General features: G+C 44.5%; 46 protein-coding genes, 1 riboswitch and 1 other annotated feature (2 of these 48 running past the window's edge). Of the genes, 31 read left to right on the top strand and 15 right to left on the bottom strand.

Annotation, left to right across the window (positions count from 1 at the left end):
- The 3 genes from PWYN_RS21960 to PWYN_RS21950 form a co-directional block, all read right to left on the bottom strand.
- Positions 1 to 253: the start of a DUF4386 domain-containing protein gene (locus tag PWYN_RS21960; RefSeq protein WP_036656296.1), read on the bottom strand. The gene continues 419 nt to the left of window position 1, outside the view; the window shows 253 of its 672 coding nt (coding positions 1-253); its start codon is at positions 251 to 253; its stop codon lies off the left edge, out of view.
- Positions 254 to 367: 114 nt separating this feature from the next.
- Complete coding sequence (locus PWYN_RS21955) at positions 368 to 3,166, bottom strand: winged helix-turn-helix domain-containing protein (RefSeq protein WP_036656293.1); 2,799 nt, start codon at positions 3,164 to 3,166, stop codon at positions 368 to 370.
- Positions 3,167 to 3,228: 62 nt separating this feature from the next.
- Complete coding sequence (locus tag PWYN_RS21950) at positions 3,229 to 4,152, bottom strand: AraC family transcriptional regulator (RefSeq protein ID WP_052088279.1); 924 nt, start codon at positions 4,150 to 4,152, stop codon at positions 3,229 to 3,231.
- A 175-nt stretch (positions 4,153 to 4,327) separates the two neighbouring features.
- Here PWYN_RS21950 and PWYN_RS21945 point away from each other — a divergent pair, with 175 nt between their 5' ends.
- The 5 genes from PWYN_RS21945 to PWYN_RS21925 all read left to right on the top strand — a co-directional run bounded on the left by PWYN_RS21945 (position 4,328) and on the right by PWYN_RS21925 (position 11,475).
- Positions 4,328 to 6,442: a glycoside hydrolase family 52 protein gene (locus PWYN_RS21945; protein ID WP_036656291.1), complete on the top strand. Its 2,115-nt coding sequence runs from the start codon at positions 4,328 to 4,330 to the stop codon at positions 6,440 to 6,442.
- A gap of 264 nt (positions 6,443 to 6,706) precedes the next feature.
- A riboswitch (cyclic di-AMP (ydaO/yuaA leader) is annotated at positions 6,707 to 6,892 on the top strand.
- A gap of 246 nt (positions 6,893 to 7,138) precedes the next feature.
- A complete protein-coding gene (locus PWYN_RS21940; RefSeq protein ID WP_084146874.1) occupies positions 7,139 to 7,456 on the top strand; it encodes a DUF2380 domain-containing protein in 318 nt (105 codons plus the stop codon).
- A 58-nt stretch (positions 7,457 to 7,514) separates the two neighbouring features.
- On the top strand, positions 7,515 to 8,015 hold the full coding sequence (locus PWYN_RS21935; protein WP_157261239.1) for a hypothetical protein: 501 nt from the start codon (positions 7,515 to 7,517) through the stop codon (positions 8,013 to 8,015).
- A 658-nt stretch (positions 8,016 to 8,673) separates the two neighbouring features.
- Positions 8,674 to 9,180, top strand: a complete 507-nt coding sequence (locus tag PWYN_RS21930; protein WP_084146871.1) for an HIT family protein — start codon at positions 8,674 to 8,676, stop codon at positions 9,178 to 9,180.
- Between the two features lie 153 nt (positions 9,181 to 9,333).
- Positions 9,334 to 11,475 (top strand): serine hydrolase domain-containing protein, encoded by a 2,142-nt coding sequence (locus tag PWYN_RS21925; protein WP_084146869.1) that lies wholly within the window; start codon positions 9,334 to 9,336, stop codon positions 11,473 to 11,475.
- A gap of 113 nt (positions 11,476 to 11,588) precedes the next feature.
- On the opposite strand, the gene PWYN_RS21920 is transcribed toward PWYN_RS21925, so the two are convergent.
- Positions 11,589 to 12,155 carry a TetR/AcrR family transcriptional regulator gene (locus tag PWYN_RS21920; RefSeq protein WP_036656281.1) on the bottom strand — a complete coding sequence of 189 codons (567 nt, stop codon included), beginning with the start codon at positions 12,153 to 12,155 and terminating at the stop codon, positions 11,589 to 11,591.
- Between the two features lie 160 nt (positions 12,156 to 12,315).
- Here PWYN_RS21920 and PWYN_RS21915 point away from each other — a divergent pair, with 160 nt between their 5' ends.
- Positions 12,316 to 13,257, top strand: a complete 942-nt coding sequence (locus tag PWYN_RS21915; protein WP_036656279.1) for a ketopantoate reductase family protein — start codon at positions 12,316 to 12,318, stop codon at positions 13,255 to 13,257.
- 209 nt (positions 13,258 to 13,466) lie between these two features.
- Here PWYN_RS21915 and PWYN_RS21910 read toward each other — a convergent pair whose 3' ends face one another.
- Positions 13,467 to 14,246: an alpha/beta fold hydrolase gene (locus tag PWYN_RS21910; protein ID WP_036655845.1), complete on the bottom strand. Its 780-nt coding sequence runs from the start codon at positions 14,244 to 14,246 to the stop codon at positions 13,467 to 13,469.
- Between the two features lie 506 nt (positions 14,247 to 14,752).
- On the opposite strand from PWYN_RS21910, the gene PWYN_RS21905 reads away from it, so the two are divergent.
- On the top strand, positions 14,753 to 15,502 hold the full coding sequence (locus PWYN_RS21905) for a class I SAM-dependent methyltransferase (RefSeq protein WP_036656276.1): 750 nt from the start codon (positions 14,753 to 14,755) through the stop codon (positions 15,500 to 15,502).
- Positions 15,503 to 15,827: 325 nt separating this feature from the next.
- Here PWYN_RS21905 and PWYN_RS21900 read toward each other — a convergent pair whose 3' ends face one another.
- The gene (locus PWYN_RS21900) at positions 15,828 to 16,778 is read right to left on the bottom strand and encodes an aminoglycoside phosphotransferase family protein (protein ID WP_338049221.1); all 951 of its coding nucleotides are present in this window, start codon (positions 16,776 to 16,778) and stop codon (positions 15,828 to 15,830) included.
- Positions 16,775 to 17,848 carry a ribosome small subunit-dependent GTPase A gene (rsgA, locus tag PWYN_RS21895; protein ID WP_084146866.1) on the bottom strand — a complete coding sequence of 358 codons (1,074 nt, stop codon included), beginning with the start codon at positions 17,846 to 17,848 and terminating at the stop codon, positions 16,775 to 16,777. Before rsgA ends, PWYN_RS21900 begins: the two co-directional genes overlap by 4 nt.
- A gap of 630 nt (positions 17,849 to 18,478) precedes the next feature.
- Positions 18,479 to 18,744 (top strand) — a binding site (T-box leader).
- Between the two features lie 49 nt (positions 18,745 to 18,793).
- On the opposite strand from rsgA, the gene PWYN_RS21890 reads away from it, so the two are divergent.
- Together PWYN_RS21890 and PWYN_RS21880 are read left to right on the top strand one after the other, a co-directional pair.
- Positions 18,794 to 19,360, top strand: a complete 567-nt coding sequence (locus PWYN_RS21890; protein WP_036656274.1) for a GNAT family N-acetyltransferase — start codon at positions 18,794 to 18,796, stop codon at positions 19,358 to 19,360.
- Positions 19,361 to 19,725: 365 nt separating this feature from the next.
- Positions 19,726 to 20,094: a PH domain-containing protein gene (locus PWYN_RS21880; RefSeq protein ID WP_036656267.1), complete on the top strand. Its 369-nt coding sequence runs from the start codon at positions 19,726 to 19,728 to the stop codon at positions 20,092 to 20,094.
- A 161-nt stretch (positions 20,095 to 20,255) separates the two neighbouring features.
- Here the strand turns inward: PWYN_RS21880 and PWYN_RS21875 are convergent, their stop codons facing one another.
- Positions 20,256 to 20,573: a DUF3139 domain-containing protein gene (locus tag PWYN_RS21875; RefSeq protein WP_052088278.1), complete on the bottom strand. Its 318-nt coding sequence runs from the start codon at positions 20,571 to 20,573 to the stop codon at positions 20,256 to 20,258.
- Between the two features lie 699 nt (positions 20,574 to 21,272).
- Between PWYN_RS21875 and PWYN_RS21865 the strand changes: the two genes are divergently transcribed.
- Entirely contained in the window at positions 21,273 to 23,105 is a 1,833-nt protein-coding gene (locus PWYN_RS21865; protein WP_036656263.1) for an OmpL47-type beta-barrel domain-containing protein, read from the top strand.
- Between the two features lie 78 nt (positions 23,106 to 23,183).
- On the opposite strand, the gene PWYN_RS21860 is transcribed toward PWYN_RS21865, so the two are convergent.
- Genes PWYN_RS21860 through PWYN_RS21850 form a run of 3 tightly spaced genes read right to left on the bottom strand, consistent with a single transcriptional unit; the run spans position 23,184 to position 27,573 of the window.
- The gene (locus tag PWYN_RS21860; RefSeq protein WP_036656260.1) at positions 23,184 to 24,155 is read right to left on the bottom strand and encodes a sugar ABC transporter substrate-binding protein; all 972 of its coding nucleotides are present in this window, start codon (positions 24,153 to 24,155) and stop codon (positions 23,184 to 23,186) included.
- The gene (locus PWYN_RS21855) at positions 24,136 to 25,758 is read right to left on the bottom strand and encodes a response regulator (RefSeq protein ID WP_052088276.1); all 1,623 of its coding nucleotides are present in this window, start codon (positions 25,756 to 25,758) and stop codon (positions 24,136 to 24,138) included. The genes PWYN_RS21860 and PWYN_RS21855 overlap by 20 nt, the downstream gene beginning before the upstream one ends.
- A gap of 12 nt (positions 25,759 to 25,770) precedes the next feature.
- The gene (locus PWYN_RS21850) at positions 25,771 to 27,573 is read right to left on the bottom strand and encodes a cache domain-containing sensor histidine kinase (protein WP_036656258.1); all 1,803 of its coding nucleotides are present in this window, start codon (positions 27,571 to 27,573) and stop codon (positions 25,771 to 25,773) included.
- Positions 27,574 to 27,834: 261 nt separating this feature from the next.
- Here PWYN_RS21850 and PWYN_RS21845 point away from each other — a divergent pair, with 261 nt between their 5' ends.
- From PWYN_RS21845 to PWYN_RS30125, 12 genes are all read left to right on the top strand, one after another.
- Complete coding sequence (locus PWYN_RS21845) at positions 27,835 to 28,893, top strand: ABC transporter substrate-binding protein (protein WP_036656255.1); 1,059 nt, start codon at positions 27,835 to 27,837, stop codon at positions 28,891 to 28,893.
- A 98-nt stretch (positions 28,894 to 28,991) separates the two neighbouring features.
- A complete protein-coding gene (locus tag PWYN_RS21840) occupies positions 28,992 to 30,503 on the top strand; it encodes a sugar ABC transporter ATP-binding protein (protein WP_036656253.1) in 1,512 nt (503 codons plus the stop codon).
- Between the two features lie 6 nt (positions 30,504 to 30,509).
- Positions 30,510 to 31,550: an ABC transporter permease gene (locus tag PWYN_RS21835; protein WP_240479809.1), complete on the top strand. Its 1,041-nt coding sequence runs from the start codon at positions 30,510 to 30,512 to the stop codon at positions 31,548 to 31,550.
- Positions 31,540 to 32,508 (top strand): galactofuranose ABC transporter, permease protein YjfF, encoded by a 969-nt coding sequence (gene yjfF, locus PWYN_RS21830; RefSeq protein WP_205622783.1) that lies wholly within the window; start codon positions 31,540 to 31,542, stop codon positions 32,506 to 32,508. The genes PWYN_RS21835 and yjfF overlap by 11 nt, the downstream gene beginning before the upstream one ends.
- 470 nt (positions 32,509 to 32,978) lie before the next feature.
- Positions 32,979 to 34,025 (top strand): ABC transporter substrate-binding protein, encoded by a 1,047-nt coding sequence (locus PWYN_RS21825; protein ID WP_084146862.1) that lies wholly within the window; start codon positions 32,979 to 32,981, stop codon positions 34,023 to 34,025.
- Between the two features lie 139 nt (positions 34,026 to 34,164).
- Positions 34,165 to 35,337, top strand: a complete 1,173-nt coding sequence (locus PWYN_RS21820; protein WP_036656249.1) for a GntR family transcriptional regulator — start codon at positions 34,165 to 34,167, stop codon at positions 35,335 to 35,337.
- Positions 35,338 to 35,622: 285 nt separating this feature from the next.
- Complete coding sequence (locus tag PWYN_RS21815; protein WP_036656246.1) at positions 35,623 to 36,888, top strand: glycoside hydrolase family 125 protein; 1,266 nt, start codon at positions 35,623 to 35,625, stop codon at positions 36,886 to 36,888.
- A 33-nt stretch (positions 36,889 to 36,921) separates the two neighbouring features.
- A complete protein-coding gene (locus PWYN_RS21810) occupies positions 36,922 to 38,223 on the top strand; it encodes an ABC transporter substrate-binding protein (protein ID WP_036656243.1) in 1,302 nt (433 codons plus the stop codon).
- Positions 38,224 to 38,294: 71 nt separating this feature from the next.
- On the top strand, positions 38,295 to 39,182 hold the full coding sequence (locus PWYN_RS21805; protein ID WP_036656241.1) for a carbohydrate ABC transporter permease: 888 nt from the start codon (positions 38,295 to 38,297) through the stop codon (positions 39,180 to 39,182).
- 33 nt (positions 39,183 to 39,215) lie between these two features.
- Positions 39,216 to 40,103: a carbohydrate ABC transporter permease gene (locus tag PWYN_RS21800; RefSeq protein WP_036656237.1), complete on the top strand. Its 888-nt coding sequence runs from the start codon at positions 39,216 to 39,218 to the stop codon at positions 40,101 to 40,103.
- A 33-nt stretch (positions 40,104 to 40,136) separates the two neighbouring features.
- The gene (locus PWYN_RS30130) at positions 40,137 to 41,180 is read left to right on the top strand and encodes a glycoside hydrolase family 76 protein (RefSeq protein ID WP_036656233.1); all 1,044 of its coding nucleotides are present in this window, start codon (positions 40,137 to 40,139) and stop codon (positions 41,178 to 41,180) included.
- A 42-nt stretch (positions 41,181 to 41,222) separates the two neighbouring features.
- Positions 41,223 to 42,266 carry a glycoside hydrolase family 76 protein gene (locus PWYN_RS30125; RefSeq protein WP_240479808.1) on the top strand — a complete coding sequence of 348 codons (1,044 nt, stop codon included), beginning with the start codon at positions 41,223 to 41,225 and terminating at the stop codon, positions 42,264 to 42,266.
- Between the two features lie 178 nt (positions 42,267 to 42,444).
- Here PWYN_RS30125 and PWYN_RS21785 read toward each other — a convergent pair whose 3' ends face one another.
- Positions 42,445 to 44,025, bottom strand: a complete 1,581-nt coding sequence (locus PWYN_RS21785; protein WP_052088274.1) for a cellulase family glycosylhydrolase — start codon at positions 44,023 to 44,025, stop codon at positions 42,445 to 42,447.
- 350 nt (positions 44,026 to 44,375) lie between these two features.
- On the opposite strand from PWYN_RS21785, the gene PWYN_RS21780 reads away from it, so the two are divergent.
- The 3 genes from PWYN_RS21780 (at position 44,376) to PWYN_RS21770 (ending at position 48,119) form a co-directional block, all read left to right on the top strand.
- Positions 44,376 to 45,779 (top strand): DEAD/DEAH box helicase, encoded by a 1,404-nt coding sequence (locus PWYN_RS21780; protein ID WP_036656228.1) that lies wholly within the window; start codon positions 44,376 to 44,378, stop codon positions 45,777 to 45,779.
- A gap of 281 nt (positions 45,780 to 46,060) precedes the next feature.
- Positions 46,061 to 46,744, top strand: coding sequence for a response regulator transcription factor (locus PWYN_RS21775; protein ID WP_036656226.1), 684 nt, complete (start codon positions 46,061 to 46,063; stop codon positions 46,742 to 46,744).
- Complete coding sequence (locus PWYN_RS21770; RefSeq protein ID WP_036656224.1) at positions 46,737 to 48,119, top strand: sensor histidine kinase; 1,383 nt, start codon at positions 46,737 to 46,739, stop codon at positions 48,117 to 48,119. The genes PWYN_RS21775 and PWYN_RS21770 overlap by 8 nt, the downstream gene beginning before the upstream one ends.
- A gap of 549 nt (positions 48,120 to 48,668) precedes the next feature.
- On the opposite strand, the gene PWYN_RS21765 is transcribed toward PWYN_RS21770, so the two are convergent.
- The gene (locus PWYN_RS21765; protein ID WP_036656221.1) at positions 48,669 to 49,424 is read right to left on the bottom strand and encodes a DeoR/GlpR family DNA-binding transcription regulator; all 756 of its coding nucleotides are present in this window, start codon (positions 49,422 to 49,424) and stop codon (positions 48,669 to 48,671) included.
- 323 nt (positions 49,425 to 49,747) lie between these two features.
- Between PWYN_RS21765 and PWYN_RS21755 the strand changes: the two genes are divergently transcribed.
- From PWYN_RS21755 to rhaM, 5 genes are all read left to right on the top strand, one after another.
- On the top strand, positions 49,748 to 50,905 hold the full coding sequence (locus PWYN_RS21755; RefSeq protein WP_036656215.1) for an iron-containing alcohol dehydrogenase: 1,158 nt from the start codon (positions 49,748 to 49,750) through the stop codon (positions 50,903 to 50,905).
- A gap of 25 nt (positions 50,906 to 50,930) precedes the next feature.
- The gene (gene rhaB / locus PWYN_RS21750) at positions 50,931 to 52,400 is read left to right on the top strand and encodes a rhamnulokinase (RefSeq protein WP_036656212.1); all 1,470 of its coding nucleotides are present in this window, start codon (positions 50,931 to 50,933) and stop codon (positions 52,398 to 52,400) included.
- Positions 52,401 to 52,424: 24 nt separating this feature from the next.
- The gene (gene rhaA, locus PWYN_RS21745; protein WP_036656209.1) at positions 52,425 to 53,681 is read left to right on the top strand and encodes an L-rhamnose isomerase; all 1,257 of its coding nucleotides are present in this window, start codon (positions 52,425 to 52,427) and stop codon (positions 53,679 to 53,681) included.
- A gap of 50 nt (positions 53,682 to 53,731) precedes the next feature.
- Positions 53,732 to 54,577 (top strand): rhamnulose-1-phosphate aldolase, encoded by an 846-nt coding sequence (gene rhaD / locus PWYN_RS21740; RefSeq protein ID WP_052088272.1) that lies wholly within the window; start codon positions 53,732 to 53,734, stop codon positions 54,575 to 54,577.
- A gap of 323 nt (positions 54,578 to 54,900) precedes the next feature.
- Positions 54,901 to 55,218, top strand: a complete 318-nt coding sequence (gene rhaM, locus PWYN_RS21735) for an L-rhamnose mutarotase (protein ID WP_036656206.1) — start codon at positions 54,901 to 54,903, stop codon at positions 55,216 to 55,218.
- A 35-nt stretch (positions 55,219 to 55,253) separates the two neighbouring features.
- Here rhaM and PWYN_RS21730 read toward each other — a convergent pair whose 3' ends face one another.
- Entirely contained in the window at positions 55,254 to 56,105 is an 852-nt protein-coding gene (locus tag PWYN_RS21730; protein WP_036656204.1) for an SDR family oxidoreductase, read from the bottom strand.
- The gene (locus PWYN_RS28310; protein WP_052088270.1) at positions 56,102 to 56,548 is read right to left on the bottom strand and encodes a MarR family winged helix-turn-helix transcriptional regulator; all 447 of its coding nucleotides are present in this window, start codon (positions 56,546 to 56,548) and stop codon (positions 56,102 to 56,104) included. The genes PWYN_RS21730 and PWYN_RS28310 overlap by 4 nt, the downstream gene beginning before the upstream one ends.
- Before the next feature lie 168 nt (positions 56,549 to 56,716).
- On the opposite strand from PWYN_RS28310, the gene PWYN_RS21720 reads away from it, so the two are divergent.
- Positions 56,717 to 57,671: the 5' portion of an NADH:flavin oxidoreductase gene (locus PWYN_RS21720; protein WP_157261238.1), read on the top strand. The gene runs 140 nt beyond the window's last position; 955 of the gene's 1,095 nt are visible here — the first part of the coding sequence; the start codon lies at positions 56,717 to 56,719; its stop codon lies beyond the right edge, outside the window.

Genomic DNA, 57,671 nt, shown 5'->3' with positions numbered 1-57,671 from the left:
ACCCGAGTGCTATAGCTTCATTATGCTTTTTAAGGACTGGAAACATCAACATTCCAATACCAAAAACAAATGCTGCGTCCATAAACACAAGGAATATTCCTAATACTAGTTTTGTTCTGTTTGGATAGACATGGTTAAGATACTCTGGATGGTTTAGAACAGATTCTATAAGCCCACTTCCTATCATAAATGAAACGGTCGCCATAAGCATGAATACTCCCACAGTTATTGCAGTCGTTCTGTTTTTGTCCATATTCTCTCCTTTGTCGTTCGATTTACATTTAGTGTATATAAAAAAAGGTGCTGCCGGATAGATACTAAAGTATTTGTTTAGGTATTGTTTTTGTTTTTTATAGGGGTGATTTGGCTACAATAGGCCCAACTCTCGGGCACGAGCAACGGCTTCGGTGCGCCTTTTGACCCCCAGCTTGCCAAAGATATTCCGATTGTAGCCCTTAACCGTACTCAAGGCGAGGAAAAGCCGCTCGCTAATCTCATGATTCGAGAGTCCTTGGGCAATTAATAGCAATACTTTTATCTCGCGCCCGCTTAGGGGTTCGATGAGGGACTGAGCAGAAGACACTGGGCGCAGATAAGGTTTGTCTTCCCGCTTCAGAGCCTCAGCTTCAAACACAGCCAACAACTTATCTATATAATCTGGCATAATTCCGTTACTAGATATTTCAGACAATAGATCAGCCATCAGAATACCTTCATCGACAAAGATTCGGATGAAGCCTTCATTCTCTACCTGAGGGAGAGTTGCCGCCAACAGTTGCAGTGCCTTGTCCTTTTCTCCATGCCTATATAGAGCAACCGTCTGTAGAGCGCTAACCTTGAGCTGTTCATCTTTCCAATCCTTTGCTTCCACCTTAACTTGATAAGACCCCAGTATTGCCAATGCTGTGGATGTGTCTCCTCGAGCAAGTTCTACCCTTGCCAGACTAAGAGGGAGATCGTGTGTCTGAGCAAGATGAGCGGCTTCCGTCAGCTTACTCTGATCAAGCAGAGTAAGCACTTGCACGACAGTAACCTCAGGCGTCCGATGAGTATAATTATGCTGATGCAAGAAATGACCAGCCTTATCTATAATAGCAATTGCTCCGTCCAGATCTCCCTGAGCAAATTTCAGACGGGCGTGAAGCACCTCACAGGAAACGAATCTATCCAAGTTTTCTAGCTGCTTCGCTAGTTGGAGTGCCTCTTGCACGTGCTGCTCCGCAGATTTCAAGTCATTCCATTCATAGGATATACGGGCTAATCCAAGATGTGCTTCGCAGGCAACAGGTTGTGGCGGATCACCAGCCAGTTGAAGGACACGGCCGTAGGTTTGGGCGGCTAAATAGAGTTGATTTTCACCTTCTTGTACATTCCCAAGTCCAATTGAAGCCGCTATGGTAATGATGTTATACACAAGTTTTTGGCTACTAGAAATAGCATCGGTAAAGGCTTGTATAGCTGCGGCACGGTCACCCTTTAACTGGTAAGCATGCCCCAGCATCCAAGTAGATGCAGTACGGACAGGCAGATTATCAGGGTGCAAATACTCTAGAGCGCGAAGAGATTGAGTAATGATGGTTTCTACCTGATGCTGATTAATTGCCAACGTAGACTGCATGGGGGCGATAAGTCCTACGAGGTCGTTGGTCTTATCATCTGGTTCTGTGCCTTGCAGGACTACTTCGGTAGCATGGAGGATCTGTTCTACGGCTGTAGTCGGTTGGCCGTTAATAACTAACAAAGCCAACGTGGCACGTCCTGAGGCGATGAGTCCTATAAGGTCTTTGGTCTTGTCGTCTAATGGGGTGCCTTGCAGGGCTGCTTCAGCAGCTTGCAATTTCTGTTCGATGCCGGTTGGTTGGCCGGCAATAATTAACGCCGAGGCGTACATCACCCACATCGAGGGTCTGTCATTCAGTACCACCGCCGGCAGTGATTTCAACCAGTTCAGGACAGGGACTACCGCACCGCGTAAGTGTAGGGGAAACCCATTTCCTTCCATTAGGCGCGCGGCGCGCTCCACATCATTGGCCGCAGCAGCATGGTGAAAGGCTTCAATTTCTAAGCCATTATTCTCATACCATACACTAGCCCGTTTGTGTAATTCGGCCACCGACACCTTATCCTTATCTCCACTAGATGAGGTTATGCTCTGGTTCACTCGTTGTCGCAGTAAATCAAGAAAGAGATGGTGATAACGATACCAACGCCTATCATTGTCCAGGGGGATGAGAAACAGGTTGGAACGTTCGAGATACTTAAGGGTTTCTTGCGCTGAAACAGATGAGTCGAGCATAAGGGCATCACAAAGTGGTCCATACAGGCGGTCGAGGATAGAGGTATGTAGTAAGAAATTCTGAATGTTTTCGGGTTGTTGTTGCAGAACTTCTTCTAGTAGATAGTCCAGCACGAAATGGTGGCTGCCATTAAAAGATTGGATGAAGCTAGTAGCATCCTTATGTCCTTGCATGGAGATAGCGGCTAATTGCAGTCCTGCAATCCAGCCTTCGGTGCGGGTTTCTAAGGAAGTAATGTTGTCCAATGAAAGGTTTAGACCCATTACCTGGTTGAGAAACTCGGCAGCTTCGAGTGAGGTGAAACGCAAGTCGGCCACACGCAACTCGGTTAATTGGTCCCGAACACGTAACCGGGCCAGAGGCAAATGCGGATCCTCACGAGTAATGATAATCAGATGCATTTGTGGCGGGAGATGCTCGAGAAGAAAGGTGAGAGCGTGGTCAATTGTTTTGATATCTATCACGTGGTAGTCATCAAGGACAAGGATAAAGTCGTCCGGAAGGATACTAATTTCATTAAGTACAACCGTCATTATCGATTCGATTGACGGTGGCTGAGGGGACTCAAGCGCACTAAATACGCCATCTCCAATGTTCACCCCAATCGTCTTCAAAGCTGTGAAGAGGTGAGTCAGAAATCGTGTGTGGTCATTATCCCCTTCGTCCAGTGACAGCCAAGTCGCTGGTCGTCCGCAAACGGCGAGCCATTCGCTGACGAGCGTGGTTTTACCAAAGCCGGCAGAGGCAGAGACTAGGGTCAGTTTGCTGTGCAGACCCTCGTTCAGACGATCCATCAGTCGTGGGCGCAGGACTACTTTAGGACGAGGCGGTGGGATATATAGTTTGGTGGCTAAAATTGGCATATTCATAGATCAACTATAGCACGGAAATGAGCCTCAAAGGAGTTCTACTTATGAGGAAAAAAGCTAGGTTAATGTATAGCTCCTTGATGGCTCAACCGTCGGTAACCCATAGGAGGAAGGCCCGTCCAACGTTTGAATTGCTTGCTGAAATGGGAGACGTCACGATATCCCAGGCGATGGGCAATCGTGTCTACAGACAGCGTATTGTCCATTAACAACAGCTTAGCGTGGCGGATGATAAGGCCGGATAAATATTGTCTCGGCGATATCCCATAAATTTGACGAAAAGCCCGATTGCAGTGGGTAGGACTGTACCCTAGACGAGCGGCTATACCTTCAATACTCCCGCCCCGTTCACCTTTAAGTGCGGCGTTTGAAACGGATTCCTGAAGCAATCGTTCGATAGCATTTGCAAGAGCGACAGTATTTTCAGTAGCTTCGGTATTTGTTCCTCGGACCGTCTGCGGCATTTCTGCCAGCACCCAACCGCTTAGTGCGGTAAAAAGCTGCAGGGAAGCATGCAGTGTAACCAGCCGGTTTCTATGTGAATCATCCGATTCGGATAAAATAGTAGAACTGATAATCACGTCCAGTGCTGAACGAATTCCTCGAAGCTCAGGGGTATTCCCGCTCAGGCTGACAGAATCAACCGTTAACAAAGCACGGCGTAAGGTTAGATCATCTATATCGAAATGCAAGCAGTAATAGGTCATTTCAAGTCCTGTGCCCGAACCGAAACTGGCATGAGGAGCCCCGGGACGAATAAACAGAATATCACCGCTTTGCTGTGTATAGGACTGACCATTTACAGACATTTGCTGCTGGCCCTGTAGTACAACATTGATCTCGAACATGGGGTGGGTATGCACAGGATATTGCCATTCTGCATTAACTTTTCGCCAGTGGGCGGCAAAGATATGAAAAGCAGCCTGAATGTCTGGTGACATCTGGCCGTCGATGGAATTATGTATGCCGGGTTCGGTCGGGTTCATCCGCAATCCTCTTTTACACTAGAATTTGGCTCCATTATATCATAGCTCTTCAGTTACGTTTGATTTGCCCAAATAATAGACAGCTTTAACCCTGTTGAATGTGATGCAAAGCCGATAACATGGAGACATAGCCCGGCAATGCCGGGAACCATGCTGGAGGGAGTGCATTTACAATATGTCTCACAATCAATTTTTCAATGCGCATCATTCGCCGATCGGCGCTTTTGCAAGTTTTACCTTAGGATTTCCCGGTGCAGGTGGTGGATTTGATCTCGAGTTGGGCAAATCACCTAAACAAAATATATTCATAGGTCTGGAACGTAAGGATGGAAAGGGCTTTGATACACTGCCGTTCCATGAGCAAGGTGGGGATGATGAGAGCAAGCGCTACGATATCGAGAATCCTGATCCTAATCCTAATAAACCGCATATTCTGCATCCTTTTTCCAAGGAGCAAATCACTAGAAACTTTCAGCTAGCTTCAGATACATGGAGTGCAGGCGATCTGACCTTCCGCATTCTGTCACCAGTTCGTCCGGTACCAGATCCTGAACTTGCCACCGAAGAAGAACTGAAGGATGTACTGCTTCCGGCGGTTCTTGTAGAGATTGAAGTGGACAACTTGTCTTCGACTTCAGCACGGCGTGCTTTTTTCGGATTTCAGGGAACAGATGCATATAGTGCAATGAGAAGCTTAGACACCTCTCCAAAACTAACAGGTGTGGGTCAAGGAAGATTTTTGGCTATTGCTGCTGAACAGGGTACTGTAGAATCTGCTTTGCACTTCACGATGGAAGATATATTAACCGCTGAGCTAAAAGAGAACTGGACTTTCGGGCTCGGTCAGGTCGGAGCTTTGATTATGGATGTGCCGGCGGGTGAGCGGAAGACGTATCGTTTTGCGGTGTGCTTCCACCGTTCCGGCTTTGTTACCTCCGGTATGGATGCCTCCTATTATTACAATCGTTATTTCAGCAATGTGGAGTCTGTAGCGGAGTATGCTTTGTCCAAATTCGATGCTTTGGCCGAGGAAGCAGAGAAGGCAAACCAAATGTTCGTGGGCAAAGGTCTCTCTGAGGATCAGTCCTTCATGCTAGCCCATGCTATTCGCAGCTATTATGGCTCAACACAGCTTTTGGATTATAAGGGTAAGCCGTTCTGGATCGTCAATGAAGGCGAATACCGGATGATGAATACCTTCGATCTTACAGTCGATCAGCTCTTCTATGAATTACGGATGAATCCGTGGGCTGTTCGTAATGAGCTGGATATGTTTGTAGAAAGATTCAGCTATGAGGATACGGTCCGCTTCCCGGGAGATAAGACTGAATATCCGGGCGGCATCAGCTTTACACATGACATGGGTGTGGCCAATGCGGTTTCCCGTCCAGGTTATTCTTCTTATGAGCTTTACGGAATTGATGGTTGTTTTTCACACATGACGCATGAGCAATTGGTCAATTGGTTGTTAACCGCAGCAACTTATGTTGAACATACCGGTGACAGCGCTTGGATGAAGAGCAACCTTAGTGTTATGGAGCGTTGTCTCGAAAGTATGGTGAACCGGGATCATCCCGATCCGGCACAAAGAAACGGTGTAATGGGACTCGACAGCTCCCGGACCATGGGTGGAGCAGAAATTACAACCTATGACAGTCTGGATGTCTCCCTGGGTCAAGCGCGGAACAATATCTATTTGGCGGGTAAATGCTGGGCAGCTTATCTGGCCATGGAGAAAATCTTTAACGACAACGGCCGTGCTGACTTGGCAGCAACAGCAGGTATTCAGGCAGATCGATGTGCAGCAACGATTGTTGCTAACGTTACAGAGGATGGTTACATTCCAGCTGTAATCGGAGAAGGCAACGACTCCAAAATCATTCCAGCCATCGAAGGTCTGGTATTCCCGTACTTTACGGGCTGCAAGGAAGCACTTGAGCGCAATGGTCGATTCTCCGCTTACATCGGTGCACTCGACAAGCATCTGCACGCGGTTCTTCGTAAAGGAGTCTGCCTGTTCGATGACGGAGGTTGGAAAATCTCTTCCACCAGCAACAACAGCTGGCTAAGCAAGGTATATCTATGCCAGTTCATTGCCAGAGAGATTCTGGGTCTGGAATGGGGAGCGGAAGGGCAGGTGGCTGACCATGCACATGCGGTTTGGCTGACACATCCAGAGCTCTCGATATGGAGCTGGAGCGACCAGATTATCTCTGGGGAAATTACGGGTAGTAAGTATTATCCACGGGGTGTTACGGCGATTTTGTGGTTGGAAGAGAATCGCGGGTAGTGAAGCGGGTCGATCAAGAGCAATTCTTGAATCGATCCTTTTTTTATATAATATCAGATGCTGTGTTTGATTTTGACCTAATGGGACAGCTTGTGAAAAACTGAGCAAGAATAAGCAAATCATCGACTGCTTAAGAGCGAAACCAAAGAGTGCGCTTTCATTCGTGAAGGAGTATCATTTTTGGCTTTTTTTGTCATCAATAACGTTTTACATTAAACGCCCACAGACGTAAGATTCAAATCAACAACCGAATGTAATATAACTTTTCTCAAATGGCTGAATTCCGACAATGGGAACGGGGGAACCAATGGTGAATGCGGCTTTCGCTCTGATGCTGCCGCTCACATGGGGTGAATCCTTGCTGAGACCTGAAAAGTCTCTATAGCAAGGTAGGGCAATCTCGCTGCCCGAATCCGTCAGCTAACCCCGTAAGCCTCGAAGAGAGAGGATGAGCGCCATGATCGATTAACCGACCACGGAGAGCCCTGCCGCTTCTGTGGTCTTTTTGCTATGTGTGCAGGAAGGAAAGGCAGTATGTATGAGTTTAGTAATTCTTATAACAACGTAAATGGGAGTGTAAAACATTATCTTAAATGCCTCCCATGAAAATTAAATCTGCAGTAACTGTAAAGAGGAAAAGTAAATAAGACGCAGTCCATTCATTTTTGGTCTTTCATTGATATTGTAGCCTTCTATATGAATCTCAGAAGGCTTTATGGCTGGGATCCTAGTGGAAAATTACCGGATGGTACATTGTTTAATGCACACCATATATTCCCGCAGGAGATATTTGATAAACTTGGGTTGGGTACAGCATTGAAAAATGCTGGGATTTCCATACACGATCCCCGGTTGATGGTATGGTGGGAACGTAGCGATCACCTGAGTAATGCACATAATTATAACGAAATATGGACTGATTTTTTAAACAAAAATCCAAAAGCGACAGTAGATGAAATCATAAATAAAGGAAAAGAGATGATACAAGAATATGGCTTCGAAGTTCGCTTCTAAATTTGATCCTGCAAATTTCTTTTATCTTAGAAACGCTTTCTTAAGAGGTAGTCTCTTGTTGAAACAAACGAACTTCATTGAGTTTCATGATTTGATAAAGGGTAATAAACCAATGGAGCCTGTTACCTTTGAATATGTGCAGGGTAGCATAAATAAAGATATAATTCTTGGGGGAGGGGCCGTATATTTACTCTCAAGCCAATTAATCCAGGCATTGATGGAGCATAACTTTACAGGTTGGGACACATTCAAAGTGGAGGCAACCGGAAAAGATAGAGTTCCCATTGAGGGATATGAGGGGCTTTTTATAACAAGAACAGCGGGGCCATTCGATTATTCCTTTTGCCAGGATAAACTTATGCCTAATCCAAGAGGAATAATGATACCAGCCTATATCGGTATGGGATTTGATCCCCAAACCTGGGACGGGAGTGATATTTTCTCACTTCAGAATACGACACATGTTATTGTCTCCAGACAAGTGCAAGAAGTGTTAAGAAAATTTAAAACAAACAGCGTCAATTTAATTCCTCTTAATGATTATATTAACTTCAAATAGCTTTAAGAGTGAGGTAATCAGCGGCGGAGAAGGCCTCTGTTGCTGATCTATCCAAGGATCGAGCAAACTCGGCTCATTAAGTAAATCTTAAACCAATTGAAAGTGTACGGAGTAATTAACTATAAAGCCCCGATTGATAACATATCATCGGGGCTTTACATTTATCCTGATTTTATCAACACAAGCAAGAACAAATTAGAGATATAAAATGATTGACTAATGTAAGGACAATATGGCTGTAAACTTCAAGAGGCTTCTGGAACAATCCATATCTGGTTGCGGAATGCTGTGACGTGGATGTCCTGTCGTAGATCATTGCCCACCTCTTGGACACCCGCGATCTAGGTTGTTATTGTAATCAACTAATACCTTGTATCAGCACGATGATAGTGGTGTGTTTCTCGGTTGTGGTAGCAGCAGGTAATAATCCATAAGATTTAGTTAATGTAAAATAACAATATAACGATACAGGGCTACCGACATTGAATGGATTCGGTTTTTATCTAAAACGAATCCATTCAACTTTCGGGAAACGATAGCGTAAAGAGCAGACTGCAATTGCAATCTGCTTTTTATATTGAAGTAAAGTGCAGGATAAATTAATAGGGTAATCGAATTATCTGTAAATACAACCAAATCTTTTTATCGGGGTGATGCTGTGGAATGCTTGGGATGTAGGATTGCAAATGGAATTGAACCTAATTTGAATATAATATTTGAAAACGAACTAATTACTTGTGTTCTTGATATTGCTCCATTCAATGAAGGGCACACGCTAATCCTTCCTAAAAAACACTACTTGGATGTCGATGAAATCGACCAAGAAACTGCTTACAGCATCATGGACGCCTCTAAAATGCTGTCAACTGTCTTAAAATCCTTATATAAACCAGATGGTATTAGAGTGAGTCAGGATGGTGGGAAATTCAAGGATTTGACACATTATCACATGCATCTCATACCAAGATACGAAGGCGATGGTTTTACTTGGGGTGAACCGTTACATCCAGATGGTGCTGAAAACCGTTTGCCACCAACTAAGGAAAAAATCATTAAGGTTTTGAATGAACTATTAAGCTATCGGGAAACTATAGCTCAGCAACACATGAGGCAGCCGACACAAAAATTGGCTGCCTTCTCTGCGCAAACGGGCAGGATAGTATAATTGTATAAAATGGAAACCAATGCGTTTTAATGACGTATAACCCTAAAAACAAGTGGATGAGGAAAATATTTGAAAGTAGAAGTCTACTATAACGAGAGTAGTAGTGGGATTGAATCAAGAGATGAATGAGTTCCTGTAAGAAGGAGAGGTCAAATGATAAAAAGTCGATGGATAATGGGAGCTGTGCTATCTTCATGTCTACTGCTAACCTCCTGCAATGACAACAATGCACCGGTAGAGACGCAGAACACGGCAGTGGCGCTGAATTCGTTAAACGTGCCAACGGCGGCAATGGACTCGCCTTCGAACGAGGCTTTGATCACCTACGAAGTAACCCGGAAAGATGCAAAGGAGAAGGCCGATCACCTCACGAGAACTTACGGCACGAACAGCGTGCAGTACGCTATTATCGATCATGGCAGCATCGTCGTATCCGGCCAAGTCGGCAAGAATGATGAGAAGGGACAGAAGCCGCTCACGAAAGACACGATGTACGGGATCGGCTCGACGAGTAAAATGTTTACCACGGTTGCCGTCATGCAGCTGGTCGACCAAGGGAAAATCGATCTCGATACGCAGGTCTTCAAGTATATCCCCAAGTTTACGATGAAGGATGAACGCTACAAGCAGATTACGCCGCGCATGCTGCTGAATCATTCTTCCGGTCTGAACGGATCATCGCTGAAGGACGCCTTTTTATTCGAAGATAACGATACTTACGCCCACGACACACTGCTGAAGCAACTGGCTGGACAGACCTTGAAGGCAGACCCGGGTGCTTACTCTGTGTACTGCAATGACGGATTTACGCTGGCCGAGATTCTGGTCGAGCATGTCAGCGGGATGGACTTTACCTCTTATATCCATCGATTTATAACGGAACCTCTGGGTATGGCCAATACGGAAACGCCGCTCGATTCTCCGAACACAGCGAAGATGGCGGGACTCTATTATCCTACCTACACAGGACAACTTCCCAACGAGACGGTCAACGTGATCGGAACGGGAGGCATTTATTCCACGGCGGAAGATTTGGCTCGATTCTCGCAAATTTTCACGGGGGAAGCGGAAGAAGTCTTGTCCGGCAATTCGGCTGCGGCCATGGCGCAAGACGAGTACAAGACGCCTTTGTGGCCTGACGATGCGGACAACTCAATCGGATACGGTCTCGGCTGGGACAGCGTCGATCTGTTTCCCTTCAGTGAATATGGGATGAAGGCGCTGACCAAAGGTGGGGACACGCAACTCTATCACTCGTCGCTCGTTGTGTTTCCCGAGCAGGACATGGCGGCAGCTGTCGTCACTTCCGGCGGGGTCAGCACGAACGCCCAGCTTTTGGCGAACGAAATCCTGCTTCAGGCGCTGAAGGAGAAAGGGAGAATTGCAGAATTCAAGCCTGAGAAGTCGTACGGCACTCCGGTAAAGGCTGATATGCCGGAGTCCGTGCTGCAGTATTCGGGAATCTATGGCGCGACGAGTACAACGATTAACATTGATATTACCGAAGGTGGCGTCATGTCCGTCACTTTTGAGCAGTTGCCCAATAATCCAACCCAGTTTTACGTGTATTCGGCGGACGGCACGTTCCGGAGTGCGGATGGGAATGTGATGATCAGCTTCGTGAAAGAGGAGAATGACCGCACCTACTTATGGATTCGTCAATACGCTTCATTGCCGGGTCTTGGGCAGACGGCTGTGTCAGTGTACAATGCCGAGAAGCTCCAGCCCCAAGATCTTCCGACAAAGACAATAAAGGCATGGAATCAGCGCGACGGCAAGAAGTATTATCTGCTGAATGAGAAGTATACGTCGCTCGTTTATTTGTTGTTGCCGCCCATCCAATTGAATATGTCGACACAATTACCGGGGTACGTGTTGGATAAGCGAATAACAGGACCTAATACAGCAGTATCCGAATTGCAAATTCCGGGAATGAATGGTCGGGATCTCTCAGGCTTAACGTTCTTTACGCATGACGGTGTTGAGTACTTGGATCAAGGTGGAAGAATCTTAGTGAACGAGGACACTGTGAAGCCCATCAATTTCGCTAAGAAGTCAATCGTTACGATTCCGTCGAGCGGATACGCCCAATGGTATACGATAAGCGACAAAGACGTGGGCAAGATCATGAAGGTGAACATGTCCTCGAATGCCTCCTTCGCCGTATATGATGCGAAGGGAACATGCATCTACTTTAGTGTCATCGGAGGCAAGGATCAGGTCGAACTGCCCGCGGGAGGATCGATTGTATTCGCCGGAGATGCCGGCACGAAGTTCGAGATTTCCGCGCAGTAACGTAACAATAGGCATTTTATGTGAACATTAAACTAACGAGACACGATAGTGAAATGGACAACAGGCTGTCGATAATTCGACAGCCTGTTCCGCTAACGGGCAGGATAGCGTAATTAAGATTCAGAGCGGAGAATCATCTGATTCTGTTCGAGCAGTGACCATAACTGTTCAGTTATCTCTTCTACAGAACAGGGCATTGGTTGGGTTAACCACCATTCAATCACTCCGACAATCGCCGAACTCAAAAATTGTACTAATATATCTTTACTCAACTCATTTAGGCTTAAATTGCTTTCAACGATTTGTTCCATTACTTGATTAGTCATCATTTTTTGTAAGTGGTTTCTGAAGGAAGGAATGCCTTTGTTGCTTAATAAATTCCTATAAAAGAGAGCATTCTTCTCCATTTGTCCAAGCGTACGGAGCAATGAAGACTTAGATGGATAAGGTTCTGTTTCATCCACTGAGGAACAACTTTCGATCAAATGGTACAGTTGAGCCTCTAGGCACTTATCCAATAGATCGTATTTGTCAGAGTAATGCGAATAAATGGTTCCTCGATTTACATCAGCACGCTCTGCGATTTCATTAATCGTTATTTTGTCAAAATCTTTTTCTCCGATCAAATGAATTAATGCATTCATAATGGCAACTTGGTTTTTTTTTATTCTTCTATCCATTGAGACACCCCTTTTTTTAAACAGTACATTGTATTCTGTTGAAAAACCAACAAAACCGATAGATCTAGCGATGGATACTTGTTAGAGATGCTGGTAATCTTACTTTATTAAACAAATGGTCAAAATACAACAATCGTTAAAAAATAGAGGGGATATCACAATGAGGATATTAGTTTTTGGCGCCGGAGTTCAAGGAAGTTATCTTGCTCATGCTCTAGTGCGCGGGGGTAATGATGTCACAGTACTTGCCAGAGGGAAGCGTGCTGAACAATTGAAGAAAGACGGACTTGTCATTCGCCATTATTTCCAGCATAAAAACACTATCGATGAAGTAAAAGTCATCCATGAGCTTCAACCTGATGATCTTTATGATCTCATTTTTGTTGTAATGAAATACAATGATTTCCCATCCGTGCTGCCTATTCTAGCTGAGAATCAGAGTCAGAATATTGTTCTTGTCGGTAATAATGCCGATGCACATGGGATGCGAAATATTCTTCAGGAAAAGAGCGCCATGACAAAAAATGTAATCTTCGGATTTCAGCTTAGCGGAGGACTCCGAGAAGAGAGCGGCCGCATTATTTGCCTACGCGGAGGTGGACAACTGCTACTTGGCAGTCTTGACGGCGAGATCACAATAAAGCCTTTACTAGAAAATGCGTTTAAACATGTTAAGTTTAAATTAGCTTATCATGATGATATGGATGCTTGGCTCAAAAGTCATATCGTCTCAATAGTAGCTTTGAATTCTGTTGGTTATCTTTACGATGGTGATTTAAAAAAAGTATCTAAGGACAAGAAGCTATTAAAGCAAGCTATATCAGTAATGGACGAGGGGTTTCAAATATTAGAAAAATTAGGTTATACTATCACTCCTGCAAATCAAGTTAACTTTATTCGAAAACACAGACAGAGTGTATACTATGGTCTAAAAATAATGCATAAATTACCGTTTATGAAATTGGTGAATGGATCTTACGGCGAAATTGCAGCTTTGTTTGATTCGTTCGATAAGTTGAAACAACAATTAAACATTGCGACACCCCATTGGGACGAACTTGAGAAACAAGCGATTTCCAAGTTTATTTCAAATAATCATTAAACTAACGGGACACGATAGCTGAGTGAGCAGATTGCAACGGCAGTCTGCTTTTTTCATTGAAGTAACGGGCAGTTTAGTTGAACAAGATAAGTGGAGGTTTTATGTCGCATTTGACACAAACTGTGCATCAAAAGAGAAAAACAGCCTTTAGGCTTTTGATTTAATCAATGCCTATAATTAGCTGTTTCAAAATCAACTGTTATGTATGTTCATTTTGTTTGTAAGCCTTTTTCAATTGCTTTAGCTAATCCTTTTGGGTTCTCCCAAGCCATAGAGTGCCCAGCATTTTTTACAATTTCGATATTAATATTGTGTGTGCTAAGTACCTCCATATCTGAATCTGGTAATGAGTTTTCTCCAAAGATAAAGGTTTTAGGACAATCGAGAGAGTACAGTTTCTCTCTCCATGATGGTTCTTCTCCTTTTACCGCTGATTTAGATATGAGATAGGCTGCTTTTGATGACCAAGAAGATAAGGCTGCTGCCCACATTTGGTTTCCGCTTGTCCGGCTATCTTGTACCAATTTGCTAAATTCATTTTCTAGAAAATCGTGCATATCAAAATCTGCAATATACTTGCTGGTTGAGCCTATGCTGCTTCTGTCTAAATTTGCTTCACTCAAAATTATTCTATCGATATGTTCTCGGCATTTAGTTGCTAAAGACAGTGCTACGGCTCCTCCTAGACTGTGACCGAATAAGACAAAAGATTCCAGTCCTATGGATGTAACAAATTCCGCAAGATATTCTGCATGATCGCTGACTGTGTAATTGAAGTCAGAGTTATCTGGTTTATCACTATAACCAGCACCTAAAAGGTCAACTAAAATACAACGGTGATTTCTTAGTACTTCCTGAGTTGCTACTTGCGGATAATCAAACGAGCTAGCACATCCAAGACCGTGAATAAATAAAATGGGTGTTTGCTCACCAGGGAAATCATTATAACGAAGCATACAATTCGCTGTTTTAACAAAAAACTCTTTCATTAATAAACTTCCTTTCTATATTGAACTGCTTTCAAATTTTACCATGTAAAATAGAATCTTTAAATATTCAATTGGTTATTTATTACGCAGTACGACGATATTGTGTAATAAAAGAAAGCGTGCTTGTTCAACTAACGGGAAACGATAGCTGAGTGAGCAGATTGCAACGGCAGTCTGCTTTTTTCATTGAAGTAACGGGCAGTTTAGTTACATGCGATATGGATACTAATGGGTAGAATAACTGGTACTAAGGGGTTTAGCTTGTTATTAACTCTTCCACATATTACAATTGTAATATTCTTTCAAATGGGGTGAATGAAATTGGCGTTTCGCATTATTCGAAGTAATTAGTTTCCGGGCTGGAAAAAACGCGTACCAGCTGTAAAGGGGGAAGTATGCCCTTTTATAAAACTAATATTTCGAACAGTGTGTTTGTCATTCATTAAAGTGAAGCCAAAACACTGATACTGTGTTTTGGCTTTTATAATTTGAAAGGTGGTTTCTACATGAATGAATTAGAATATAAGAATTTTTATGATAAAGTCGGCAAAATTAATGGTTGGGACTTTAGTAAATTGCAGGTAACGTCAGAAGGGATAGAGTGGAATTTTTATGAGGAAGTGATAAGAAGGTCTAAAAGCACAGATGTTCTTTTAGACGTAGGAACAGGTGGGGGAGAAAATGTAATATCCATCGCTTCTTCATTTCATTCTGTGTTTGGGATTGATTTATCGAGTGGAATGATGGATACTGCAAAATCAAATCTGGATAAAGCGAATGTTTCTAACGTTCAATTTAAACAGATGTCTTCTGATAATTTGAAATTTCCCATTGATTTGATTGATGTAGTTTCGTGTTGTCACGCGCCATTTTTCTCAAATGAAGTGGCTAAGGTGTTAAAGAATGGTGGAATTTTCTTGACGCAACAAGTAAGTGAAGCGGATAAGCTAAATTTAAAAACCGCTTTTGGTCGCGGGCAGGCGATTGGAGTTGTGGATGGAACATTAAAAGAGACATATGTAAGGGAACTTAATGAAGCAGGTTTTCAATCAGTAGAATCCTTCGATTACAATGCCGTAGACTACTATCACAGACCCGAAGACCTTTTGTTCTTACTTAAACACACACCAATTATTCCCCACTTCGGTCATGAGGACAATGACTTTCAAATTCTAAATGATTTCATTGAAAACAATCGAACGCCAAAGGGAATTTGCACAAATTCCAAAAGGTTCTTAATTGTAGCTATAAAATAGATTACTATTTGCAAACCGCCTAGGTAATTCCCACGAGACATCATTGCGCTAACGGGACACGCTAGCTCAATAAAAACAAGAAAGCAGCCGATCAACGTCATTCGCTGCTTTTGTTCAACTAACGGGCAGATTGGCGCAGCCATAATATTTGAAAATAAGATACGGATCAAGCTGCCGGCGACGATTGCATGGGAGTATGAAAAGAAATCCGCAAACCCACTTCATTCATGGGTTTGCGGATTTCTTTTTTTAGAGTCAACCCTGCACAGGGCTGGTCTTCATTTCATAGATTTTTTGGAGCATATCTCCACACTTCGTCTTCTCGTTATCGTCTTCTGTGAGGAGATACCCCTCCACAAGTCTGTATCCGAATATGAGAAGGATCATCTCGTAGACGCAATGGTCGGCAACAGGGGGGGGCATCTGCATATTCCGAAAAACCTTTGTAATACGCGGGAACACACCGCCGGTAGTATTCGACCATATGTTCGAGATCGATATCCACTTCATCTGCAATCAGGCTTGCGATATCCTCGCCCAGGTAGCCCCATCCGGAAGTATCCCAGTCGATAAGCACGATTTTTCCGTTGGCATAGAACAGGTTGGTCACCCAGAAGTCGCGGTGGCACAGCACGAGGGGTAATTGCTCAATGCGGGCGAATATCTCGACTGCGTGCTCATCGATGTCGATGAGCATTTGCCGCACATGTTGCGGGAATTTGCAGTCCTCCGAGCGTATATAATCATAGACGACCGGCCATGACCGGTAATGCAGATACGTATTCTTCATGAGATCAGCATGGCTCAGGTTAGTCAGGCTCTGTAGCATAGCGGGCTGCTCCGCATACAGCTTGCCTTGATAGCGTCCCAACTCCAGCGCGGCCTGTTCACACATCTCTCCGGTCAAGTCTAAACCGGTTACGCCATCGATATATTCTAGCCACAGGAATTCATTTTCTTCGGCATTGATCTCGGCGTAATAACATGTCGGCCAGCGGAAGGCAGCCGAGAATGTCATTCCCAAGTCAGACATATAGAGATCAAATTCCCGGCGCCAGGAATTCGGATCGTTGTAACGTTCCCATTTCTTTTGAATTTTCAGCACGATACGGTACGGCATTTTTTGGCCATCTGCGGTTTCGGCGATTCCCGTTACCAGGGACACATTTCCCATAGTTCCGCCTTGTAATGGCATGGTTTGGTAGTCGGCCGATATGATATCCTTCTTGAACCGTTGGCTTAAGACATAGATTAGCGTTTCGATTTTAATATTCATTTCTTCCATCCTCCGTTTTTCTTCGTTTGCTTGCTCCACATGGCGATCGTTTTGTTTCGAGCCCTCTTATCGATAAGATAGCTTGTTTTATCCTGGACATACCTATTTTCATGCTGCTGAGCAACATAATGCTCCCACCTTTCACGCGGCAACGAACCGCCCTCCAGCGCGGCGAGAACGGCACAGCCCGGCTCGGCCTGATGGCGGCAATCCGTAAATCGGCATTTCGGGAACCATTCCTCCACATCGGTAAAGCTTGCGCGTATGCCTTCGTTGGCATCAAAAAGCCCAAGCTCACGCATACCTGGCGTATCGATAACCATCGCACCGGAGGGGAGCATAAACAGCTGACGGTGCGTTGTCGTATGCCGCCCCCGGCTGTCGACCTCTCGGATGGCCTGAACCTTCATTACGGCCTGTTCTATCAATGCATTGAGCAGAGACGATTTACCGACGCCGGACATACCAAGAAAGACGACTGTTTTACCAGGCATCAAGTAGGGATCGAGTTCGCTCAGCCCCAGGCCTGTATGGCTGCTGATCGCGTGAATCGGGACATCAGGAATGCTTTGTGTGACCTCTGCGAGCGGGAGATTATAATCTTCAATGAGATCGGCCTTGGTCAGAATGACGACCGGCTGCCCGCCGCTCTGCCTGGCTTGTGTCAGGTACCGCATGATGCGGGTAATGCTGAAATCCCAATTCAGAGAAGAAAGGATAAACACATAGTCAAAGTTGGTTGCAACGACCTGTTCCCGCACGGTTTTGGCATAGCCTATGGCATGCCCTGAGTAATCTGCACGTGAGAACTTGGAGCGGCGGGGCAGTACCGTAACGATGAGAGAATCTCCGTTCTCGTTGTAGTGCAGCAAGACAAAGTCACCGACACACGGAAAGTCTACGCGCGTTTCCGCGCTGTGATAGAACGCGCCTTTGAGTACCGCCGTTACTTCGCCACGCTCGGTCATGATCGTGAAGCGCTCACGCCGAAGCTCCGTCACCCTACCGGGCAATAATCCGTCGGGATTTGTTTCTATTTCTGTGAAACCATAGCTTTTCAAATTCATCATGTTTTTTTGTTAGCTCCTTTAATGTTGTTTTTGGACGCAAAAATGCCACGGACAAGCAGCCTCTAAAGAAGCTGCTGTCGCGCGGCATCAGGACGCAAAAAAGATACGACCTTCATCGTATCTGCAAACAGCAATATTCACGAAAGGTTACTTTGAGGGCATATCAAATAATACGGGCGTTCTCCCGCTTTTTCGCATATGCCTGCTATTCAGTTTTAAGACCAAACCACCCTATAAGTAGTTGCCATTAAAAAACATCTCCCTTCGTGTCAGGAACTTGCTTATCGCTAAGCTGTCTATAAAATAACCTTTTCTGGAAAAAAAATCAATACAATTCATCACTTAGAATTAGCTTATTTACAACTCTCTAGATGCTCCGATAACACATTCTTTAATCGTAGTGGAGTGCGAGAGAAAGTACCTGCTGATTGCAGAGATCGAAAAAAAATCTCAATGAATACTCTAGTTAATCATTCAACTAACGTGCAGTTTACGCTAATTGCTAATCGCGGGAAATGGGTTTCTATAAAACCTGGTAGAGGCAAACATCCAGACTCTGCAAATGGCAATAATTCCTGAAAAATTTAATTGACCGTTAATAGGGACAGGTGTATTATATTCTATATATTGGAAATTGCTATGAAGAGAAAGAGTAGTTAAATTATTTCTTTCACAGAGAACCCCGTTAGCTGAAAAGGGGTAAAGAAATGTCTTTCGAACATGGTCTCTGAGCTGCACATCGAACCCTTTATAGGAAGTAGGTTGTGCTGGGTGCACCCATTATTGTGCTAGGGTATAACCATCAATGAATTGGTGTCGTACCTGAAAAGTTCAATATCGTGAGGTATTGATAAATTTGGGTGGTAACACGTGAGGATAAAACTCTCGTCCCTTTTGGGGCGGGAGTTTTTGTATTTCCTAATTAATCATAAGGAGGTTGATGTTATGCAGATTGAAGATGTATTTAGCGATTTACCGAGTCTTGAAACAGAGCGCTTGATTTTGCGAAAGATTAAAATCGAGGATTTGATTGATATGTATGAGTATACTTCAGACCATATAGTTACGAAACATACATCATGGGATCATCATAAAACCATTGATGAAACAAGAAAATGGATTGAGTATATTATGGATTGCTATAAGAAGAAGAAAGTAACAAATTGGGGATTGGTTCATAAAGATTCACAAAAATTTATTGGTAGTTGTGGCTTTGCTTGGTGGAGTATCGAGCATTCAAAAGCTGAGATTGGATATGTATTGAATCCAAGATATTGGGGTCTTGGACTTATGACAGAAGCAATTAACAAAGTGATTGAATTTGGGTTTACAAGGATGGAACTCAATCGAATTGAAGCAACATGTAAACCTGCTAATATTGGTTCTTGGCGATTAATGGAGAAATCAGGGATGAGATTAGACGGTGTATTAAGACAGTACATCAAACTAAGAGATGAGTTTATTGATGTTAAATTGTATTCTATTTTGAAGTCGGACTTCTCTATAAAGTAAATGACGATTAAGCTATCTGGGAACGTTAGCTCAATAAAACAATGACAATCTAGCACTTTATTTTTTAGTCCATAGTTGTCGTTATTATGAATTCCAATGCTATATGTTATGAAATGTTATGGTAAAATCCGTGGCGTGATAGCACAGTCGAAAAATATAATAAAGACAAAGAAGCAAGAGGCTTCTGGAACAATCCATTTCTGGTTGCGGAATACTGCGACGGGCATTCATACCGCATCTCAGCATCATCTTAATAAAGTTGTGGTGGTACACTCAGAAAAAGTCAAAAGGTTGTCTCTTTATGTAATATTTTGGATTGAATCCATTCTTCTAAATGATTACAATAATAGGCAGGAGGGGATTAAATGAGAAGTGATTTTGAAAGCGCTATTAACCATATGGGTACAATGACAAAGTTTATGAACAAAGGATCTATAAATGAAGCAGAGGGTTATCTTAAGCCTGATGAACAAGTGCTAAACGTTGAAATTGTTAATTTAGATAAAGGTCCTGGGATCTTAGTAGTAACAGATAAGAGGATATATTTTGCTTTTAAAATACTAAATACGCATAATTTCAAACAATTGACTTATGAAGAAATTATTTCAGTTTCTCTAAATAGCCTTGCTGGGAAGATGGAAATCAAAACAGACCATCAAAGCCTCAAAATAAAAGCTATTCATGGTAAGAGATCAAAAGACGTTCATAGAAATATAATGGAGAGAATATCTTAAAAATAAATTAAATAATTAGCTGATATCTTATAAATTCATACTTCGAGTTTTGCATATAACTAATATCTAAAAAACTTAAACGCCCACTGAGGCGTTTTTCTTTTACCCAGGAAACATTTCGTTTCTCAAACATAAAAGACTTCAACTCTAAACGCCCAAGATTAATACTTTTCTTCGTGTTTGTACTTATATTCAGGATCAACGCCCCTTAAAGGCGCACAACTATATTGATAAATTCGGCCGTTCTCTTTACGGTAGAAGTATCTAGCATTTACTTCATCCTGGAAAATTACTGTGGTACTAACAAGTGGTAGTTTTCCGAATTCTGTGTACACTTTTAAAATTTCATTTTGACTATAACCCTTTTCAGCCAAATATTTTACAATTTCTTCATTTAAATTATTCTTGTAAGAGTGGATAGTCAACAAACCTACTCCTAAAATAATAATAACAATAATTAAAAACTTCTTATTAATCATTTAAGTACCGCTCCTATCTCCGAAATCCCGGTATCTCCCTCTTAAAATGCTCAATGATATTTTTACAAAAAAAACGAAAAAAAACCAGCCAAAAGTGCACTGTGACTGGTTGTATGATCTGTTGCGGTTATTTTATTTTATCAATTTTAAATATAAATTTCCATGAAGCCGTATTGCCAGAGTATCTACCACGATTTTCAACAACCTGCACCGTCATAGATTTATTTTGGGATGATTTAAGTGAGGAGACCTTTAGAGTTGTGGTTGCTTCACCATCATCAGGAATACTATCCTGCTCTTGTGCTTCAGCGTGCAATTTTATTGTACCAGTTGAACTCACGTTTAATTAATGGATTCTCCATCTGCAAGTTCTGTACCGTTTACAAATCCCCCCCACCACCATTCGTTACCTACATGATTATTCTCCACTAAATCTGCACTCACAAAGGTAACTTTTACTTTCTCAGTTTTTCCAGCAGCTAATAAAGGTTGGGTACTGAAGATGAAATAGTTCTATAGTCTCGTAAATTGTCTGCATTTATGGAGTCAATATGCTTAAAGATGTGAAAATAGGATTTTATCCAAGGATAAAATTTTCTAGCTGAATATGTACAATTGAATTTACACGCTATAGATAATGAACTAAAGAACATGGTATCCTTATACTGTTCTTTATAACGAATAAGGAGATGTTTGGATTTGAGAAAATGGATGGTAACAAAGCTTGTTCTTGTTTTTTTTCTTATGATTTCATTTTTAACGTATCTACCCGTGAGTCTAGTGCACGCAGATTATCCCTATGATACACCGCTACCGTTACAAGGGACTCTTACGGATGAGTATGGAAATCCTATGAAAGGGATTGAGTTATCGGTAGTATCTCCTCGTATTCTTGGATATTCTGGTGGGTACAAAGACCTTGGTAGTGCTATAACGGATGAAAATGGTCATTTTAGTATGGAACCTTTCTCAAGGTACTTCATTGATGACACAAGTTATTATAGCGCATACATCACTTTCACTGTAAAAGGATACCCCGTTATTCGTTATTTAGGTATGGGCACAACATTTAGTTTTCAATTTCCTAAATTGTTAAACCATGTAGAAGGAACCGTTACGATTGAGGGAACTAATTTTCCGAATCCCGGACTTCCTGTAGTGGCTGGCATGCGTATGACAAAACGCGATCTCTATGAGCTGTCCTCTACGATTACTGATGAACATGGACATTATGCCATGGACTATATTCCTGCAGACTTTAAGACCTATGATGAAGAAGGCCGTGTAATTGTTACTAGCCAAGAGACGAAAAATGATCGCACTTATGATTACAAAACAGCATTTCCGGTAGCGCCAACTACCATATACGGATATTTACAGTTAATTAATGGCGATTCTATTGATGGTACTATTCAAATTGATGGAATCTCTCAATATGTTGGCACCAGTGGATTTGTGATTAATCTTGGTGATTCTAATAAACATCACGTTAAATTTACATCTGAGGGATTTGTTCCTTACGAGACCGAACTAGGATCGGGGGGACCCTATTATATCCAATTAGATTTTAAAAGTTTTCCGCCTAACGTGCAAGCAATTTCCGATAGAGCTCCAGATCGAAACGGATGGTACAACCGTAATGTAACTGTTTCGTTTGAAGCTAGCGATAACAATTGGTATCAAGAGTTAAAAGTCGATCTACCCAAAGTCATTACCTCTGAAGGAGAAAATCAGGTAATAACAGGATCTGCAACTGATGAAGAGGGCCTCACAGGTTATGGATCAATAATAATAAATTTGGATAAAACCACACCTATTACCACTGCTATCATTACTCCAGCCACTTCGACTAATTGGTTAAATTCCGCAACGATGGTATTGTCCCCTAAAGATAGTTTATCTGGAGTGTCAGAAACCGAGTACAGTCTCGATGGCGGACAGACTTGGAAACTTTACACCAGTCCCACTACTTTTGTAGCAGATGGCCACTATTCTGTCTTATATCGCTCTATAGACAAGGCCGGTAATTCTGAAGCAATTAAGATGCTCACTTTTAACTTGGATGGGACAGCTCCCACAATCCATATGGCTGAACCAATAGAAGGGCGTTATCGAAGTGTGGGGAACTTGGTCCCGAATTTTACGATTGAAGACTTAGTTTCGGGGGTGAACTTGACAAAAACCTTAATTACAGTCGATGGACAAAAGGCACAAAACGGTGTTCCAATTCCGTTATATATGCTTCCCCTAGGTACCCATTCTTTTAAAATTAAGACGGCTGACATTGCAGGGAATGAAGCCACTTTTGAGGTTGAATTTGTAACCTATTCAGACATGGATTCATTAAGGGCTCTAGTTCAACGTTTTACAGATGAAGGTAAAATCACATCATCTGTTGCTAATACGTTGCAGAAGAAACTGGAACAGAACCAGCTGAAACCCTTCATCAGTCTTATTGAGGCTCATCGAGGTAAAGCCATCGACAATAAGGCAGCTGGTTTTCTGCTTAGAGATGTGAAAGCATTACAATAATGCAATTGGCTTCAAATGTTAAGAGTCAAAGTCAAAAGATCGAGCGCCTATGAGGCGCTTTTTCTTCTGCACTTACCATCATAACCCCGCTCCTATCTCCGTAATCCCCGAATCCACAAACTCCGGCACTTTCTTTCCCGTATTTGCCTGAAGCAAGGTATAGATAATGCTTTCGCCCCAGTGATCTTCGTTCTGTGAAATGACAGAGGTCAGTTGGCCGTTTCGCAGGGCTTCTTTTACGGTGGGTGTCATTCCCAGGGTCAGCGCATACCGTTTCAAGCCCTTGGCTTTCCAGATTAGGGTGGAGGTTGAGCCGGAGACGAAATCTAAGCCGATAAAAGCATTAAAGTGAGGATGGGCATCAATCATTTCTTCCAGCTCCGTTGTGGCCCGAGTCTCACTGCCCTCGTTGAAGCGAACCTCCAGTACATCAATGGTTGTCTCCGTGTCTAAATAATGAAGAAGGCCGTCCAGCCTTTGGCTGAGTCCGTACATTTGGGACATACCGGCTTCCACAAGGATCATACCTCTACCTTTTAAAAGCCGGCTTACTGCTTTGCCCATGGTTACACCTGTTTCGTAGTTGTCCGCTCCAATGAAGCTAAGTCGGTTGCTGCCGGGGGCGTCAGATTCAAAACAGACCACAGGGATGCCGCTGGCAACCGCTTTATTGATCACGGGAATGAGCGCTTTAGCATCTACGGGATCTATGGCAATTCCATTCAGCTTTTGCTTGATCATGGTTTCCATGATCCGAATCTGCTGTTCCAGATTGGCTTCGTCAGGAGCTTGCACCATTAGTTTAATATTATGGTCTTTCGCTGCTTCTTCTGCATTCTGTGTAATAACCTCATAGGTGGGGTTCACCATAGGATATATAATTCCGTAAGTACGAGGGGGGTCATTTTGCTGACTGGACGCCTTCTGCACGTTGCTATCCTGCGCCGTTAGGTTCTGGTCACCATCTGAAGGCGCCGATTGGCAGCCGGAGATCAGCATTCCAACAGTCAACAGTAAGCAGAAGAGTCGGTTACGCTTTTTGACGTTCATGATTCTTCCTCCCATGCCGATCCTGATCTATGAGGCCTTTCTCGTCGGCAGTTCCTTGTTTGCGATATTCCATTGGAGTCATGCCGGTCACTTTTTTGAACTGATTCGAGAAGTAATGCTGATCGTTGTATCCTACCTCAAAGGCAATCTCGAATGTTTTGTGGCGAGTGGTCTTTAGAAGTTCCATCGCTTTACGGATTCGGGTCCCCGTGAGATATTCGGTCATGGTCTGGCCTGTTACCTGGCTAAATACCTTGCTCATATGGCTTGGACTCACACCGATTTGTCTGGAGATATCTTGCAGGGACAGCTGATCATCGTTGTAGGATTCGGAGATATATTGCTTGACCTTGCTGATCAGATCGCCATATTTGTCAGAGCCTTCGGAGCGCCATTTCCACAGTTTGTCGAGCAGGAATGTCAAATAATTCAGGCAGTCCTCAAAGTCAGAAATGTGCTTAATGGACTGCTGAAGTTCCTCGATTAGCTCAGTAGGGTCCTGTGACGTTTGAAAGCTTTGTTTGGCGGTTCGAATCATCTCCATCGACAGATCATTCAGCAAATAATAACCGTACATGGAGCTTTTCCAATTCATCTGAACCAGACCCGCAGCAAATTCGCTTATAAAAGAAGGTGCCTCCGAAGGGGAGCCTATTTTTAAAAATTCAATAATTTGGTTGCGATCAAGGAGTACACTGTCCACAACTCCGTCAAATGGAGCATCACTCAAGAATGTTCGGTGTAAGCCCGAAATACGCTGTCTATTCTTGCCTTCTTCGGCTTCAAGATATGAGGGATGTATGCCCTGAAGGCGTTCATGGACATTTCCGATACCGATCGGGATATCAAGCTGGAAATTCTGTTCAATCCTATCATGAATGGTGTTGACATATTGGACCACTTTTTCCCTGAGTGTTTCAACTTGGTTGCCTTTGAGTATCCATACGGTCTCCGTGCGGCTTCGTTTGAAGGAAAAACTGTCCGCTAACTGCGACAACTGGTCATTTAACAAGGAGTCTATTTTTGTTAACAATAGGTTATCCTCCACCACTGGGGCTGTATTAGGGAACCGAAGGTCAAACACTACTACCGAATAATAATTGGCAGACAGATTAAGATTCATACAGCTTGCAGTTTCTATCGCTTGGGCTGTACTGATTAACCCCCCGCATAGATCGGAGAGAAGTTTCTCTCCAGTATAGGAGAATTTCTTCTTAGCCCGCTGCTCTTGATCAATTCGCTCACTGACACCCTGCAAAAGCTGGATCAGGTCGGCTGAACTGACAGGCTTTAGGCAGTAATCTTCCACACCAAGGCGCAGCGCAGATTGAGCGTAATGAAATTCGTCGTGTCCGCTTAAAATAATGATTTTGATATCCGGCATTTGCTGCCTGACAATGGAGCTGAGCTCCAGCCCGTTCATAAAAGGCATTTTGATATCTGTAATTAGAATATCCGGCATCCACTGCTCTATAAGAGGGAGGGCCACCTCACCGTCTGAAGCGTCACCGCAATAGATAAAGCCTTCTTTTTCCCAGTCCACACAAGCACGAATATTTTCACGGATTAGAATTTCATCATCCACGAGCATGACTTTCTTCATGGGTTAACCCCCTTACTTTTTAGGTATCCGAATTGAAATTTGCGTACCTTCTCCGTCTGTGCTCTCCAGATGAACACCGAATCCGTCTCCGAAATAGAGGCGAAGCCGCTGATGAACATTCTGCAGCCCGAAGCCGCCTTCCATACTGTCTTCCTTAGCACCGGCATCGATTTCGATAGGTGTGTTCAAATGCTCACGAAGGAATTCAAGCTGCTGCGGCTTTATTCCAATTCCGTTATCCGTCACGGTTAGGACGATTACATTGTTGTCTTCTATATGGCCGTCTATGGTAATTAGACCTTTTCCCCGCTTGTTTTTAATCCCATGATAGATGGCATTCTCAATTAACGGCTGGAGGGTCATTTTCAAAATAGGGTAGACCTGAAGCTCCAGCGGCACTCTCATTTCATAGTCAAGGATATCCCGGTATCGCATCTGTTGAATGACCAGGTAACTTTCCGCATGCTCCAGCTCGGTTTTGATGGAAATCCAATCCCGGCCTTTGTTCAAGCTGATCCGGAAGAAACGGGATAATGCCTTTACCATATTGACTACGCTGTCACTTTTCCCGGCTTCACTCATCCAAATGATGGAATCGAGGGTGTTGTATAAAAAATGCGGGTTGATTTGCGCCTGTAGAGTACGCAGTTCCGCTTTCTGTACCTGTTCCTGCTCTCGGATACTCTTTTCAAGCAGCATCTTAATCTTCTCTAGCATGATGTTAAAGCTCTTGCCGAGATCTGCAATTTCATCCTGACCCGTAGGCTTCACCTTAGCCTCCAGATATCCGCTTGCCGCTAGACGCATCTTGTTCTGCAGCAACTGCATGGGCCGAGTGATTCGCTGCGTAAGGAAGAAATAGAGGGTAAGTGCAAAAATGGCGCTAAGTATAACACTGACGATAATCAACTGCCGGATTCGATTGGCTTCAGCCACAATTTCTTGCAGAGGTGCCATGCCGATGATTTTCCAACCCGTAGACTGAGAGGTCGTATATACGACAAACTTGGGTTTGCTATCTGTAGGTAGAACAAAGCTGTCACGATTCGATTTCTGCCACTGCGGCAAATCCGTCTGATGGACGAGTTCACTGTCTTTAGAGCTAATCGAGGGTACAAAAATCGGTATATTCTTCTGATCTAAAATATAAAAGAAACCCGTCTTGCCAATCGTTACCTTGTCGCAGAATTGTTCTATAAAGGAATCGTCCAGATCAATAACGATGAAGCCAATGACTTCGTGCGTAATTCGCTGCTTCACCGCAGCCATAATGGAAATGACGTTTCGTTCCGGATAAGTGAATCCGTCCAGTCGGTCATAATCAGAAGCCCCTGATGGCGGGATTTTGAGCACAAGATCCGGGTTATTGGTTAAATCCTGAAAATGCGGGTTTCGCAGCGGATTGCGGCTCTGTTGGAAGACACCCTTGCGTTCGCTGATGCCTTTGCCGTAGAGATTGATCAATGAGATGTTAAGGACATTCTCGTATTTATACGTTTCCCGGTAGAGCTCGAAGGTTTGCAGTATTTCTTTGGCTTCATTATAGGTCTCCGATTGAGAGAAGAGAAAATGGATAACTTCAGGGTTCTTGCTTAACTCCAGCAGCCGCTCTGTATCATCGAACAGAAAATCAATATTACGAACGAGCAAATCTGCCGCCAGCATACTGGACGCCTTGCTATGGTCTGAAATCGAGTGATACGACTTCTGGTAAGATACAAGTCCCACAGCGATGAGCGGAATAGAGGTAAGGATAATGAACATGGTCAGCAGCTTCGCCCGCAGGCTGGAGGAGATCCAGCGTGTCAATCTCATAGAATCGGTCCCCTCATGGGTTAATCAGGTTTTACTTATCCATCATAACTCAAAATAGTGGAAAAGAGAGGCTTAAAAGAAAGCGTAATCATAAAATACAACTTTTGAATAAAAAACTACACCTTAATAAGTTCAGTTCTTCCCTTTGCACAAAAAAATGAAAACTATACCCAAATAGGGCCGTATAAACGGGTTTTGTAAGCGGTTTATAATGAGGCCAACACCAAATGACTGGTGATCTTGAAGGGGGAGAAACAATACATGAAAAAAATAGGTAAAGTAGGCGCAGCCCTTACACTATCGTTGATGATGATTATGATCTCAGCCTGTGGGAACGGTAATGGCAACAACGGCAATGCAGCTGCCGGTTCGGGAAATAACAAAGCTGAAGCTACGGCAGCAGCAGAGACGGATACAACTGGCAACGATAAAGAAGCAGGCAAACCTCTAGTGTTGGGATTCTCTCAGGTGGGTGCGGAGAGCGGCTGGCGCAGTGCCAATACGAAATCCATTCAGGAATCTGCAAAAGAGGCAGGTTATGATCTGAAATTCTCAGATGCACAGCAGAAGCAGGAGAATCAAATCAAAGCCCTTCGTTCTTTCATCCAGCAAAAGGTAGACGTGATCGCTTTTTCCCCAGTGGTTGAATCTGGATGGGATACCGTACTTAAAGAAGCAAAAGATGCAGGAATCCCAGTCGTGTTGACCGACCGTGCAGTAGATTCCAAGGATAAGTCGTTATATGTAACCTTTATCGGTTCTGACTTTGTGGAAGAGGGACGTAAAGCGGGTCAATGGCTGAGTGACCAATACAAGGATGCGGCGGAAGATGTAAATATTGTTGAACTTCAGGGAACTACAGGATCCGCACCTGCTAATGACCGTAAATCCGGCTTCGCTGAAGTAATCGCCAGCAATCCGCATCTGAAGGTGGTAGCCTCCCAGACCGGTGACTTCACACGTGCCAAAGGAAAAGAAGTTATGCAGGCCTTCCTTAAATCCAACAAGAACATAGATGTACTGTATGCCCATAACGATGACATGGCCCTTGGTGCTATTCAAGCGATTGAAGCTGCAGGCCTTAAACCGGGTGTTGATATCAAAATCATTTCGGTGGATGCAGTCAAGGACGGTATGCAGGCTGCAAGCGAAGGTAAAATCAACTTCATCGTAGAGTGTAACCCATTGCTGGGACCTCAATTAATGGAAGCCGCACAGAGCATCGTAGATGGTAAAACTCTTGAACCTCGGATCGTTACTATTGAATCCACATTCACCTCCGAGCAAGCGAAGGAAGTACTCGCGAGCCGTCAATATTAATAGACACCTATAACGATAGAACAGTGAGAAAGTCACTCCATCCGGCTAATTTATCGCCACCGGAGTGGCTTTTTCGCTCCAAAAAGGAGTGGGGAACAGTGAGCGATCAAGACCCGATTCTTCAGATGAGGGGGATTCATAAGCGATTTCCAGGTGTTAAGGCATTATCGAATGTAGACTTTCGCCTATTCCCGGGTGAGGTTCATGCTCTGATGGGCGAGAACGGAGCGGGCAAATCAACCCTAATTAAGGTTCTCACCGGAGTGTACTCCATTGATGAAGGTACCGTTGATATGGAGGGCAAGCCCATCTCAGTTACTAGTCCCCAGGAATCTCAGGCGGCCGGCATAAGCACCGTATACCAGGAAGTGAACCTGTGCCCCAATCTGACGGTTGCGGAGAATATTTTTATTGGCAGGGAGCCGAGGAAGTTTGGACGGATTTTATGGAAGGAAATGAACCGGAATGCTGCCGTTTTGTTGAAGGAGCGACTTAACCTGGACATAGACGTTACCCAGCCGCTTCATTACTATTCGGTAGCGATCCAGCAGCTTGTAGCTATCGCTCGGGCGCTTAATATTTCTGCAAAAGTGCTGATCCTCGATGAACCGACTTCCAGTCTTGATCGAAATGAAGTGCAGCAGTTATTCGGGATTATGCGGAAGCTGAAAAGCGATGGTCTGGCGATTCTATTCGTTACGCATTTTCTAGACCAGGTATATGAAAGTTCTGACCGGATCACTATTCTTCGAAACGGAGAATTTGTCGGTGAATATAAGGTGAACGAGTTAAGCCGCATTGACCTTGTGCTCAAAATGATCGGTAAAGAGCTGAATCTATTAGAAGAACTGCCGCAACTGTCTCAGGAGTATAAAGACTCCTCTGGAGAAGTATTGCTTACCGCATCCGGTCTCGGGCGTAAGGGCTCTATCGAACCCTTTGACTTGACTCTTCACAAAGGAGAGGTGGTCGGCTTGGCAGGTCTGCTCGGCTCAGGACGAACAGAGGTTGCCCGTTTGTTCTTTGGTGCAGATAAGCCCGATCAAGGCGGAATCACGAGCCCGGGGATAGAGGGAGGAATTCATTCACCGAGAGACGCCATTAAGCGAAAAATTGCCTTTTGCTCCGAGAATCGGAAGGCTGAAGGGATTATTGACGACTTGACGGTCAGAGAGAATATAATTCTTGCTCTTCAGGCGTCACGGGGCTGGTTCAGAACCATCTCCCGAAAACGTCAGGATGAATTGGCCGATGAGTATATCCAATTAATGAATATCAATCCGCCTAATCCAGAGCATTTAATCAAAAACTTGAGCGGAGGCAACCAGCAGAAGGTTCTGCTCGCCCGTTGGCTGCTCACGGAGCCCAGACTGCTGATCCTGGACGAACCCACGCGCGGTATTGACGTTGGAGCAAAGGCAGAAATTCAAAAGCTGGTACTGTCGCTTTCCCGCCAAGGAATGTCCTTCCTCTTTATCTCTTCCGAGCTAGAAGAAGTGCTGCGCGTCAGCGACCGAATCGCCGTACTGCGTGACCGGAACATGGTGAAGGAAATATCAGGTGAAGAAATGAACCCGCATGAAATCATGCAGGCGATAGCGGGAGGTTGAACTTAAATGAATCGAATGATGAGACATTATCTTTTTTGGCCCTTGTGCGTACTTGGAGCACTGCTGCTCTTTAACTTACTCTATTCACCGGATTTCTTTTCCATTGTTCTGAGAGACGGCCATCTATATGGAAGTCTAATCGATATCTTGAACTTTGGAGCACCTTTAGTTCTGGTAGCTATAGGGATGACACTGGTCATTGCTACAAAAGGAATAGATTTATCCGTCGGCTCCATCGTGGCTATTTCCGGTGCGATCGCTTGCCTGTCAATCAGTAAAGGTTCGGATCAGAGCTCACTGGGTCTGGTTATGACAGCGATCCTGTCCTCACTAGCCTTGTCGTTGGTGCTCGGACTTTGGAACGGATTCTTGGTTGCTGGAGCGGGCATTCAACCTATTATTGCTACCCTGATCCTGATGGTGGCGGGACGGGGAATCGCTCAGCTTGTGACTAGTGGGCAGATTATTACTGTGGATAGTTCAACCTATGAATATATTGGAGCAGGATCACTTGCGACATTGCCCTTTTCGATTTTCATCGTGGCTGCAATGCTGATTGTTGCGCTGCTGCTGACACGAAAGACTGCTCTTGGCTTATTCATTGAATCGGTTGGAAGCAACCCTACTGCCAGTCGGCTGGCAGGGATACGATCCAATATGGTCATTATGTCTGTCTATATATTCTGCGGATTATGTGCAGGTATTGCCGGACTGCTGCTGAGCTCCAATGTATCTAGCGCCGATGGCAATAACGCCGGTCTATGGTATGAGCTGGATGCCATCCTTGCGGTGGTCATCGGTGGCACCTCCTTGAACGGCGGGCGCTTTTATCTGATGGGTACTGTGATTGGAGCTCTTATCATTCAAACGTTGACGACTACGATCTACATGATTGGCGTACCGCCTGAGATTACGCTCGTTGTGAAGTCGGTAGTTGTACTGGCTGTATGTCTGATCCAATCGGAGACATTCCGCAGCACAATTATGACCCGTTGGAAGACCCGGAATTATCCCGGAGAGAAGGAGGTTGTCCGTCATGTCCCTTAACCGCAAATTCATTCCCATACTGGTTACGTTCGGCTTGTTCGTCGTCATGTTTGCAGCGGGATCTTTCCGTTACACCGGATTTTTCTCCCTGCAGGTGCTGATGAATCTGCTTATCGATAACGCTTTTCTACTAATTACTGCTGTCGGCATGTCCTTCGTTATCCTCTCTGGCGGCATTGATCTATCCGTGGGATCCATTATAGCCCTGACTACAATGGTCTCTGCAAGCCTTGTTCAACAGCAGGGGTGGCCACCCGTTGTGGTTATTCCGCTGGTACTTGTTATGGGTGCTGTTTTTGGATATGGGATGGGTGCGATTATACACTATTTCAAAATCCAGCCGTTTATCGTCACGTTAGCGGGTATGTTCCTAGCCAGAGGGCTTTGTTATGTAATTAGTATTGATACCATAACTATTGATAACGCTTTTTACACAAGTGTCGCCCAGACCAAAATCCACTTGCCTGGAGGAAGCTTTGTATCCATTAGTGTTATCATTGCCCTCGTTGTTATCGCGGCAGCCATTTATATTGCACATTACACGCGCTTTGGGCGCAATGTGTACGCTTTGGGTGGAAGTGAGCAATCCGCGCTACTCATGGGTCTTCCTGTAGCAAGAACGAAAATTCTGGTCTATACGCTCAGCGGTTTCTGTTCAGCGCTCGCCGGTGTAGTTTTTACCTTCTATATGCTGTCAGGTTATGGACTACACGCAGTGGGTCTGGAGCTGGATACCATCGCCGCAGTAGTTATCGGAGGGACGTTGTTGACCGGAGGAGTAGGGTATGTCATCGGAACCTTTTTCGGAGTTATGATTCAGGGGATTATACAGACCATCATCAGTTTTGAAGGAACACTGAGTTCGTGGTGGACCAAAATCGTTATCGGATTGCTGCTATTCTTCTTTATTCTCCTTCAGCGATTGCTGATTGCAAGGCGTTCGACCCTAAAGCTATAATGATTTAACATCACATCAACATTGGAAGACAAAGCTTTTGTCCTCCAATGTTTTGTTGTGATAGTGTCGTGTGAAGCTTAGTATAATGTAATGCTAGTATCACTTGATGATTTTTTCGCGGGGAATATCTTACTTAATTAACTTTAGATGTACTTTGTACACTTAAAATCCATCTTTTTTGCCTTTAACGTTATATAGGTGTATTTTCTGCAACTATTTGGACCGAATACTCCGAAATCCCCTATTTTATTGGATTTTAAATGTATTTAATACAACTAAATCAAACTAGTAGTAGGGAAATCCTAGAATAAGTGCAGAAAGTGCAATTAAAATTAATCTGGAGTTTTAATTTCTCAAATCACATTCAATTTAGAACCAGCTCAGACATACTTTTGCGATATAACACAGACCGTCCATCATATTTACTTGAGAAATTGTAAGCCATACCAATGCAGATACAGGGGGAGATTATGGGGAAACTGACTAAAGTGATGTTGGTTTTGACAATGTTACTGCTCCTTGCTGGCTGTATGAGTAGTGGTTCCGGGTCAGGCCAAGCTACTATTGAACCTGCTTCAGCGAGTGAGACCCAGCAGTTGGGCTGGATCCCGCCGCTTGACGATTCACCGACCGATCCCATAGTACTCGGCTTCTCTCAGCTTGGATCGGAGAGTAATTGGCGGAATGCGAATACCCTCTCCATTGTAGATGCAGCCAAGGAATCAGGGATTACCCTTATTATGGAGAACGCTGAGCAGTCGCAGGAAAAACAATTTGAGGCGATCCGCTCCTTTATCCGCAAAAAGGTTGACGTTATAGCCATAGCTCCTGTAGTGCAAAAGGGTTGGGAGCCTATCCTGCAGGAGGTCAAAAAAGCGGGGATTCCGGTCATCGTACTGGACCGATCCGTCAATGTGGATGATGGTTCTCTGTATGTAACATTTATCGGCTCCGATTTCTATGAAGAAGGGGTAAAGGCAGCCAAATACATGCTAGATAAGATGCGACATCTTCCCGGTCCTGTAACCATTGCTGAACTAGAGGGAACTATTGGATCCACCCCCTCAATAGATCGCGGGCGAGGGTTTCGTGACACAATAAAGGCCAATTCCCGTTTTCAAATCACTCAGATTCTACCTGCCAATTTCACCGAAGTGCAGGGACGTGCGGTTATGAAGGCCTTTTTAGAGAAACCGAGGGAAGAGTGGCCTCAGGTCCTGTATTCCCATAATGATGATATGGCACTTGGAGCGGTTGAAGCCATCGAGGAAGCCGGTCTTACACCTGGGCAGGATATCATTATCATCTCTATAGATGGCACTCGGCGGGCAGTCGATAGTATGATCCAGGGCAAAATTAATGCAGTAGTGGAATGCAATCCGTTGCTAGGACCTCTGCTTATGCAGGCCACCAAAGAAATAATGACGGGTCGAACACTTCCTAAGCGGATGGTTCCCCCTGAGGACATCTTTACACAAGAAACAGCTGCTGTAGAAGCGCAGGATCGCAAATATTAGATGATACATCAAAGGCCCAAGCGAAAGGGGACTCACCCCAACGCTTGGGTCTTTATTTAGACATATCGACAACTATAATATATCATGATATATTATTATGTATAAACTGAAATAATCTAGAGTCAGGAGATAGATGGTTATGAGTGAAACAACTTCATCTAAGCCCATGTATGAGAAAATATTTGACGAACTGAAGCAGCGTATTGTTACCAAGGACTATCAGCTTGGAGAGCGTGTTCCCTCCGAGAAAGAGCTGGCTGACGCTTACAGTGTAAGCCGTATCACCAGCAAGAAAGCACTTGAAATGCTCGCAGCAGAGCAATTAATCATTCGAAAACCGGGAAGAGGCTCATTTGTGGCTGATCCTGTAATTGATTATTTGGAATCAGGGGCTAATGTAGCCGCGGGTTCTGAGGGTTACGCTTCAAATGCAATCAATCATGATGAGAAGACGATTGGTCTGATTATTACCGACTTTGGCAACAGCTATGGGACGGGTTTGATCTATGGGATGGAGCAGGCTGCCCGTGATAATGACTGCTTCCTGGTGCTGAGAAGAACCTTCGGCAATCCTGATAATGAGGAACAATCCATTCAAAAGCTGCTCAATCTGGGTGTGGATGGTCTGATTGTGTTTCCGGCTCAGGGCGAATATTTCAGTGCGGAAATCTTGAAGCTGGTTATTGGGAAATTCCCGCTTGTTCTTGTAGACCGGCATTTGAAGGGAGTCGCAGCGGCTTCGATTAGCACCGATAATATGCAGGCAGCACTTAAGGGTACAGAGTACTTATTCGATCTAGGACATAAGCATATATCCTTTCTTTCACCCCCTCCAGTCGATACGACTGCGGTTGAGGACCGTATTGAAGGCTTTATTCAGGCTCATGCCCAGCGGGGGATTGTAGTTGATAAAGGTCTTTGGGTCAGTGATCTGACCTCTACGCTTCCCAACTCCTTCAATGAGGAGAATATTGAGCGTGATATCTCACGACTGGTATCCCATTTGAAGAATAACCCAGCTATAACGGCCTTGTTTGCTATTGAATACAACATTGCATTGCTTGCCAAAACAGCAGTGGAGCGGGTAGGTCTGCGAATACCGGAGGATATTTCCATCATTTGCTTCGACAGTCCGCCGACTCATCTCGGTGGTGGGTATTCCTTTACTCATATGCAGCAGAATGAAGAAGAGATGGGCCGGATTGCCGTGGAAAATGTACTTAGTATTATGGGCGGGCATACCGTTCCCAACAAAGTGATGCTGGAAGCCCGGCTGATTCCCGGAGAATCAACAGGATCAGCTAAGCTGTAATAGGTTCCTCATCCATTGGTTAGTTTAATCCCTTAATTCCCCTAGATTAGAGTAGGCCGTATTTGTCATCTACAAAAAAACCTGTCCCCATCGATAGGTTTTTTCTGTTTCATAGGTGAGTTCTAAACCGCTAATTGCCGCATAATAGTATATCATTATTTATAAAATAAACATATTGACATATGAATTACATACTAATATACTAGTTTTATGAAAGCGCTTTAGATTAAGCGGAAAAGGGGAGGTGTACTTCAGCTGAATTCAATTAGAGAGATCCCTGTTTCTATGAATGCTCTGACGGCTCTTGTTCATGAAAAGATGGCGGATCGTCCGAAATTAGCCAGGATGTTTGAGAAGTGCTTATCCAATACATGGAATACGACTATAAAACGCAAGCCGGATGGCACAACTTTTGTGATTACCGGAGACATTCCGGCGATGTGGCTTCGGGATTCAACGGCACAGGTCAGGCCTTATCTGATGTTAGCCTCAGAGGATGAACAGATTGCGGATATGATACAAGGTCTTGTGGAGCGCCAGTTTGCTTATATTGAGCTGGATCCTTATGCCAACGCATTCAATGAGACTGCGAGCGGACAGGGGCATCAGGAGGATCAGACGGAGATGAACCCCTGGATATGGGAACGTAAATATGAGATCGATTCCCTTTGTTATCCCATCCAGCTAAGTTATCTGCTCTGGAAAAACACCGGCCGCACCGATCATTTTAACGAGAGTTTTGTTAAAGGGGTAAATCAAATTATTGATTTATGGACGCTGGAACAGAATCACGAAAGCCATTCCAACTATCGCTTCCAACGAGTCAACTGTCCTATTTCAGATACGTTGGGCCGTCAAGGAAAAGGCGCATTAACCGCCTACACAGGAATGACGTGGTCTGGTTTCCGTCCAAGCGATGATGCCTGTGAATACGGCTATCTTATACCTAGTAATATGTTTGCAGTAGTTGTCCTACGGTATGTATGTGAAATCGCTAGCGGGATTCTTGGGGATACGAAGCTGGAGGCATCAGCGAAGCAGCTTTCGGAGCAGATTGATGAAGGGATTCGCCGATACGGTATCGTGGATCATCCGGAATTCGGGACGGTATACGTCTATGAGGCAGATGGGCTGGGACAGTTCAATATAATGGATGATGCCAACGTTCCAAGTCTGCTCTCTATTCCTTATCTGGATTATACCGGAGCGGATGACCCTGTTTACGCGAATACCCGCAGGCTTATTTTAAGCAGCACTAACCCTTATTTTTATGAAGGGAAGGCAGCTTCAGGAATCGGCAGTCCTCATACACCCAGCAGGTACATTTGGCACATTGCCTTAGCGATTCAAGGAATGACTTCTATTAATGAGGAAGAACAGAAGGATCTGCTTTCCTTAATGGAACAGACCGATGCGGGGACTGATTTTATGCATGAAGGATTTCACGTCGATGATCCGGGAGAATATACAAGACCTTGGTTCTCCTGGGCCAATATGATGTTCTGTGAGTTCTTGCTGATGCGTTGTGGTATTAAAGTGAAGAGAGGCTGAGATTCGCAAAACCACTCCAAAGGGGATAGAAAAATGAAAAAATGGTTGGCTACAGTGATTTCACTGATACTGGTTACTATTCTTGCAGCGGGCTGCGGGGGCAACAATGACCCTTCTAATAAGGGAAAGACCGGTGATGCGGGGAGCGGCAACAGCGGGAAAAAGACGGAACTCACATTTTGGGGTGACTGGGGTGGAGAAGGACAGAAACAGTTCGAGACCATGGTCAATGCTTTTAATAAATCACAGGATAAAATACATGTTAAATATGTGCTTCAACAGGACATGATCACTAAGTTCTTAACGGCTGCCACTAATGGAGGCTCTCCGGATGTGCTGTTCTGGGACCGCTGGCGGACTTCGCTTTACGCACCCAAGAACGTCCTTCACCCTGTGGATGAATATTTAACCCGGGACGGAATTTCAAAGGATGACTTTTATAGTGAATCGCTGACTGAGCTATCCTATGATAATAAATTATACGGATTACCGCTAACTGTTGACGCCCGGGCTCTTTTCTACAATAAAAAGCTACTGGATGAAGCCGGACTCCAGCCGCCAACAACCTGGGATGAGCTTGAGGCCGCAGCTGCAAAGCTGACCAAGTGGAACGGCAATAAACTCGAGGTAGCAGGGTTCTCTATGGGTGATCTCGGTTTGTTCAATATGTACCTTCAACAGGCAGGCGGTTCGATGCTGACGGAGGACGGTAAGACTAACTTTAATAATGAGCAAGGTAAGCAGGTACTGGAGTTCTGGGATCGTCTGATGAACAAGGAAAAGGTGTATAAGGTTGGTTTTGAGCTGGGGCTTGGCGAAGGCCAGGATGCTTTTGTAACAGGCAAGGTTGCCATGCTGTATTCCGGCCCTTGGATGCTCAGTACCTACAATAAATACGGCAAGGACTTGGATTATGGGATCGTTCCCCCTCCAGCAGGTCCGAATGGCGATAAAGGCAGTGTGATGGGCGGTTTCGGGCTGGTTATTCCAGAAGGCTCCAAGCATCAGGATGAAGCGTGGGAATTCATTAAATGGTGGACGGCTAACAAAGATAATGCTCTGTTATGGGCCAAAACAAGTCTTAACTTGCCGGGCTACAAACCTTCCTTGGAAGATCCTTTCTTCAAGGATGATCCGAAGTGGAAACCGTTTATGGATACTTTGGAATTCGCAAAAATACGTCCTGCCCACCCTGGTTATTCCGTAATGGAAACCGATGCTCTTGCACCGAATCTACAACTAAATCAACAAAATAAACAAAGTATTGAAGAAACGCTGAAGAAAGCCCAAACCGAGGGCGACAAAATGCTCAAGGATAATGAGGTTGTAAAATAATACACGGGTAGCAAAAAGGGAGGGTTCCCCTCCCTTTTATAAGTGATAGAAGATAAAAAAGGGGGAGTTGGATGGCTTCCGTCAGAAGGATAGAGAAACATCAGGCCAGAACAGCTTATTTATTCATTACACCCACGGTGCTGCTGTTTGTTGTATTTACGGTCATCCCCGTTGTAATGGCTTTATATTTAAGCTTTACCAATTATGATGTCCTAAGTAAAAACGATTGGATCGGCTTGGATAATTACCGGCGTCTCATTGAAGATAGTCTGCTGTGGAAGACGTTCCGTAATGTGTTTCTATATGCGGTCATTTTTGTTCCGCTTAATATTCTAATTTCGCTGCTCTTAGCAGTATTGCTTAGCCGGACGTGGCGCGGTGTAAAGCTGTTCCGAACGCTTAATTATCTCCCGACACTAACATCTGCGGTCGCTGCCGCTACTGTATGGATTTGGCTGCTCCACCCGGAATTCGGCTTGGTCAATGGATTGCTCTCCTATGTCGGAATCACAGGCCCAGCTTGGCTTTCCCAGACTAATACGGCGATGCTGTCTATTATAATGCTTACCCTCTGGCAGTCCGTCGGCTCCAATATGATCATTTATCTAGCCGGACTACAGGGAGTACCGGATTATCTCTATGAATCTGCACGGCTCGACGGTGCGAATAAGCTGGATTGTTTTCGGTATATTACATGGCCGCAACTTCGCCCGACTACCTTTCTGGTCAGTACAATGTCCATTATCGGTGCGCTGCAGTTGTTTGATCAGGCTTTTGTTCTCACACAGGGCGGGCCGGCTAATATGACCAAAACCCCTGTATACCTGATCTATCAGCAGGGTTTTAATCAGCTTCAAATGGGCTATGCATCCGCACAGGCGTTTGTGCTTGCTATGGCCATTCTGATCTTCTCGCTGATCAATATGCGGATATCGAAGGCGGAAGAGCCGATCGTATAAAGGGCTGCCCATGGAGAAGGAGGCAAAGGTGGAATGAATACTAACGGCAATTCCGCTCTGAAGCGGGGGCTTGGCAAAACTATTTATTACTTGGCTTGTACTGCAATCGCAATCATAATGTTTCTGCCCTTTTATTGGAGTGTACTTACGTCCCTGAAGCCGGACGAGGAAATATTCGCGATGCCGATTCAATGGTTTCCGTCCCATATCACATTTGAACATTACCATAAGGCGTTTACGACTGTTCCCTTTGGTTTGTTTTTTTGGAACTCGCTGGTATTAGCTGTAGCTGGTGTGTTAGCCAACTTATTTTTCGGTTCGCTCAGCGGATACGCCTTTGCAAAATTGAAATTCAAAATGAATAAACCGATTTTTCGTATCCTGCTGGCGGCGATGATGATTCCCGGCATTGTTACGATGATCCCGACCGTTTTTGTTCTGCGCCATATTCCGCTCGCAGGAGGCAATGATCTCTTAGGCGGTGGAGGCATGGGACTGATGAATTCGTTCTGGGGCATTATTTTGCCAGGAGCTTCGGGGACGTTTGCCGTATTCTTTATGCGTCAGTTTTTTCTGACTCTGCCTAGTGACATGATGGAAATGGCCCGAATTGAGGGATGCAGAGAATTTATGATTTTCTGGCGGATCTATTTGCCGCTGACGAAGCCCGCACTTGCAACGCTCAGTATCTTTACCTTTCAAGCCGGCTGGAACAGTTTTTTGTGGCCGATGATTGTGCTTAACGATCCTGAAAAGGCAACGATCCAGATGGGTCTTCAAGCGTTCTCTTATAATTTTCAGACCGATTACGGTCCGATGATGGCGGGTGCACTTGTGGCGATTCTGCCGATTCTAGTGTTATTCCTGGCTTTACAGCGTTACTTTGTACAGGGAATTGCATTCAGTGGGATCAAAGGATAGGAACCTTATTTTACAAACTAGGAGAGAAGTAATATGAACCCATATAAGCTTGGTATTTGGGAGGAAAGGGCAGACCAAGCCCAGGAAGCGTTAGACGCTTTATTTTGGAATGAGTCTCTGGAGATGTATAACATCGAAACTCCTTGTCCAAACGGAGAGTGCAATACGATCTTTCATTATTGGTGGATGGCTCATGCGGTAGATGTTCTTGTGGACGGCTTGCTGCGTACGGGGGATGATCGTTATGCAACACGTCTAGGTACCCTTCACAAAGGCCTCCTTCAACGAAATGGGGGCGTGTGGCCGAACGAACTGTATGATGACATGGAATGGATGGCTCTTGCATGGCTTCGTGCGCATCAGGCAACGAAAGAGGAAGTCTATAAAGAAACGGCGCTTGTTCTATGGAAGGATATCCAGACCGGCTGGAATACACATATGGGCGGAGGAATCGCGTGGCAAAAGTCTCAACTGGATTATAAGAATACACCCGCTAATGCTCCGGCTGTTATTTTGGCAGCCCGTCTGTATCTGGCGTTTGGGAACCCTGAGGATCTAAAGTGGGCCCTTCAAATTTACACTTGGTTAAAGGTACATCTAGTGGACGCCGAGACTGGATTTGTATGGGATGGAATGAACCGTACCGGAGATGGCTCTATCGATAAGGACTGGAAATACACTTATAACCAAGGGGTGTTTATCGGAGCAGCTGTTGAGCTGTATCAAATTACGAAGGATCCGATGTATCTGGAAGATGCCGGACGGACATTTACTGCGGCTGTAAAAGAGTTGGCTGACACCCGTACGGGTGTTTTGCCGGATGAAGGTAATGGAGATGGAGGACTTTTTAAAGGGATTCTTATTCGTTATATTGGTGAGTTAGTGAGAGTTGATCCCTCAGCAACTGAGGCTGCTTCATTCCTTCGTAATAATGCCGATCTTCTCTGGGAAAAAGGGAAGTCCGCGGATGAGGCGCTGTTCGGAACCCGTTGGACCGAGAGTCCAATAGGTGTCGTATCCTTAAGTTCCCAATTAAGCGGCATTAAGCTGCTGGAGGTGATGGCTAAGCTTGGGTGAAGGGAGGTAATTATTCTGACTGATACTATGAAGACATTCGAAATGAAAAGCTGGAGTGAGCGGGCAGAATGGTTCCATCAATGCTTGCATGAGAATTTTTATAACCTGTCAACAGGTATTATGAATCAATGGTACCCTCGGGAGAACAACCAAGCTGAAGATAACTTCTATTACTGGTGGCAGGCCCATGTCATTGATACTTTGGTCGATGCTTATGAGCGAACCGGTAATTCGGTATATGCTCTGAGAATTCAGGAACTCAGCCGCAATCTTCGGGTCTATAACGGAGGGACGTTCTCCCATAATTATTATGACGACATGGAGTGGACAGCGCTTGCGCTGCTGCGAGCTTATGTAGCTACAGACAATGATGAATATATGAGAGCTGTGCTAGAATTGTGGGCTGACATCGTAACGGCCTGGAATGACAACTTCGGGGGCGGGATGGCGTGGAAGAAGGATCAGCTCGATTATAAAAACACTCCGGCAAACGCACCCGCTGCTATCCTTGCCGCTCGGTTATATGGAATTCTTCAGGAAGAGGAATACTTAGATTGGGCGATACGCATTTACGATTGGAATAAAACCAACTTGGTTGATCCTGCCAATGGTTTTGTATGGGACGGAATAAATAGACTCGGCGATGGACGAATTGATTACGACTGGGAATTCACTTATTGCCAAGGCGTGTTTTTGGGTGCCGGATTGGAGCTCTACCTGAATACGGGTAACCGCGAGTACATGGAAGATGCACTCCGAACCACCAAAGTCTGTATAGATCGACTTTGTGATCCGGGTACACTGATGCTTCCTGAAGAAGGTATTGACGACACCGGTTTATTCAAAGGAATCCTGATCCGATATTTGGTGCAACTGTATCGGCATGTTCCCGAGAATGTACGGGTGCGCGAGGTGATCATGATTAATGCTCAGCGACTTTGGGAGGTGGACCTTAATAAGCAGCTAGGTCTATGCGGCCCATCATGGGAGAAGGAACCGCAGCAGCTTCCTGTGCAATTAAGTGTCCAGCTCAGCGGACTTATGCTGCTGGAAGGGGCTGCGTTACTGCAAGCCCAAGAGGAATAAATATCCGAATGTAAGCTATATTTTCAGGAGTTTATAATGATACATTAAAAAGCTGTCCATTTCGCATATCACCTTGCGGATTGGACAGCCTTTTTCATGAGTTAACTACTTGAGTATAACAGGAAATGCTTCCACCCATTCAAATTGGCGATAGGACGGAGACGGTCATCTTTCGTGCTTAAGGCTCTATACCCGATACCAAGCTGCCGTTTTGGAACAGTGTTACATGATTCCAGGAGCTAAAAGCATTTTTGGTTGCATCAAAGGAATAATCATTCGCTTCATTAAAATTACTCCAGTCGCTTTTGTAAATGAGTAGTTGGATATCACCAGTTTGCCCGCCGGCCGGGATGCTGCCCGCTCCTGACGTAAAGGCGATTTCAAGGTAGGAATCAGTGTTGGTAGTGTTTAAGCTGCCAAACGAAGTCGTAAGGTTGACTGCACCGAGTTGTGCCCAATCAATGGCGCAATTAAGCGATGGTGATCCTTCTTTAGTGAAGTAGTATCGTATTTTCAACCCGCTTAAGTTCACGGCGGAGGTGCCGTTATTCTTGATATTGAAATGGGGTTTGATCTGGTTGTCAGTCACATTCGTTTCCCCGGCACGGTAATAAAGCATAAGATTGCCGGGAGCTGTCGATGGTGTCGCAGTTGGCGCAACCGTTGCCGTAGGTGTTGGGGTTGCTGTGGGTGTTGGGGTTGCTGTAGGAGAAGGATTAGCACCGTTGTCCGGAACAGGAACATAACCGGTAGTAGTATAGATTTTGTTGAGTACAGAGGTTGCCATTGTACCATATGAGCCATTCACAACTGATTTGCCCCATTCCGAGAGGCTGCCCGCCGGTCCGTTGGCCAAATCGAGATATTCGACACCGCCGCCGTTTCCATACCAGGACCAGGCGAGCCAACCTACTCCTTTTTGCTGCGAGTAGCTCATAATGGTAGCTTCGTCGACATCTCCGCCTGTATGCTTGTAACCGAATTCGCCAATAATGACCGGTACACCAATGGCCAAGGCGCTGTCGATATTGCTCTTTACCGTTGCCGCTGTTCCACCGGCATATTCATACATATGAATGGAGAATATCGTATTATGAAGTGGGTCGGAATTGAAGACTGCGTTGCCGCTTGTAAAAACGGAGGTTGGATATTGTCCCCAGCCGGCGGAATCAACAACTAGTGTGTTTTTGATTCCTGCATCCCTGAGGGAAGAAATGGCGGATTGGTAACCACTGGCCCAGGTTGCAGTGCTCCATGAACCGAACCATTCATTTGCGATGTTGACGATGACCCGATCCTCTTTACCAATTAGGGCATCCTTAATGCTGATCCAATAGTTCACAGCGGCGTTCAGGTCAGAAGTATTATCTGATCCCGTTGCATCATGCACCTCTAGCATGGCAATCAGTTTGTATTGGTCGCAAAGGGCGAGAATTTTCTGCACATCTGCCATGCTGTCAATGGACCATTTACTTCCACTGGAAAGTGCGATACGTACTACATTGGAGCCGGTTGCTGCAATTGCCGGAATGGCCGTTGCCAAGTCGTTTTTGTACCAGGTATGTGCATGATTAATGCCTCTCATAACAAAAGGGCTGCCAGTTGCATCATACAGGGTGGAACCGCTTACATAGAAGCCCTTAACCGAGGTGCCTGCTGCTGCCACTTGCTTCTGAGGAAAAGAGAGGGAGAGGAGAAGAACACAGGATAAAGCCAAAAGACTAATGATTCGGAACGAAGTACGTTTACCTGATTTCATGAATAGTTCCTCCTTCAGGGAATTGGGTTGACGCCTAGCTGTGCGTACTTTCACCCCCCTTTATCCATATATATCCAACATAACACAATAAAAAATGTTTTTGTATAACGATATTATTCTAATAACAAAAAAATTATGTGACAGCAATCGGAAGATGTATACAGGCCTTTATGGTTATTAAAAGTTATCGTGATTAATTATGTTGTTAGTTTACGTTAGTGCATGAAATAATTTCCCTGGGTTTAAACAACATTTTTCTTCTATTTTCTAATTATTTATGTTATCATTATTCGTTATGACATAAAAGTTCGATGATTAATAATATATGTGTTTATAATTAAGGAGACAAAATGACATTTAAAGAATTAAACATTATACCCCCGATTTTAAAAGCTTTAAGCAAAGAGGGCTATACTTCACCGACACCTATCCAAGAGCAATCAATCCCTGCAGTACTGGATGGCAGAGATTTGCTGGGCTGTGCTCAGACTGGAACAGGTAAAACGGCTGCATTTTCACTGCCGATTATTCAGCTCTTAAGCGAACAGACGAGCAGCGTCAGCGCAGGCCGCCGGATTCGCTCTTTGATACTAACACCTACAAGAGAGCTTGCTCTCCAGATTGATGAAAATATTAAAGCGTACAGCCAATTCACGAGTATTCGTTGTACGGCTATCGTTGGCGGTGTGTCTCAGAAAGCGCAGGAGCGTGCTTTGCATCAAGGCGCAGATATTCTGATTGCCACTCCAGGTCGACTTCTGGATCTAATGAACCAAAAACGTGTGGATTTGCAGTTTGTCAAAATCTTAGTGCTGGATGAAGCCGACAGAATGCTTGATATGGGCTTTATTCATGATGTGAAGAGAATCATCACTAAGATGCCAGTTAAAAAACAAACACTGTTCTTCTCGGCAACGATGCCGCCGGAAATAGATAAAATGGTTAAATCTTTGCTGGTTAATCCAGTGAAAGTAGAGATTACTCCTGTATCCTCTACAGTGGATCGGATAGAGCAATCCATTTATTTGTTAGAAATGGGCAACAAGCAAAATCAATTAAATCTTCTTTTGGAGGATAAATCCATAGTATCGGCTCTGGTGTTTACCCGTACCAAACGTGGAGCGGACCGTGTAACTAAAGATCTGGCTAAAATTAATGTTTCAGCGCAAGCTATTCATGGGAATAAATCTCAAAATGACCGCCAGAATGCTTTGAGAAATTTCAAAAGCGGAGCAACACGGGTATTGGTAGCAACGGATATCGCGGCTAGAGGGATCGATATTGATGAGCTTTCACACGTTATCAACTTCAACCTGCCTAATATTCCTGAAACCTATGTTCACCGCATTGGACGTACCGGTAGAGCAGGGCTTAGCGGAACGGCGATCTCTTTTTGTGAAGTAGACGAGCTTCCATTCCTTAAGGATATTGAGAAATTAATCGGTAAGACGATTCCTGAAGTAAAGGATCATCCTTATCCGATGAAGAGAATTCCTCAATCCTTTAAGTCCGGACAACCGTCGAAGTCATCCAACTCAAAGCCGGCAAGCTCAAGACCTTCGGGTTCAAGACCTGCAAGCTCATCAAGACCTGCAAGCTCCAAAGCTGCTGCAAGCACAAAACCAGCAGGCTCAAGACCAGCTAGTGCAAGATCTGAGCAACCTAAGCCTAGTCTCCAGACTAAAGCAAAGGCTAATCCGCCTCGGAAGCCTAAGTCCGAGTGGTTCAAGAAAGAAAGCAAAGCAAGCAGATAACACTAGCTGCACATGAGAACTATTTATAAAGGTCTGTCTCTGAAGTTATCTTCGGAGGCAGACCTTTTGTTTTTTTAAAAGTTGTTTATTCACTTTGCCGGCGGATTTTTGGGGTTGGTAAGGCGGACCTGATTAGGCGGAATGCTCGCGTCCAAAGGCAACTATCTTTCAGAGGTAATGTTAATGGTACAATTGTAATATTCAGTTCACGTGGAGTTCAAATGGAGAGAATATAATGAACAGATCCTAAGTAATTTAGACAATGAAGTGAGGCGGTATGGATGACAACGATATTGGTTGTAGATGATGAAGCTCATATTCGTGAGCTGGTGAGGTTGTTTTTGGAAGACGAGGGCATGGAAATTATAGAGAAAAGTAACGGTACGGAGGCTTGGGAGTACTACGAGAATAATCCGGTGGATCTGGCTATTATCGATATCATGATGCCGGGAATGGATGGCTGGGAGCTATGTAGGAGACTCCGGGAATCAGGGGATAAGCCCATACTGATGATCACAGCAAAAGGTGAGCCTGCGGACAAAATCAAAGGTTTTCGGCTGGGGACGGATGATTATCTGGTGAAGCCATTTGATCCGATGGAACTGGTCATGCGGGTAAAGGCGCTGCTAAAGCGTTACGGTATCTCGACCTCACACACCATTAAGCTGGGGGATGTGACACTGGACAAAAAGAACTATCAGGTCCTTTTTACAGATTCAGGCGTGTCGGCAACACTCCCGCTTAAGGAATTTGAACTGCTGTGCAAGCTGGCAAGCTATCCCGGTCAAATCTTTACAAGGGACATGTTGATTCGCGAGATCTGGGGTTATGAATATGACGGAGATGAGCGAACAGTGGATACCCATATCAAACGACTGCGGGAACGGTTCCAGAAGTATAGCGATGATTTCAAAATAGTTACACTCAGAGGGATGGGCTACCGGTTGGAGGTTCACCGTGATTAAATCGCTGTATGTTCGAGTGGTCCTAACTTTCCTAGGAGCTATTGTTATCAGTGGAATCATTGGTTCACTGCTCATCAATAGTCTATACATAGGGCAAGTAAAGACTATGGTTCAGGACGATATGATTCAGAGCGGCAAAATTATTATCAAGTCGTATCAAGAGGAAAAAGGTGAAAATCTCGACGCCTTGATGAAGGGGGTTACTTCCCTGCCGCTATATTCAGTGCGGATGTATGACAATGAAGGTAAACAACTGTATACAAGCAGCAATGAAATCGGTGATCAAGCAAGTAAGGATGAAGCAAATCTTCAACCCGTCCTGAAGGGAGAGGTATTCCGCAGCGATCTGAACAAAGGAGGTAGAAAGGAAGGGTTGACGGTGGGCATTCCGTTTTCGATTGACGGGTCACCTAGAGCGCTTTTTATATCGCCTGAAATTAGTAAATTACTAAATAAGGTTGCAAATTTCATGAAGTCCCAATTACTGATCGTGCTGGGCTGCGGAAGCATTTTAATTCTTTTTGCAGCAAGATATATCGTACTTCCCTTACAACAATTGACGCGGGCGACACGTAGAATGGCAAAGGGAGATTTCAGCGTCAGCCTGCACACGAAACGAAATGATGAAATTGGGCAACTGACAAGAAGCTTCAATGTTATGGCTCAGGAGTTAGGGACGCTTGAGGGAATCCGCAAGCAGTTCGTCTCTGACGTCTCCCATGAATTTCAGTCTCCACTAACCTCGATCAAAGGGTTCACCCAAGCCTTAAAGCGTAAAGATATGGACGAGGCCAGTCGGATGCGATTATTGAATATTATTGAGGAAGAGAGTGACCGTCTCTCCAGGTTATGCGGTAATTTACTACAATTGTCTACGCTTGAATACGAGCATCTTCAACTAGTGCCGGAGAGCTTTTCTTTGGATGAGCAGCTTCGAAAAATTGTGATTGCTCTGGAACCGCAGTGGTCAGCAAAAAAAGTTAATCTTGAGCTTGAACTGCCCTCCATAACCATCGTAGCCGATGAGGATCGACTAAGTCAGATCTGGAGCAACATCTTAAGCAACAGCATCAAATTTACGGGTGAGGACGGGTTAATCTCGATTACAGCCATCGAAGAGGGAGATCGAGTGAGTATTCAGATTGCGGACAACGGGGTGGGAATGCCTGAAGAGGAGATCAGGAATATATTCAAGCCTTTTTACAAAGTGGATAAAGCCAGAAGCCGAGAAGTTGGCGGCAGTGGTATAGGGTTGTCTATTGTTAAGCGAGTTGTTGATCTACATCACGGTCATATTGAAGTTACAAGCGCATTGGGGAAAGGAACAACCGTATCGGTTCAACTTCCCCTGATTTATTCCACGCCCGAATCGTAATATCCGATCTCCGGTTCATACAGAGAATCCATTTGGGTTTAATCTGAGGGTGGAAATCTCTTATTCATTTAAAAAAAGGCCGTTTCCCATAAAAAAGGGAGACGGCCTTTAGTGTTACATGTAGCGATTCTAAGCATACACAACCAACTCTAATTGAAACGCAAACTAACTCAAAAACAACTCACTCCAACTCCAACTCAAACTAACTCAAACTAACTCAAACTAACTTAATCTCTAACTTTAATTGCACTTTGTACAATTAAAACAGCTTGTAACGTCAATTTTGATCGCTTAATTGTATTTTCTGCAACTATAATTACTTTTTTGGACTGCAAATCGGGTTTTGGTGGTTTTTAATTGCAGAAACTACAACTAAAATCCTCCGCATGCTTCAAGAAATCGATATAGTTGTAGAAAGTGCAAGTAAACTGTAATCCTACCATAGGAGTGTCGAAGTCCCACATTAGGAAGGTGAAATCCGGCAATCCCACTATAGAGGGGTCCGTGTGGAGTCCGCAGTGGTCACAATAGTATATTCATCCAACTTTTCTAGTACATTACCTCGATATTAGCCTCATTTAACCGTTTCAGCCATGCCTCAGAAGGCTTGCGGTCTGTAATCAAATAGTCAATTCGGTTTAACTCCACCAGCTTGGTGAAGGCTGTTTTATCAAACTTAGTATGATCAGCGAGTAAAATGACCTTGTTAGCCTGCCGTAGCATATATTTCTTCAACTCACACTCCGGTTCATTGGAATCCGTCACGCCATTCTCCGCATCTACACCTTTGCAGCTAATCACTGCCGTGTCCACATTGTAACGTTGAATAGTGTCATGAGCTACAGGACCTACAAGAGATAAGGAACGGTAGCGGAGAGAGCCTCCTGTGGAGATGATGTTCATCGTTGAATTCGCAAACTCATGCAGAATATTAATGGAGTTGGTTATGATCGTCAGGTTGTTTTTATTACCCACCAGCTTCAGGAACTCGAAGGAGGTGGAGCTTGGATCTACCATTAGAGTATCGCCGTCGTTGATTAGATCGAGTGCCTTAAGCGCGATATTGCGTTTGATATCCGTATTGAGGGCATTGCGTGTTACAAAAGGTAAATCCTCATTGGTATGACGATTCAGCATCGCTCCGCCATACGTACGGCTCAGGATGCCATCTTTCTCTAATTTCTCCAGATCCCTGCGGATCGTTTCCTCCGTCACTTCGAACATTCGACTCAAATCTGAGACCAGAACACGCTTGTCCTGATGTATGAGGTCTATTATCTTTTTACGTCTTTCACCAGCTAACATAGGATCACCTTTCCTGAGGGACTATAGAATACTTAATAATGTAAGATTTATTTTTTCTGAATTCTTCTTGATTTCTACTTGAATTCTTCTTTAACTAAGCTAACCATGGAAATCTGTGTTTTGCAACAAACAAAGGTAAATCTGCTTTTATTTAAGTATAAACCTCTCAAAACAAACAGTAAACAAACAAAAACAACATTATTTATATTTATTTTAGTTGACAATACAGATTTATCGGGCTACGATGAGATTGAAAATATAGCAGATGATGAATCGTTATGGACTACATACTTTTTAAAAATTAATAGGAGGTTGGTCTATTCATGAGTACTCGTGTGTACTATGTGCCGTCCATCAACATTATGGGTAAAGGTTGCCTGAAGGATTTGGGTCCTTATATCCAGGAGTTGAATTTGAAGAAAGCTTTGGTGGTTACGGATAAGTTTTTGGTGAAGAGCGGTATAGCCGGTAAACTGCTGACGGTATTGGATGATGCTGGAATTGAATATGTCGTATATGATGAAATTAAACCAAATCCAACTTGTAAAAATGTACACGATGGTGTGGAATTTCTAAAGGCTCATGAATGTGACTATCTGATCTCTATCGGCGGAGGTTCACCACAGGATACAGCCAAAGCGATCGGTATCATCGCTACAAACGGCGGTCATATTGTAAAGTATGAAGGCGTTCACAAATCCAAGAATAAGTCATTGCCGATTGTAGCGGTTAACACGACTGCAGGAACTTCAAGTGAAGTGACAATGACAATCAACTATGTTATTACAGATGAAGAACGCAAAGTGAAAATGGTTATGGTTGATAAAAATAGTATCGCAACTCTCTCTGTAAATGATCCCGAGCTGATGGTCGATAAACCGGCTGCACTTACAGCTGCAACGGGTATGGATGCATTGACCCATGCGATTGAAGCATTGGTGACTCCGGGCGCTTATCCTGTAACCGATGCTACGGCGTTGGCAGCAGTTGAGCTTATCTTTAATAATCTGGCTCGCACGGTGAAGAATGGCCATGATATTGAGGCGCGTGAGCAAATGGTCTATGCGATTTTCCTCGGTGGTTTAGCCTTTAATAATGCGGGACTTGGTTATGTTCATGCTATGGCCCATCAGCTTGGCGGAGTGTATGATCTTCCGCACGGCGTATGCAATGCAATGCTGCTGCCGATCGTGGAAGAAGAGAACGCCAAATATGTGCCTGAGAAATTCAGATCTATTGCGAAGGTCATAGGTTTTGACGTTAATGGAAAAAGTGATAAGGGATGTGCCGACTATGTAGTTGAATCGCTCAAGAAGCTGTCGGCTGAAGTGGACATACCTTCCAAGCTATCGGAACTCGGTGTAGATGAGGTTGATCTGGACCTGCTTGCAGAGAATTCTATGAAAGATGCCTGCGCTCCGGGGAACCCTTTTATCCCTACGAAAGAAGAAGTCATCGCCATGTTCAAAAAAATACTCTAAAAGTCATTCATTAAGGAGACTTCCTATGACCAATCATATCGCCGTCGATATTGGCGCCTCCAGTGGACGGCTTCTACTTGGAACAGTAATGGATGGCGTTCTCTCTATGGAAGAAATTCACCGGTTTAGCAATGGCTTTACGGAACGAGACGGTTCGTGCTTCTGGGATATTGATTATCTGTTTGATCAGATCATAGCCGGCCTGCAGAAGGCCCGTGCCAGAGGGATAACCAAATGTACGCTCGGCATTGATACATGGGCCGTGGATTATGTACTGCTGAATGCGGAAGGGAATCGCCTTCAGGACGTGTATGCTTACCGCGACCGGCGTACGGATCATGTCATGGAAGAGGTTGCTAAGCACATTTCTCCTGCAGTCGTTTATCAGAAGACGGGCATACAGCAGCTCACCTTTAATACGTTATATCAGCTGTATGCGCATGATAAGGAGGAACTGGCTCAGGCGGATCAAATTCTGCTTGTGCCGGATTACCTCTATTACAGACTAAGCGGACGTAAGATTAACGAGGTCACCAATGCTTCCACAACCCAGCTCTTGAACCTTGCAACCCGTGAATATGACACAGATCTGCTGAATTTCCTTCATATAAGAAGAGAACAGTTCGCTGAACTGACAGAACCGGGAGAAGTCATTGGCTACGTTAGCGAATCTCTTGTGCAGCAGTATGATCTTCCGGAGTGTCTGCTCATCTGTGCTGCAACACATGACACAGCATCGGCCGTACTAGGAATTCCACTTAGCACTGACCGCACTTCAGCCTACATCAGCAGCGGAACTTGGTCACTGCTTGGCATGGAGCTAAGTGAGCCGATTAACAACCAACAAGCGATGGAAGCCAACTATACCAATGAGTGGGGCGCTTTCGGGACTTACCGGTTCCTGAAAAATATTATGGGCTTATGGCTCATACAGGAAGTCCGCAGGTTGGAAGACAACCGTCACAGCTTCGCGGAGCTGGCTAAGCTGGCTGAAGAAACGGAAGCCTTCCGCAGCCTGATTCCGTGCAATGACCCCAGATTCCTGAATCCGGACAACATGATTCAGGAAATCCGTAAGGCCTGTATGGAAAGCGGAGAACCGGTGCCTGAAACAACCGGTCAACTGGCCCGTTGTATCTTTGACAGTCTCGCATTATCCTATCTTACTTATCTGAATGAGTTGGAAATATTGACTGGCAGAGCGGTTGAAGTTCTTCAGATTGGCGGCGGCGGTGCCAACAACGTACTGCTGTGCCAGCTGACAGCAGATGTAATTGGTAGAGAGGTACTCGCCGGACCTACAGAATCTACCGCGCTGGGTAACCTGGCGGTTCAGCTTATTAGAGCAGGGGATATTCCGGATATTGCGGAAGCAAGAAAACTAATCAAGAATTCTACTGAGATCAAATCCTACCATCCTCAGCCGCTTCCGCAGCTGAATGAAATCATCTCCAGATGGAATCATCTCCATTTCGTTTCAACACGAGAAAATTAATTAAGCATTAGGAGGATTTAATCCATGGATCAGACCGTTACCAACACTTATAACGAAGCCAAAAAACTCTATGCTGCGCATGGAATTAATGTGGATGAAGTACTCGAAAAACTGTCCCAAATCAAAATCTCGCTGCACTGCTGGCAGGGAGACGATGTTCGCGGATTCTTATTCAAGGATAAAGAGCTCAGCGGAGGTATTGCCGTTACCGGTAGTTATCCGGGGCGCGCCGGCACGCCGGATGAACTCCGCAAAGACCTAGAAAAAGCCTTGTCGCTGATTCCAGGCAAACACAAAGTGAATCTTCATGCGATCTATGCTGATACTGATGAGAAAGTAGATTTAGATGAATTGGAGCCTAAGCATTTTCAAGGTTGGGTGGATTGGGCCAAGGATCAAGGGTTGGGACTCGACTTCAATCCTACTTGCTTCTCTCATCCTAAAGCTGCTGACGGTTTTACCTTAAGTCATTCCGACGAGGAGATCCGCCGCTTTTGGATTACTCACTGCAAGGCTTCCCGCAAAATTGCCGAGCACTTCGGACGGGAGCTGGGACAGCCCTGTGTAACTAATTTCTGGGTTCCGGATGGTTACAAGGACACTCCGGTTGACCGCCTTTCACCTAGAGTCCGTTTGAAGGAGTCTTTGGATGAGATATTTAGTGAGGAAATAGATCCTCAATACAACATAGACGCCGTAGAGAGCAAATTGTTCGGTATAGGATCTGAGAGTTATGTCGTAGGTTCCCACGAATTCTATATGGGCTACGGACTAACCCGAGGCAAAGCAATCTGTCTCGACGCCGGACACTTCCACCCGACAGAAGTCATCTCGAATAAACTATCCTCCATCCTGATGTTCAGTGAGCAACTGCTGCTGCATGTGAGTAGACCGGTGCGTTGGGATAGTGACCATGTCGTAACTATGGATGATGAGCTAATGGATATTGCTCGTGAACTGGTGCGCGGTGACCTGCTGCCCCGGACAAATATTGGTTTGGACTTCTTTGACGGAAGTATCAATCACATTGCCGCATGGGTTATTGGTACGCGCAACACTATCAAAGCACTGCTGCGTGCAATGCTGGAGCCTATCGAAGAATTGAAGAGAATTGAACAAGAGGGCGATTATACCTCCCGCTTAGCCCTTGTAGAAGAATTTAAGTCATATCCGTTCGGTGCCGTATGGGATTATTACTGCGCATCGCAAGGAACACCAGTGCGGGAGCAATGGCTGGCAGAAGTGAAAGCCTATGAGCAAGAAGTGCTTTTAAAAAGATAACAACTGAATAACCATCATGTATTAACATATATAAAGGAGAGAAAAAAACAATGGCTACAAAAATGATTGAATCTGCTGGATATATTTCCAGTGTTGAGGCCCCTTTTATTAAGGAAATGTCGGAAATTACCCACCATATGTGGATGCAGGGTTGGGATGAGCTGAACGGTGGAAACATCAGTTACCTATTGGATGAAGAGGAAGTGGCCAAGTATATCAATGTTTTGAAGCCGCTTCGCACGATTAATCTGAACTTTCCGGTAACAGAATTGGCAGGTAAATACTTCATTGTTACAGGATCAGGAAAGTATTTCCGCAATGTTATTAAAGACCCTGAAGCTAATCTAGGTGTATTGCGTGTTAGCGGCAATGGCGATAGTGTTGAAGTCCTGTGGGGCTTACGGAACGGAGCCGTGCCTACAAGTGAGCTTGCGTCGCATTTTATGAGTCATATTGAGCGTCTAAAGGTTGATCCTACTCACCGTATCGTACTTCACACCCATGCTACGAATGTGATTGCGATGACCTTTACGCACGACCTAGATGAGCTAAAATTCACCAAAACATTATGGGAAATGTGTACGGAATGCATCGTTGTTTTCCCGGATGGAGTGAGTGTAATTCCATGGATCGTTCCAGGCAGCAGCGAAATCGGACGTAAAACGGCTAATAAAATGAAGGATCACCGCATTGTAATTTGGCCGCATCACGGTATTTTTGGCACAGGGTCGACAATGGATTCCACCTTTGGCCTGATTGAGACTGTGGAAAAAGCTGCAATTGTCTACAATTTGGTAGCCGGCAAGGAAATCAAACAAAGAATCACAGACCAACAGTTGAGTGATTTGGCAAAAGCGTTTAATGTAACGCCTAAGGCTGGGATTTTGGAGGTTTAGCAGCACTTATCTTATCTTTATAAAATTCTCGGTACATGCCGGGCACTGGCAGTTTGTACTGCAGTGCCCGGTTTTTAATATTATTATATAAGCACGGCTATATAAGATGGACTAGTAAATAACATTATAGGCAGAGTAACGAAGGGGAAGTTTGGAGCTGTAGGAGCGATAGAGTCCGCCTTTGTCTCCGGATTTCATCCGTGAACAGCGGTATAATCCAAGAAATCTGGAGACAACAGCGGCCGAAAGTCCAAATATTCACCGTAGTTACGGCTGACTCCTTATATGATTTTTATAGAATCCCAAATCAAAGGAGAATGACAATGATCCGTAAAGCCGTAACGATGAAAGTATTTGAGGGCTGCCATGAGGAATACCGCAAACGCCATGATGAGCTTTGGCCTGAGATGGAAGAGATGCTGATAGAGCACGGCATGCACACCTACTCTATTTTTCTGGATGAGGCTACCCATACTTTATTTGCTTATTTGGAGATTGCCGATGAAGAGCTCTGGGCTAAAACAGCAGATACGGAAATATGCCGGAAATGGTGGAGTTATATGAAAGACATCATGGAGACTAATGCTGACAACAGTCCGGTATCTTTTGATTTAAAAGAAGTATTCTACCTTCATAAATAAGGCGATTCCCAGCCTTTAATACTGATTTCGAGGTGTCATTTCATGAAGGTGTCCCTATAATCATTAATGTAAGTTATAATTCCTGTCGGTTGCTCATTTGTGACTTGATGATAAATATCGGTTATGCCTTTTGCCAGCCCGATTTTGGTGACCATATGAAGCATGGTAACTACATTTATGTATTTGGAATCCAGTCCTTTTGCCAGCATATAAGCTTTGAACTCTTTGGCAGTAGGATTGCTATACTGGATGGGACGTCCTAACTCTGAAGTCATCAATCGGGCAACCTCGTAGAAGTCAATGGCCTGAATTCCGGTGATCGGATACTTTTTACCGAAATGATTGTCTTCCTCCGTTAGAGAGCGGGCTGCAATCTCAGCAATATCTCTCACGTCTGTGAAGCTGGTTTTCCCTTTGCCGGCAGGTACATAAATACGATCGTTCTGGAGAATCTCATCTAATAGAAACAAGTTCAGGTTCTGCATAAAATAACCGGCTCGTAGAAAAGTATACGGTATGCCGCATTTGATAATTTCTTTCTCATTTTTGTAGTGTGGGATGAAAGGCATAAATTGTACGTCCTTTACCGAAAGGTACGCAATATGGCGGATATTCTTTTCTTTAGCTTTGCGGATAAAGGCATGGAAGTCTGAAAACTGCGTTTCTGGCGGAAACATTAGAAAGATTCGCTCGATTCCCTCCAAGGCTATATCAAAGGTTTCGTGGCGGGTATAATCCAGTTCTACATATTTGTAGTCAGCGCCGAATAGACTTCTTGCCTTTTCCGGGTTTCGTACCGCACATACAATAGACGCCCCTATATTAACAAGCTTTTTGGCCACCTCTTGGCCGGTGTTTCCGGTAAAACCCGTAACTAATATACTCATTTAGATGATCCCCCTTTTTGCTGATACGAGACAATGGATTCAGATAGCCGATTCAAGGTCTTGATGGCAGTCTCTAATTCTTCTGGATTATAATCCTGCAAAATATCTTGGAATAACGCGATATGCTCCTTCTTTCTTTGTTCAACATACTTCAAACCGTTCTCGGTCAGTTCAATATGAATAATTCTGCGATCTTTCTGATCCCGGTTCCGAGCAATCAATTCCATTCTTTCGAGCTTATCTGCTATTGCCGTTGCTGCCCCGGGGGTAATGGAGAAATAATCAGAGATTTCCGTAGTTTTCACCTTCCCTTTACGGTAAATCATAAAGAGCAAAAACACATAATTATCCGGAATATCCTCCTTCGCTGTAGGTTTGGTGACCTCGGATGAAAGTTCGTATAGCTGCTTGATACCTATGATTAATTGCTCGTAAGAGTTCACTGTTTTCCTCCTAAAATATTTCAATAACTAAACTATATAGTCATTGAAGTAAATTCGCAACCGTAATTTTTACATTTCTTATCTATTTCCTAAAAGTTGCAATTTGGAAGTAGAAGGCTCATAATAATGCTTACAAAAAGTAATTTAATAATTAAACGGAGGTTACATATGACAACAGATTCATTATTTAAACCTTTTGAAGCAGGTAATCTTAAACTTTCCAATCGCGTCGTTATGGCTCCGATGACTCGTGCATTTTCTCCGAATGGCATTCCCGGTAGCGATGTGGCAGCCTATTACCGCCGCCGTGCAGAGGGTGGAGTAGGGCTGATTATTACAGAAGGTACGGCCATTAACCATCCATCCGCGGTAAGCCATCCTAATATACCTAATTTTCACGGGGAAGAATCGCTCAAGGGTTGGGAGCAGGTAGTCACTGAGGTTCATGCTGCAGGAGGTAAAATAATGCCGCAACTGTGGCATGTCGGTATGGCTCGTTCAAAAGGCGATCTACCCAATGCCGAAGCTCTCCCTATTGGACCTTCCGGTCTGAACCTTTCTGGTGAGCCCGTTACAGAGCCCATGACACAAACTGAAATCGCCGGAATTGTCGCAGCATTTGCCCAAGCTGCTGCTGATGCTAAGCGCATTGGGTTTGATGGCATAGAGTTGCATGGCGCCCATGGGTACCTTATCGACCAGTTTTTCTGGGAAAAAACCAATAAACGCACGGATCGTTACGGTGGAGATTTCGTAGCACGTACTACTTTTGCTGTGGAGATTATTGAGGCGTGCCGCCGCGCGGTCGGACCTGAATTTCCGATAGTACTTCGGTTCTCGCAGTGGAAATCGGGGGATTATAACGGTAAGCTCGCGAAGAGTCCTGAAGAGTTGGCTCAGTTCCTGGCTCCGCTCAGCGAAGCAGGGGTTGATATCTTTCATTGCTCGACTCGCCGCTTCTGGCTGCCTGAATTCGAAGGCTCCGAGCTGAACCTAGCGGGCTGGACCCAAAAAATAACCGGCAAACCAAGTATTACAGTGGGTTCGGTGGGTCTGAACAGTGATTTTGTCGGAGGAGAAGCCGAGAAGAATGATGAGGATAATATCGGGCGTTTGCTGGAAA

The sequence above is a fragment of the Paenibacillus wynnii genome, assembly GCF_000757885.1.
In the GTDB taxonomy this organism is placed as follows: domain Bacteria; phylum Bacillota; class Bacilli; order Paenibacillales; family Paenibacillaceae; genus Paenibacillus_AQ; species Paenibacillus_AQ wynnii.
This window is presented reverse-complemented; position numbering and strand designations above follow the sequence as displayed.

What these genes read in the sequence shown, in the direction of transcription:
- PWYN_RS21955 (WP_036656293.1), bottom strand. Translation starts at nt 3,166, where the DNA reads ATGAATATGCCAATTTTAGCCACCAAACTATATATCCCACCGCCTCGT.
- PWYN_RS21950 (WP_052088279.1), bottom strand. Translation starts at nt 4,152, where the DNA reads ATGAACCCGACCGAACCCGGCATACATAATTCCATCGACGGCCAGATG.
- PWYN_RS21945 (WP_036656291.1), top strand. Translation starts at nt 4,328, where the DNA reads ATGTCTCACAATCAATTTTTCAATGCGCATCATTCGCCGATCGGCGCT.
- PWYN_RS21940 (WP_084146874.1), top strand. Translation starts at nt 7,139, where the DNA reads ATGAATCTCAGAAGGCTTTATGGCTGGGATCCTAGTGGAAAATTACCG.
- PWYN_RS21925 (WP_084146869.1), top strand. Translation starts at nt 9,334, where the DNA reads ATGATAAAAAGTCGATGGATAATGGGAGCTGTGCTATCTTCATGTCTA.
- PWYN_RS21920 (WP_036656281.1), bottom strand. Translation starts at nt 12,155, where the DNA reads ATGGATAGAAGAATAAAAAAAAACCAAGTTGCCATTATGAATGCATTA.
- PWYN_RS21915 (WP_036656279.1), top strand. Translation starts at nt 12,316, where the DNA reads ATGAGGATATTAGTTTTTGGCGCCGGAGTTCAAGGAAGTTATCTTGCT.
- PWYN_RS21910 (WP_036655845.1), bottom strand. Translation starts at nt 14,246, where the DNA reads ATGAAAGAGTTTTTTGTTAAAACAGCGAATTGTATGCTTCGTTATAAT.
- PWYN_RS21905 (WP_036656276.1), top strand. Translation starts at nt 14,753, where the DNA reads ATGAATGAATTAGAATATAAGAATTTTTATGATAAAGTCGGCAAAATT.
- PWYN_RS21900 (WP_338049221.1), bottom strand. Translation starts at nt 16,778, where the DNA reads ATGAATATTAAAATCGAAACGCTAATCTATGTCTTAAGCCAACGGTTC.
- rsgA (WP_084146866.1), bottom strand. Translation starts at nt 17,848, where the DNA reads ATGATGAATTTGAAAAGCTATGGTTTCACAGAAATAGAAACAAATCCC.
- PWYN_RS21890 (WP_036656274.1), top strand. Translation starts at nt 18,794, where the DNA reads ATGCAGATTGAAGATGTATTTAGCGATTTACCGAGTCTTGAAACAGAG.
- PWYN_RS21880 (WP_036656267.1), top strand. Translation starts at nt 19,726, where the DNA reads ATGAGAAGTGATTTTGAAAGCGCTATTAACCATATGGGTACAATGACA.
- PWYN_RS21875 (WP_052088278.1), bottom strand. Translation starts at nt 20,573, where the DNA reads ATGATTAATAAGAAGTTTTTAATTATTGTTATTATTATTTTAGGAGTA.
- PWYN_RS21860 (WP_036656260.1), bottom strand. Translation starts at nt 24,155, where the DNA reads ATGAACGTCAAAAAGCGTAACCGACTCTTCTGCTTACTGTTGACTGTT.
- PWYN_RS21855 (WP_052088276.1), bottom strand. Translation starts at nt 25,758, where the DNA reads ATGAAGAAAGTCATGCTCGTGGATGATGAAATTCTAATCCGTGAAAAT.
- PWYN_RS21850 (WP_036656258.1), bottom strand. Translation starts at nt 27,573, where the DNA reads ATGAGATTGACACGCTGGATCTCCTCCAGCCTGCGGGCGAAGCTGCTG.
- PWYN_RS21845 (WP_036656255.1), top strand. Translation starts at nt 27,835, where the DNA reads ATGAAAAAAATAGGTAAAGTAGGCGCAGCCCTTACACTATCGTTGATG.
- PWYN_RS21835 (WP_240479809.1), top strand. Translation starts at nt 30,510, where the DNA reads ATGAATCGAATGATGAGACATTATCTTTTTTGGCCCTTGTGCGTACTT.
- yjfF (WP_205622783.1), top strand. Translation starts at nt 31,540, where the DNA reads ATGTCCCTTAACCGCAAATTCATTCCCATACTGGTTACGTTCGGCTTG.
- PWYN_RS21825 (WP_084146862.1), top strand. Translation starts at nt 32,979, where the DNA reads ATGGGGAAACTGACTAAAGTGATGTTGGTTTTGACAATGTTACTGCTC.
- PWYN_RS21820 (WP_036656249.1), top strand. Translation starts at nt 34,165, where the DNA reads ATGAGTGAAACAACTTCATCTAAGCCCATGTATGAGAAAATATTTGAC.
- PWYN_RS21815 (WP_036656246.1), top strand. Translation starts at nt 35,623, where the DNA reads ATGAATGCTCTGACGGCTCTTGTTCATGAAAAGATGGCGGATCGTCCG.
- PWYN_RS21810 (WP_036656243.1), top strand. Translation starts at nt 36,922, where the DNA reads ATGAAAAAATGGTTGGCTACAGTGATTTCACTGATACTGGTTACTATT.
- PWYN_RS21805 (WP_036656241.1), top strand. Translation starts at nt 38,295, where the DNA reads ATGGCTTCCGTCAGAAGGATAGAGAAACATCAGGCCAGAACAGCTTAT.
- PWYN_RS21800 (WP_036656237.1), top strand. Translation starts at nt 39,216, where the DNA reads ATGAATACTAACGGCAATTCCGCTCTGAAGCGGGGGCTTGGCAAAACT.
- PWYN_RS30130 (WP_036656233.1), top strand. Translation starts at nt 40,137, where the DNA reads ATGAACCCATATAAGCTTGGTATTTGGGAGGAAAGGGCAGACCAAGCC.
- PWYN_RS30125 (WP_240479808.1), top strand. Translation starts at nt 41,223, where the DNA reads ATGAAAAGCTGGAGTGAGCGGGCAGAATGGTTCCATCAATGCTTGCAT.
- PWYN_RS21785 (WP_052088274.1), bottom strand. Translation starts at nt 44,025, where the DNA reads ATGAAATCAGGTAAACGTACTTCGTTCCGAATCATTAGTCTTTTGGCT.
- PWYN_RS21780 (WP_036656228.1), top strand. Translation starts at nt 44,376, where the DNA reads ATGACATTTAAAGAATTAAACATTATACCCCCGATTTTAAAAGCTTTA.
- PWYN_RS21775 (WP_036656226.1), top strand. Translation starts at nt 46,061, where the DNA reads ATGACAACGATATTGGTTGTAGATGATGAAGCTCATATTCGTGAGCTG.
- PWYN_RS21765 (WP_036656221.1), bottom strand. Translation starts at nt 49,424, where the DNA reads ATGTTAGCTGGTGAAAGACGTAAAAAGATAATAGACCTCATACATCAG.
- PWYN_RS21755 (WP_036656215.1), top strand. Translation starts at nt 49,748, where the DNA reads ATGAGTACTCGTGTGTACTATGTGCCGTCCATCAACATTATGGGTAAA.
- rhaB (WP_036656212.1), top strand. Translation starts at nt 50,931, where the DNA reads ATGACCAATCATATCGCCGTCGATATTGGCGCCTCCAGTGGACGGCTT.
- rhaA (WP_036656209.1), top strand. Translation starts at nt 52,425, where the DNA reads ATGGATCAGACCGTTACCAACACTTATAACGAAGCCAAAAAACTCTAT.
- rhaD (WP_052088272.1), top strand. Translation starts at nt 53,732, where the DNA reads ATGGCTACAAAAATGATTGAATCTGCTGGATATATTTCCAGTGTTGAG.
- rhaM (WP_036656206.1), top strand. Translation starts at nt 54,901, where the DNA reads ATGATCCGTAAAGCCGTAACGATGAAAGTATTTGAGGGCTGCCATGAG.
- PWYN_RS21730 (WP_036656204.1), bottom strand. Translation starts at nt 56,105, where the DNA reads ATGAGTATATTAGTTACGGGTTTTACCGGAAACACCGGCCAAGAGGTG.